The 52,645-nt window shown below is 62.8% G+C and carries 48 protein-coding genes, 1 tRNA gene and 2 pseudogenes; 34 read left to right on the top strand and 17 right to left on the bottom strand.

Translation table 11 applies throughout. The features are described from left to right. Positions 1-86: 86 nt before the first annotated feature. Positions 87-962: a tRNA glutamyl-Q(34) synthetase GluQRS gene (gene gluQRS / locus NKI70_RS29300; RefSeq protein WP_352570545.1), complete on the bottom strand. Its 876-nt coding sequence runs from the start codon at positions 960-962 to the stop codon at positions 87-89. Positions 963-1,084: 122 nt separating this feature from the next. On the opposite strand from gluQRS, the gene NKI70_RS29305 reads away from it, so the two are divergent. Together NKI70_RS29305 and NKI70_RS29310 are read left to right on the top strand one after the other, a co-directional pair. Further along, entirely contained in the window at positions 1,085-1,726 is a 642-nt protein-coding gene (locus NKI70_RS29305) for a DNA-3-methyladenine glycosylase family protein (protein ID WP_352725772.1), read from the top strand. Between the two features lie 129 nt (positions 1,727-1,855). Beyond that, positions 1,856-2,413, top strand: a complete 558-nt coding sequence (locus NKI70_RS29310) for an HNH endonuclease (protein ID WP_023677956.1) — start codon at positions 1,856-1,858, stop codon at positions 2,411-2,413. A 151-nt stretch (positions 2,414-2,564) separates the two neighbouring features. On the opposite strand, the gene NKI70_RS29315 is transcribed toward NKI70_RS29310, so the two are convergent. Together NKI70_RS29315 and NKI70_RS29320 are read right to left on the bottom strand one after the other, a co-directional pair. Continuing rightward, on the bottom strand, positions 2,565-3,083 hold the full coding sequence (locus NKI70_RS29315; RefSeq protein ID WP_352570543.1) for a disulfide bond formation protein B: 519 nt from the start codon (positions 3,081-3,083) through the stop codon (positions 2,565-2,567). A 29-nt stretch (positions 3,084-3,112) separates the two neighbouring features. Further along, positions 3,113-3,700, bottom strand: a complete 588-nt coding sequence (locus NKI70_RS29320) for a YqaA family protein (protein ID WP_352570542.1) — start codon at positions 3,698-3,700, stop codon at positions 3,113-3,115. A gap of 378 nt (positions 3,701-4,078) precedes the next feature. Between NKI70_RS29320 and NKI70_RS29325 the strand changes: the two genes are divergently transcribed. The 3 genes from NKI70_RS29325 to NKI70_RS29335 all read left to right on the top strand — a co-directional run bounded on the left by NKI70_RS29325 (position 4,079) and on the right by NKI70_RS29335 (position 7,081). Then, positions 4,079-5,938, top strand: a complete 1,860-nt coding sequence (locus NKI70_RS29325; RefSeq protein ID WP_352696759.1) for an ABC transporter ATP-binding protein — start codon at positions 4,079-4,081, stop codon at positions 5,936-5,938. A gap of 126 nt (positions 5,939-6,064) precedes the next feature. Next, on the top strand, positions 6,065-6,838 hold the full coding sequence (locus NKI70_RS29330) for a CPBP family glutamic-type intramembrane protease (RefSeq protein ID WP_352570539.1): 774 nt from the start codon (positions 6,065-6,067) through the stop codon (positions 6,836-6,838). A 158-nt stretch (positions 6,839-6,996) separates the two neighbouring features. Further along, positions 6,997-7,081, top strand: a tRNA-Leu gene (locus tag NKI70_RS29335). A 376-nt stretch (positions 7,082-7,457) separates the two neighbouring features. On the opposite strand, the gene NKI70_RS29340 is transcribed toward NKI70_RS29335, so the two are convergent. Beyond that, complete coding sequence (locus NKI70_RS29340) at positions 7,458-7,889, bottom strand: winged helix-turn-helix transcriptional regulator (RefSeq protein ID WP_352456668.1); 432 nt, start codon at positions 7,887-7,889, stop codon at positions 7,458-7,460. A 151-nt stretch (positions 7,890-8,040) separates the two neighbouring features. Between NKI70_RS29340 and NKI70_RS29345 the strand changes: the two genes are divergently transcribed. Together NKI70_RS29345 and NKI70_RS29350 are read left to right on the top strand one after the other, a co-directional pair. Further along, positions 8,041-8,859: an antibiotic biosynthesis monooxygenase gene (locus NKI70_RS29345; protein WP_352696757.1), complete on the top strand. Its 819-nt coding sequence runs from the start codon at positions 8,041-8,043 to the stop codon at positions 8,857-8,859. A gap of 149 nt (positions 8,860-9,008) precedes the next feature. Further along, positions 9,009-9,746 carry an SDR family NAD(P)-dependent oxidoreductase gene (locus tag NKI70_RS29350; protein ID WP_352570536.1) on the top strand — a complete coding sequence of 246 codons (738 nt, stop codon included), beginning with the start codon at positions 9,009-9,011 and terminating at the stop codon, positions 9,744-9,746. A 94-nt stretch (positions 9,747-9,840) separates the two neighbouring features. Here NKI70_RS29350 and NKI70_RS29355 read toward each other — a convergent pair whose 3' ends face one another. The 5 genes from NKI70_RS29355 to NKI70_RS29375 form a co-directional block, all read right to left on the bottom strand. Next, positions 9,841-10,047 carry a hypothetical protein gene (locus tag NKI70_RS29355; protein ID WP_023677964.1) on the bottom strand — a complete coding sequence of 69 codons (207 nt, stop codon included), beginning with the start codon at positions 10,045-10,047 and terminating at the stop codon, positions 9,841-9,843. Between the two features lie 298 nt (positions 10,048-10,345). After that, positions 10,346-10,717: a hypothetical protein gene (locus NKI70_RS29360; protein WP_352696753.1), complete on the bottom strand. Its 372-nt coding sequence runs from the start codon at positions 10,715-10,717 to the stop codon at positions 10,346-10,348. Between the two features lie 204 nt (positions 10,718-10,921). Further along, the gene (locus NKI70_RS29365; protein ID WP_502897732.1) at positions 10,922-11,527 is read right to left on the bottom strand and encodes a hypothetical protein; all 606 of its coding nucleotides are present in this window, start codon (positions 11,525-11,527) and stop codon (positions 10,922-10,924) included. Between the two features lie 213 nt (positions 11,528-11,740). Beyond that, complete coding sequence (locus NKI70_RS29370) at positions 11,741-13,021, bottom strand: GNAT family N-acetyltransferase (RefSeq protein WP_352696749.1); 1,281 nt, start codon at positions 13,019-13,021, stop codon at positions 11,741-11,743. Then, positions 13,021-14,421, bottom strand: a complete 1,401-nt coding sequence (locus NKI70_RS29375; RefSeq protein ID WP_352696747.1) for a lipopolysaccharide biosynthesis protein — start codon at positions 14,419-14,421, stop codon at positions 13,021-13,023. The genes NKI70_RS29370 and NKI70_RS29375 overlap by 1 nt, the downstream gene beginning before the upstream one ends. A gap of 407 nt (positions 14,422-14,828) precedes the next feature. Between NKI70_RS29375 and NKI70_RS29380 the strand changes: the two genes are divergently transcribed. Further along, positions 14,829-17,891 carry an NB-ARC domain-containing protein gene (locus NKI70_RS29380; protein WP_352725774.1) on the top strand — a complete coding sequence of 1,021 codons (3,063 nt, stop codon included), beginning with the start codon at positions 14,829-14,831 and terminating at the stop codon, positions 17,889-17,891. A gap of 248 nt (positions 17,892-18,139) precedes the next feature. Here the strand turns inward: NKI70_RS29380 and secA are convergent, their stop codons facing one another. After that, the gene (gene secA / locus NKI70_RS29385; RefSeq protein ID WP_352696743.1) at positions 18,140-20,872 is read right to left on the bottom strand and encodes a preprotein translocase subunit SecA; all 2,733 of its coding nucleotides are present in this window, start codon (positions 20,870-20,872) and stop codon (positions 18,140-18,142) included. Between the two features lie 252 nt (positions 20,873-21,124). Between secA and NKI70_RS29390 the strand changes: the two genes are divergently transcribed. Beyond that, positions 21,125-22,042: a peptidylprolyl isomerase gene (locus tag NKI70_RS29390; protein WP_352456658.1), complete on the top strand. Its 918-nt coding sequence runs from the start codon at positions 21,125-21,127 to the stop codon at positions 22,040-22,042. A gap of 43 nt (positions 22,043-22,085) precedes the next feature. Here the strand turns inward: NKI70_RS29390 and NKI70_RS29395 are convergent, their stop codons facing one another. After that, positions 22,086-22,742 (bottom strand): TetR/AcrR family transcriptional regulator, encoded by a 657-nt coding sequence (locus tag NKI70_RS29395; protein ID WP_352677711.1) that lies wholly within the window; start codon positions 22,740-22,742, stop codon positions 22,086-22,088. Between the two features lie 109 nt (positions 22,743-22,851). Between NKI70_RS29395 and NKI70_RS29400 the strand changes: the two genes are divergently transcribed. After that, a complete protein-coding gene (locus NKI70_RS29400; RefSeq protein WP_352471336.1) occupies positions 22,852-23,088 on the top strand; it encodes a putative antibiotic biosynthesis monooxygenase in 237 nt (78 codons plus the stop codon). Positions 23,089-23,091: 3 nt separating this feature from the next. Here the strand turns inward: NKI70_RS29400 and NKI70_RS29405 are convergent, their stop codons facing one another. After that, on the bottom strand, positions 23,092-24,318 hold the full coding sequence (locus tag NKI70_RS29405; protein WP_352725776.1) for a caspase family protein: 1,227 nt from the start codon (positions 24,316-24,318) through the stop codon (positions 23,092-23,094). Between the two features lie 180 nt (positions 24,319-24,498). On the opposite strand from NKI70_RS29405, the gene argJ reads away from it, so the two are divergent. The 7 genes and pseudogenes from argJ (at position 24,499) to NKI70_RS29440 (ending at position 28,885) form a co-directional block, all read left to right on the top strand. Continuing rightward, entirely contained in the window at positions 24,499-25,740 is a 1,242-nt protein-coding gene (gene argJ, locus NKI70_RS29410; protein ID WP_352696739.1) for a bifunctional glutamate N-acetyltransferase/amino-acid acetyltransferase ArgJ, read from the top strand. Next, a complete protein-coding gene (locus NKI70_RS29415) occupies positions 25,740-26,519 on the top strand; it encodes a GNAT family N-acetyltransferase (protein WP_352570524.1) in 780 nt (259 codons plus the stop codon). The genes argJ and NKI70_RS29415 overlap by 1 nt, the downstream gene beginning before the upstream one ends. Continuing rightward, positions 26,516-26,938, top strand: coding sequence for a (deoxy)nucleoside triphosphate pyrophosphohydrolase (locus tag NKI70_RS29420; protein ID WP_023677979.1), 423 nt, complete (start codon positions 26,516-26,518; stop codon positions 26,936-26,938). The genes NKI70_RS29415 and NKI70_RS29420 overlap by 4 nt, the downstream gene beginning before the upstream one ends. A gap of 127 nt (positions 26,939-27,065) precedes the next feature. Continuing rightward, on the top strand, positions 27,066-27,371 hold the full coding sequence (locus NKI70_RS29425; protein ID WP_023677980.1) for a hypothetical protein: 306 nt from the start codon (positions 27,066-27,068) through the stop codon (positions 27,369-27,371). Positions 27,372-27,484: 113 nt separating this feature from the next. Next, a pseudogene (locus NKI70_RS29430) lies at positions 27,485-28,236 on the top strand (IS5 family transposase). Positions 28,237-28,247: 11 nt separating this feature from the next. Then, a complete protein-coding gene (locus tag NKI70_RS29435; protein WP_352646616.1) occupies positions 28,248-28,562 on the top strand; it encodes a DUF6678 family protein in 315 nt (104 codons plus the stop codon). A gap of 143 nt (positions 28,563-28,705) precedes the next feature. Next, a complete protein-coding gene (locus NKI70_RS29440; RefSeq protein ID WP_352453066.1) occupies positions 28,706-28,885 on the top strand; it encodes a Flp family type IVb pilin in 180 nt (59 codons plus the stop codon). A 50-nt stretch (positions 28,886-28,935) separates the two neighbouring features. Here NKI70_RS29440 and NKI70_RS29445 read toward each other — a convergent pair whose 3' ends face one another. Then, entirely contained in the window at positions 28,936-29,808 is an 873-nt protein-coding gene (locus NKI70_RS29445; RefSeq protein ID WP_352577157.1) for a methyltransferase domain-containing protein, read from the bottom strand. A gap of 54 nt (positions 29,809-29,862) precedes the next feature. Here NKI70_RS29445 and NKI70_RS29450 point away from each other — a divergent pair, with 54 nt between their 5' ends. From NKI70_RS29450 to NKI70_RS29465, 4 genes are read left to right on the top strand one after another with little or no spacing between them, the layout of a single operon-like run. Then, on the top strand, positions 29,863-30,663 hold the full coding sequence (locus tag NKI70_RS29450) for a ComF family protein (protein ID WP_352570523.1): 801 nt from the start codon (positions 29,863-29,865) through the stop codon (positions 30,661-30,663). A 28-nt stretch (positions 30,664-30,691) separates the two neighbouring features. Then, positions 30,692-30,961: a glutaredoxin 3 gene (gene grxC / locus NKI70_RS29455; protein WP_352491813.1), complete on the top strand. Its 270-nt coding sequence runs from the start codon at positions 30,692-30,694 to the stop codon at positions 30,959-30,961. Between the two features lie 10 nt (positions 30,962-30,971). Beyond that, entirely contained in the window at positions 30,972-31,838 is an 867-nt protein-coding gene (locus NKI70_RS29460) for a carbon-nitrogen hydrolase family protein (protein ID WP_352696737.1), read from the top strand. Beyond that, entirely contained in the window at positions 31,835-32,260 is a 426-nt protein-coding gene (locus NKI70_RS29465) for a DUF1178 family protein (protein WP_352696735.1), read from the top strand. The genes NKI70_RS29460 and NKI70_RS29465 overlap by 4 nt, the downstream gene beginning before the upstream one ends. Before the next feature lie 114 nt (positions 32,261-32,374). Here the strand turns inward: NKI70_RS29465 and NKI70_RS29470 are convergent, their stop codons facing one another. Next, positions 32,375-33,175 carry an SDR family NAD(P)-dependent oxidoreductase gene (locus NKI70_RS29470; protein ID WP_352696733.1) on the bottom strand — a complete coding sequence of 267 codons (801 nt, stop codon included), beginning with the start codon at positions 33,173-33,175 and terminating at the stop codon, positions 32,375-32,377. Between the two features lie 179 nt (positions 33,176-33,354). Here NKI70_RS29470 and NKI70_RS29475 point away from each other — a divergent pair, with 179 nt between their 5' ends. Together NKI70_RS29475 and NKI70_RS29480 are read left to right on the top strand one after the other, a co-directional pair. After that, complete coding sequence (locus NKI70_RS29475) at positions 33,355-34,575, top strand: winged helix-turn-helix domain-containing protein (protein WP_352621692.1); 1,221 nt, start codon at positions 33,355-33,357, stop codon at positions 34,573-34,575. A gap of 9 nt (positions 34,576-34,584) precedes the next feature. Next, complete coding sequence (locus NKI70_RS29480) at positions 34,585-35,238, top strand: Vgb family protein (protein ID WP_352621693.1); 654 nt, start codon at positions 34,585-34,587, stop codon at positions 35,236-35,238. 39 nt (positions 35,239-35,277) lie between these two features. Here NKI70_RS29480 and NKI70_RS29485 read toward each other — a convergent pair whose 3' ends face one another. Next, complete coding sequence (locus NKI70_RS29485) at positions 35,278-35,763, bottom strand: MarR family winged helix-turn-helix transcriptional regulator (RefSeq protein ID WP_352725778.1); 486 nt, start codon at positions 35,761-35,763, stop codon at positions 35,278-35,280. A 101-nt stretch (positions 35,764-35,864) separates the two neighbouring features. Here NKI70_RS29485 and NKI70_RS29490 point away from each other — a divergent pair, with 101 nt between their 5' ends. Beyond that, positions 35,865-36,755: a DMT family transporter gene (locus NKI70_RS29490; protein ID WP_352725780.1), complete on the top strand. Its 891-nt coding sequence runs from the start codon at positions 35,865-35,867 to the stop codon at positions 36,753-36,755. Positions 36,756-36,774: 19 nt separating this feature from the next. On the opposite strand, the gene ubiG is transcribed toward NKI70_RS29490, so the two are convergent. Next, complete coding sequence (gene ubiG, locus NKI70_RS29495) at positions 36,775-37,524, bottom strand: bifunctional 2-polyprenyl-6-hydroxyphenol methylase/3-demethylubiquinol 3-O-methyltransferase UbiG (RefSeq protein WP_023675148.1); 750 nt, start codon at positions 37,522-37,524, stop codon at positions 36,775-36,777. Between the two features lie 213 nt (positions 37,525-37,737). Between ubiG and NKI70_RS29500 the strand changes: the two genes are divergently transcribed. The 9 genes from NKI70_RS29500 (at position 37,738) to NKI70_RS29540 (ending at position 50,540) form a co-directional block, all read left to right on the top strand. Then, positions 37,738-38,307 carry a putative glycolipid-binding domain-containing protein gene (locus NKI70_RS29500; protein WP_352725782.1) on the top strand — a complete coding sequence of 190 codons (570 nt, stop codon included), beginning with the start codon at positions 37,738-37,740 and terminating at the stop codon, positions 38,305-38,307. A 199-nt stretch (positions 38,308-38,506) separates the two neighbouring features. After that, on the top strand, positions 38,507-39,760 hold the full coding sequence (locus NKI70_RS29505; RefSeq protein ID WP_352725790.1) for an aspartate kinase: 1,254 nt from the start codon (positions 38,507-38,509) through the stop codon (positions 39,758-39,760). A 181-nt stretch (positions 39,761-39,941) separates the two neighbouring features. Next, a complete protein-coding gene (gene ptsP / locus NKI70_RS29510) occupies positions 39,942-42,212 on the top strand; it encodes a phosphoenolpyruvate--protein phosphotransferase (protein WP_352471315.1) in 2,271 nt (756 codons plus the stop codon). Positions 42,213-42,220: 8 nt separating this feature from the next. Further along, positions 42,221-43,300: a peptide chain release factor 1 gene (gene prfA, locus NKI70_RS29515; RefSeq protein ID WP_352725784.1), complete on the top strand. Its 1,080-nt coding sequence runs from the start codon at positions 42,221-42,223 to the stop codon at positions 43,298-43,300. After that, positions 43,293-44,171 (top strand): peptide chain release factor N(5)-glutamine methyltransferase, encoded by an 879-nt coding sequence (gene prmC / locus NKI70_RS29520; RefSeq protein WP_352725786.1) that lies wholly within the window; start codon positions 43,293-43,295, stop codon positions 44,169-44,171. Before prfA ends, prmC begins: the two co-directional genes overlap by 8 nt. Positions 44,172-44,502: 331 nt before the next feature. After that, positions 44,503-45,462 carry a DUF4167 domain-containing protein gene (locus tag NKI70_RS29525; protein WP_352725788.1) on the top strand — a complete coding sequence of 320 codons (960 nt, stop codon included), beginning with the start codon at positions 44,503-44,505 and terminating at the stop codon, positions 45,460-45,462. A gap of 238 nt (positions 45,463-45,700) precedes the next feature. Next, the gene (clpB, locus tag NKI70_RS29530) at positions 45,701-48,307 is read left to right on the top strand and encodes an ATP-dependent chaperone ClpB (RefSeq protein WP_352570512.1); all 2,607 of its coding nucleotides are present in this window, start codon (positions 45,701-45,703) and stop codon (positions 48,305-48,307) included. Between the two features lie 147 nt (positions 48,308-48,454). Further along, on the top strand, positions 48,455-48,820 hold the full coding sequence (locus NKI70_RS29535; RefSeq protein WP_352456638.1) for an MmcQ/YjbR family DNA-binding protein: 366 nt from the start codon (positions 48,455-48,457) through the stop codon (positions 48,818-48,820). 238 nt (positions 48,821-49,058) lie between these two features. Then, a complete protein-coding gene (locus tag NKI70_RS29540) occupies positions 49,059-50,540 on the top strand; it encodes a L,D-transpeptidase family protein (RefSeq protein ID WP_352594839.1) in 1,482 nt (493 codons plus the stop codon). A gap of 21 nt (positions 50,541-50,561) precedes the next feature. On the opposite strand, the gene NKI70_RS29545 is transcribed toward NKI70_RS29540, so the two are convergent. Then, a complete protein-coding gene (locus NKI70_RS29545; protein WP_023675159.1) occupies positions 50,562-51,194 on the bottom strand; it encodes a TMEM175 family protein in 633 nt (210 codons plus the stop codon). 168 nt (positions 51,195-51,362) lie between these two features. Here NKI70_RS29545 and NKI70_RS29550 point away from each other — a divergent pair. After that, positions 51,363-52,571, top strand: a pseudogene (locus NKI70_RS29550) (MFS transporter); the annotation flags it as partial. Positions 52,572-52,645 lie beyond the last annotated feature (74 nt).

A 52,645-nucleotide genomic window follows, 5' to 3' on the forward strand; every position in this document is an offset into this window, starting at 1 on the left:
TATCTGAACCCGCCGGGCCTTGCCTACCCAAAATCAGGATTCATTCAATAATATCAGCAGCTTGCCGTTTATGGACGCGCACTAGTCTAGAGACCGACCAGCCGCTTGAGATCGGCGGGCGATGCGCCCGCCTTACGCTGGGCGGCAAGGCCGGTATTGCCAAGGCTCTTCGACAGTTTTCGTCCGTCCGGGCCGAGGATCAGGCGATGGTGAAAATAGGCCGGCTGCGGCAGGCCAAGCAGTTGCTGAAGCAGCCGCTGCACGCTGGCCGCGGAATAAAGGTCCTGGCCGCGCACGACATGGCTGACGCCCTGCAGCGCGTCGTCCATGGTGACGGCGAGGTGATAACTGGTCGGGATTTCGCGGCGCGCCACGACCACGTCGCCCCAATCCTGCGGATGGGCTTCGACACGACGCGTCGCGGAGAGCGTCTCGTCCGTGTATTCGGCCCATGACAGGTCCTTGCCGGCGCGCGCTATTGCAGCATCGACGTCCAGCCGCCAGGCAAATGGCACATTTTCGGCAACGCGCCGCTTGCGTTCGCTCGCCGTCAACGCCTTGTCGGCGGCGGGATAGAGCGGCACGCCGTCCGGGTCGCGCGGCCAGTCGCGGCCACGCTTCTCGCTGTCGGCGATGAAGGCGCGGATATCACTTCTGCTCATGAAGGCCGGGTAGACAAGTTCTTCCTTGATCAGCCGCTCGAGCATCGCCCGATATTCGGCAAAATGCTCGGACTGCCGGCGCACCGGTTCCTCCCAGCCAAGCCCCAGCCATTTCAGGTCGCGAAAAATGCCTGCCTCGAATTCCGGCGTGCAGCGCGTCGTGTCGATATCCTCGATGCGCAGCAGCAGGCGTCCGCCCGCCGCCTTTGCCAATTTCTGATTGAGCAGCGCCGAATAGGCATGGCCGAGATGCAGTTCGCCGTTCGGGCTCGGCGCGAAGCGGAATGTCAGCAGTGTCATTGTCCGGCGGCAATCGGGTTGTGTGGCGCTTTCGCCAATTGCTACTTTGCGCCGGTGGCGTCGTGCGTCCAGAGGGACACGTGACGAAGCGTGCGGCACTTTTGATTTTGGAACAAGCAGACATGCAACGCATCGCCAGTCTCGACGACATTGCGCAAGGGCTGGATAGGCTATGCTTACTCGACCCACGCCTGGAAAAAGTGCGCGGCATGGCCGGCGAGGTGCCGCTCAGGCTGTCGGAGCCGGGGTTCAGGAGCCTTGCCTCGATCGTCGTTTCACAACAAGTGTCCCGCGCGAGCGCCGATGCCATCTTCGGCCGGCTGACGAGACTGCTCGATCCGCTGACGCCGCAGGCGATACTTGCCGCCGACGAGGCGATCTTTCGCGAGGCCGGGCTGTCGCGGCCCAAGCAGCGCGGCCTGGTTGCCGTCGCCCGGGCGGTGGCCGAGGGACTCGACCTCGATCACCTGTGCCGGCTCGATGCAAGCGAGGCGATCGCGGCCATGACCAAGGTGCCGGGCGTCGGCTCGTGGACGGCTGAAGTCTACCTTTTGTTTGCCGCCGGACACCCAGATATCTTTCCGGCGCGCGACGTTGCATTGCAGAGCGCGGTCGGCCATGCACTCGGCATCGACCCGCGTCCGCCGGAGAAAATGCTGATCCGGCTTGCCGAATCATGGAGCCCGTGGCGCGGTGTCGCATCGCGGCTTTTCTGGGCTTATTATCGCGAATTGAAGGGCAGGGATGCCGCGCCTCCGGCCTGAATCCGCAAAAAAGCATTGAAATCATGCGTTTTTGAGACCCGGCATGATCGACAATCCGCTTCACATCCCTGTCATGTCGGGCTTACAGTATCCGCGTCGACCGGTTCTAGGGTGAAGGAGGTCAACGACGTGACGGTTGCCGTATCTCCGGATGGGCTTCCAGCGCTGGTGCTGAATGCGGATTACCGTCCGCTCAGCTATTACCCCCTGTCGCTCTGGTCCTGGCAGGATGCCATCAAGGCGGTGTTCCTCGAGAGGGTGAACATCGTCGCCGAATACGAACACGCCGTCTCTTCACCGACCTTTTCGATGAAGCTGCCGAGCGTCGTCAGCCTGAAGGCTTACGTGAAGCCGTCGAGGCATCCGGCGTTTACCCGTTTCAACGTCTTCCTGCGTGACCGTTTCCAATGCCAATATTGCGGCACGCCGGACGATCTGACGTTCGACCATGTCATTCCTCGCCATCGCGGCGGCGCCACGACCTGGGAGAATGTCGTCGCTGCCTGCTCGCCCTGCAATCTGAGGAAGGGCGGCATGATGCCGGCCCACGCCAAGATGTGGCCGCTGCAGAAGCCCTACCAGCCGACGGTGCATGATTTGCATAATAACGGCCGGCTGTTCCCGCCCAACCATCTACACGAAAGCTGGATGGATTATCTGTACTGGGATGTCGAACTCGAGCCATAGAGTTCGGCAGAAATCCGCCATACCGGTCGCCTGACGCAGCTTTCTGCGCTTCCGGTGCTCACGTACTTTAGTACGCTCCGCTCCGGTTCTCGAAAGCCACGTCATGCACTCCGGCCTGACGAATTTCTGGACGAACTCTGCGTTGTGCCGCTCAGTCGCGGGCGAAGGCGCTGCGGAAGGCTACGACTGCCAGGACAAAGCTGGCGATGGCGTTCCAGCCGGCCAGCGACAGGCCGAGGATGCGGAGCGCCGCCTTGTCGCAGGAGGGCGGGACGAATTTGTCGAGCGCATCGAGCACGCCCTTGCCGCCGGTGTCCACCGGCCCGGCGGCTGCAGTGCAATCGGTCGGGCCTGGCCACCACGCCCATTCGACGCCGGAGTGATAAACGCCGAGATAGACGCCGTAGAGCATCAGCAGGCCGCCAATAGCCAGCAGGCCACGGCTTACCCAGGCTGGCGCGTGAAGAGCCGACGCAAGCACCGCCAGCAGCATCAAGGGCACGCCGACGTAGTAAGGCGTGCGCTGCTCGAGGCAGAGCTTGCAGGGGATGTAGCCGCCGAGATACTGGAAGGCCAGCGCCGAGCCGACCGTGGCGGCCATGGCGACAGCGAGAAACAGGGCGGTGCGCAGCCGCTGGCGTCCGGTATCGGCATTCACGGTCGCTGTCATCGGACTCAGTCCATTCGGTTCGATGCCGTTCAGACGGCGTATTTGACGACGATATAGAGCAAAATCAGGGCAGCGGCGGCGGCGCCTGCAAGCTGGCCAAGGCGCTTTTCGATGAAGTGGCGGATCGGCTCGCCATAGCGGCGCAAGAGCCACGCGAGAAACAGGAAGCGAGCACCGCGCGCCACGATTGCCAGCACGATGAACAGCAGCAAGGGAACACCGATGACGCCCGACAGGATCGTCACAACCTTGATCGGCGGCAGATGGGCGAGGCCGGAGGTGACCAGCATCAGGATGATGAAGCCGACACCCGATGAGACGCGCATCGCTTCGAACTCGTCATATTTGCCATAAAATTCGAGGATCGGCCGCGCCACCGCATCATAGGCATAATGGCCGATGAACCAGCCGGCGATGCCGCCCAGCACCGAGGCGACGGTGGCGACCAGCGCGTAACGATAGGCGCGATCCGGCCGCGACAGCGCCATCGGCAGATAGAGGACGTCGGCCGGCACCAGGAACACCGAGCTCTCGACGAAGGCGATGAAGGCAAGCCACCATTCGGCCGATTTGCTCGCCGCCAGCGACAAGGTCCAGTCGTAAAGTCCGCGAAGCATCGGCACTCCTAATGCACGCCCAAACCAGAAGCGGTCTTGGGATCACGACATGTACAAACAAGACTTGGAAGCGCCCCGCATCAACCTCGTCGGACAAGGTGCGCTTCAATGACATGCGCCGCCTGTCTAGAAAGATTTTCCGCGCTGCACAATGGCAGCTGCTTCACGAAATCGAAAGGCTGAGGCTTGAGCGAGCCCAGATGTCGGGATTTGGCCAGTTGATTGACGAGCAAGCCATGGCGTCGAACACTTGCCTGCCTGAAGTGCGTCAAGGCAGTTTCCAATTACATCGTGGGTTTTCCGGCCGAACACGATCCGTGTTTAAATACCGGCGATTCCTGTCGCATCCTCTCTCCCTGCTTCGCCCTTTGCGCCGCCATGTCGTTGTCTGATTTCATTTATCGCGCCTTTGAGAAGCTCATCCGTCCGCTGGATATTCCACCCGCGCCGCTGCCTGCGAGCGGGCCGTTTGCGCTGCTCCTGCATTTTGCGCGGATGTTCCGCGGCACCCTTGCGGCCATTACCGTCCTGATGATGGCGGTCGAGGGGATCAACCTTGCGACGATTTGGGGGGCCTCGTTCGTCGTCGATGGGGTGAGCGCGAAGGGCGCGGCGGTTTTCCTGCAGGAGGACTGGCCGACGCTGGTCGTGCTCGGCGTGCTGGTTTTCCCCGTGCTGCCGTTGCTCATCTTCGTGGGCAATGCGCTGAACTCGCAGACGGTGGCCGTATGCATGCCGGCGGCGATGCAGTGGCAGGGCCACAAGGCGGTGGAACGTCAGGATCTTGCCTTCTTCCACGACCTCTTCGCAGGTCAGGTGGCGTCGCGCATTTCGCAAGTCGCATCCGCCGTGCAGCAGCAGATCGTCGTGGCCTTCTACAGAATACCGCTGTTTCTGGTGCAACTCGTCGGTTCGCTCGTTCTGCTTGGCGCGTTGTCCTGGCCGCTTGCGCTTCCGGTTTTCCTCTGGATCTCCGCCAACATCGCCATTGCGGTGGTGGCGGTACCCCAATATTCCGAGCGGTCGCGCCGCTCGGCGCGGGGGCGAAGCCTCGTGGTCGGCGCCATGACCGACCTCTACAGCAACATTCAGATGGTCAAGCTGTTTGCGGCGGAAGACAGCGAGGCGGGCGCGATGCGGACCGTGATGGAAAACGCCATCGAGACCCAGCAGCGCGAAAGGCGCATCTATCTGATGACCGATATGGGCGTCGTCCTGCTCAACGTTGCCCTCTTTCTCACCAACGTTGCCATAGGGCTCTGGGGATTTGTCGCCGGCTTCGTCACGGTTGGTCAGTTCGCCGCTTCGATCGCCATCGTGCAGCGGCTCAATGCCAACTCCCGTGCCTTCCTGCAGATGGGCCAGCAGATTTTCCAGGCGGTGGGCACGATCCGCGACGCAATGCTGGTCGTGACGACGCCGCCGACCATAAAAGACGCGCCGAACGCCAAGCCGCTCGACGTCACGGCCGGCGAAGTCGAGTTCAAGAACATCCAGTTCGAATACCGCGAGGGTCAACGGGTGATCGAAGACCTGTCGCTCACCGTGCGCGCCGGCGAGAAGGTCGGGCTCGTCGGCCTCTCCGGGGCCGGCAAGTCGACCCTTGTCAGCCTGCTCCTGAGGTTCTTCGAGCTGAAGGGCGGCGCGATCCTGATCGATGGGCAGGATCTCCGCAGCGTGACCCAGGCCAGCCTTCGGGAGAGCATCGGCGTCGTCACCCAGGACGTCTCACTGCTGAATCGCTCCGTCGGCGACAACATCCGTTATGGCCGGCCCGATGCCCCGCCGGAGGCGTTGGAGCGCGCCGCGATGCTGGCCGAGGCCGACGGCTTCATCGCCGATCTCAGAGATGGCGAAGGCCGCACCGGCTACGACGCTTTCGTCGGCGACCGCGGGGTAAAACTTTCCGGCGGCCAGCGTCAGCGCGTCGCGATCGCCCGGGTGTTGCTCAAGGACGCGCCAATCCTGGTTCTCGATGAGGCGACGTCCGCATTGGACAGCGAGGCCGAGGCGGCGGTCCAGGACAAGCTCGCTCTTCTGATGGAAGGCAAAACTGTGATCGCCATCGCCCATCGCCTGTCGACGATTGCCAGGATGGACCGGATCGTCGTCCTCGACAAAGGCCGCATCGTCGAGGAGGGAAAACCATCGGCGCTGCTGGAGCGCGACGGGCTCTATGCCCGACTGTGGAAGCTTCAGACCGGCGGCTATATTGCCGACGCCCTCGAGGAGATGTGAGCCGCCCTCGGTGATGATGTTTTGCTCATGGCCGGCTCGATACATTCTGCTTTCACTCCGGAAACCGGACTTGGCTGAACTCGTTTCCACCATAACGTTCGGAAGCCGATCCCAACTTCATCGATCATGAGCGAAGCCATAATCCCGAACTCCCGTGCCGCCATTCTCGAGCGGCGATCTGCCGGCGCGCTGACATGGTCCGGCCCCGCCCTGATGTTGTTCGCGCGGTCGGCTTTCGCTGTTGCCGCGCAGGGCCTGGTTGCGGCCGTGTACGCTGCGCACGGTTCGGCGACGCCCTGGCGCGACGCACGGGCTTGGCTGCCGGTATATGGCAGCTTGATCGACGCGGGCTGCCTTGGACTCCTTTGGTGCCTTGCGCGGCGCGAGGGCATCACGTTGCTCGATTTGGTCGGTTTCGATCGCAAACGCTTGGGGCGCGATCTGTTGTTGGGCGTTGCGCTCATCCTCCCGAGCCTCGTTTTCATCTACGCTGGGATCACCGCCAGCAGCCTGTTGGTCTATGGCAACCCTGACGCACCGCAAATATACGGACCTTTGCCGCTCTTGCCTGCGCTCTACGGGGTGCTGATCTTTCCGTTGGTCTGGGGCATTACGGAGCAGACCACCTATAACGGCTATCTTCTGCCGCGTTTCCAAGTCTTGTCGGGAAGCACGGGATTTGCCGTTGCCGTCGTAGCGTTTTCCTGGTCGTTTCAGCATGCGGTGATGCCGCTGACGTTCGACCCACACTTCATGCTCTACCGGCTCTTGGCACCCATCGCGCATTCGACATTCATCACCCTCGTGTACCTGCGCGTGCGCCGCATCCTGCCGCTGGCGACGGCGCATTGGCTCATGGATGGGGCGTCGGTATTCATCGGCATTCCGCTGTTGCGGTAGAAGGGTTCAAACGGGCTGAGATGCCCACTTTAGACCGAAGCCTCCGATCGACGAAATCGAAAGCCTGGGTTTGAGCTACATGGGGTCTCGGGAATTGGCCAGTTGACGAACAGGCCTCCAACCGTATAGTCCGCGCCCATCCAGGCCGCCCGGCCTGAGCCCCTATGGCGGAATTGGTAGACGCGCTCGACTCAAAATCGAGTTCCGCAAGGAGTGCTGGTTCGATCCCGGCTAGGGGCACCATTTCCTAAAATTCCCACGCCACTTCCTGTTAAATCCAATGGCGTGGGTGGGATCGTCCACGACGCCCTCGACGGCCACCGAATGGTTGCGTCTTGCCTGTTGCCGCAAGCTGCCCAAGCTTCCGCTGAACGGTGCGCGGACCAGCCCCAAGCGCAATCTGGCGTTCCTCACCGCACGCGATCAGGCGTGCCGCGGTCCCGCAAGAAGACGTTGCCGCAAAGTCGATCGCTGCCCGACGGACATGTTTCCTCCCGCGAACTACCCACCAGACCCGGCCCACGGATGCAACCTCGGGAGGTGAGATATGCGGGCATTATGGCACGATGCGAAACAGCTTCGTCTTGGATCGTGCTGCGGGCCGGAGCCGCCGCCGTGCCTAGCGCAGGGCCGCCACGACGTCGGCGAAGTCGGCCCGCTTGCCATTGCCGGCGCGACGCAATTGCACCTCGACCGGCTTGCCGTCGGATTGGTCGCAGTAGACGATGGGTCCGGGCCGCACCCATTTGTCGCCCCACTCGGTCAGCGCGATAATGACCGTTTTGAATTCCAGCCCCTTCCGGGTCAGGACGTAGTCGGCCTGCTCGCCGGCGGCACCCGGGCGACGGTCCATCAGGCCGGCCTCGACGAAATCCTCGAGGCGCTTGGCCAGGATGTTGGTGGCGATCCCCAGGCTCTTCTGGAATTGCGAAAAGCGCGTGCAGCCGCCGAATATCGCGTCGCGCAGGATCAACAGGCTCCAGCGCTCGCCGACCAGTTCCAGGGCGCGTGAGGCCGAGCAGTTTTGTTTTTCATAGAGACGACCAAGCATGGTGTGAACATACCCTATTGACTTGCATCATGCAAGTACGCAATTGTGCTTGCATGATGCAAGCGACAGAGGTCGAGAGAGTGTCGCTCCACTTCATCGCCCGAGATTTCGGGTGTCCATCAACCAATCAGATCCAGACAGGAGATATGTTATGAAAAAGGAAGAAGATTACACGACGTCATTCGTCGTTAAGCAAAGCCCCGAAGAGGTTTTTGCCGCGGTTGTCAATCCGCGAGCCTGGTGGTCGGAAGATATAGATGGCGATACCAACAAGCTCGGTGCGATATTCTACTATCATTTCAAGGATATCCACCGCGGCACATTCAAGGTCACGGAGCTTGTGCCTGGCAAGAAGGTCGTCTGGCACGTCGTCCAGAACTACTTCAACTTCGTCAAGGATGCGACCGAGTGGACCGGCACGGACGTGGTCTTCGAGATCGCGCCGACCGATAAGGGGACCGAGCTGCGTTTCACCCATGTCGGGCTGAAGCCGAGCGAAGAATGCTACGATGTCTGCCATGAATCGTGGCGCTTCTATGTCGCGAGTCTCCGCGACCTGATTTCGACGGGCAAGGGGCAACCCAACAAGGGCGAAGAGAACGCCAACCCAACGGTTGTGCCGCAAAACGAGGACCTCGGCGCCGTCGAGCGCAAGGCGGCAGGCGATGGCGCCGAGATGATCGTCATGACGACGGCAGCGGCGAAGCCCGGCATCGAAAGCAAGGTGCGGAATGCCCTGCGGGACGTGGCGGGGGCGGCCCGCAAGCAAAGCGGGTGCATCGACTATAGCGTCTTTCGCTCGGAGGCAGAGCCCCATGTTACCATCTGCGTCGAGCGCTGGGCATCGAAGCAGGAGCGCGACGCTTTTCTACGCTCGGCGGACGCGAAGAATTTCGTTTCGGCCATAACCGGCGCCTTCCTGGAGCGGCCTTCGCCGATCTCCTACACGACATTGGAAGTCGGGTCCTAGTTGCAAGGTTCGCCCGGTCACGGCGCCGGCTGCCCTGGAGCAATGCAACGGGGCAGACGGCGTCCAAGCGTGGGAACAGAAAACCATAGCCTACTTGCATGATGCAAGAACGAATGGCTTGCATTCATGCAAGAGGAAGAGAGATCGCCGTGCCGAAATCGATGGAAGTCACAAACAAAGCCGTTCTCGTGACCGGGGCCAATCGCGGCCTCGGCAAGGCGCTGGTCGAGGAAATATTGAGGCGGGGTGCCAAGCGCGTCTATGCCGGCGCGCGCAAACCGCTCGCCCACGCGGATCGGCGCGTCACGCCGCTGATCCTGGACGTGACCGATGCGGTGCAGATTGGGGCGGCTGTCGAGCGGATCGGGTCTCTCGATATCCTCATCAACAACGCCGGCATCGGGCTCTACGACGATCTTGGCGATCGTGCTGCGCTCGAGCGACACCTCGCCGTCAACCTGCTCGGCGTGCATGGCGTAACCCACGCATTCCTGCCGCTGCTCACGAATTCGCGCGGCGCCGTGGTCAACATCCTGTCGGAAGCGGCTCTCGTTCCCTTCCCGATTATTCCGTCTTACTCACTATCGAAGGCCGCCGCGTTTTCCATGACGCAATCGCTGCGTGCTCTCGCCGGCGCTCGTGGCGTGAGCGTTCATGCAGTCCTGTCCGGTCCCATAGACACCGACATGAGCAGAGACGCCGATATACCGAAGAGCTCCGCGGAGAGCGTCGCGAAAGGTATCCTGGACGGCATGGCGCGAGGGGAGGAGGAAATCTTCCCTGATCCGAAATCGGCCTCCATGGCCGAGAGCTGGCGCGGCAGCGCGTTCAAAGCGCTCGAACGCCAGATGGCGGCTTTCGTCCAAGCCATGCCCGCCAAGCCATAGGCGACCGCCGCCATCGATACGCTGCCAGCATTCGCAATTCAGCGCCCCACAGTGGAGCGGAACGTCATGCTGTTGAACGCAACTTCCCCGGTTTTCACCAGCGGATCACGATGACTTTGTCGGTCCCGTTGGCGAGTTCGACAGCTTCGGTGCCATCCGGTTTGCGGCTTTGGATTCTGGCGCTCTCGACAGCTTCAACGCCAACAACGTTGACTGCAAAGGCTTCATCGATTTCGGCGGCACAGACCAAGGTGTCCGGCGGCAGGTCCTTTACTTGATCCAACAACTCGCGAAGCTTCATGGTCGAATCTCCTTGGCGATAGCAGGAATGAGCAGCACGCTTTCGCCGCACATTCGGAACCATGTCCCTTGAGAAAGGTTCCCGATGAGGTGGAGATGCCGCAGAATGGGACGAGCGCGGCGATCCGCCCGTCGCGATGATGTGAACGCGCCGTGCGAAGCATCTGTCTCAAATCCCTGTCCCTAATGCTGCCGGCGCAATTCCTTGTTGATCATGCCGCCCATCGCTAGACCGACCGCCATCACCGCAAAAGTCGCCGCGATAGATCGCTTCGGCAGCACCGTCTCCCAACCTGGCGTCAACCGCTTCGGCACGAAGCCATAATCTGTTGCCAATCTGTTGCCGCGGCAATGGCCGCTGCCGCCAACGCATCGCGAAATATCAGAAGCGACGGACGCGGCGGCCTCGAGGCGAGCCATAGTTCGAAAAGGAATGCCCAGAACATGGAGGAAGCGTGATGCGTGCCATAGCCGACGAGCGTGTGCGCCACGTCGCCGCGCCGCACGGACGCGGCTTGCTCGCCATAGAGCCAGTGGCTGGTCGCATTCGTGGGCTGCAGGGCGCCTTTGCCTTCCCGCCTGGCAAGCAGGGCCAATGCAGCTGTCGTGGCGAAGCTGACGATCGTACCCGAAACGGCTGCGGATAATCCTGTCTGGATCAGACTTTTCACTTGGTCCTCCCGTCGTTTCGCGGTCGGCTCCTTGGAACGCCTTGTGAATTCGCGGCAGTGTCGTGATTGCCAAAACGGCAAAACGAGTCCGAAGTTCCGAGCACGGACTTTTGGTTGGACGTTATCCCAGGAGCGTCCTCCGGGATAACGCCTTTGAGGTCCGGCTGCCTTTCCTGGTAGGCTCGGATCGCAGCCCGGCCGCTATTACATTGGCCCCGGCACCATCTTGGTCGGCTGCTCAGGCATCGGAAACGGATAGTTGTCGCATTTCACGTCCGGGTTCGTCGGGCTGAACATTCCGAGCGGGTTGTCCTTGAACAGCCAGGCGTGAAGGTCGTAGTGGTGGAACTCCTTCGGGATGAGCGGATAATGCCCCTCCATCGGCCCCTGGAATGTCTGGCCGAAGAGCTTCGGCGGCTCCTTTGTGTCCGGCGTCAAGGGCACGAGCCATTCCGCGCCGACCAGGCGCAATTCGCCGCCGACCGGCTCATAGATCAGCACATTGGGGCGCGTCGGATCCGCGGTCGGGCCGACAGTCGTGACGTTGACGAAATGGATGCCCATCGCGCCCTTCGGGTAATCCATCGCCCCCTCTACCTTTTCGCCGCTGTAGAAGACGCATCCTACCGTCGATAGATAAAGCTCGCGAATGGCAACCTTGTAGTCTTCATACCTGGACAGCGATTTACGCAGGGCATCGATCTCGGCTTTGTCGGGTTCGGCCGCCCGAGGAGTGGCGGCGTTCAGACACGCGCCAATGAGACCTGCCAAGGCGAGGATACCGACACGCCTGAGGTGAGTTGTTTTCATCATGCATTCCTCCCAGATTTTTTTCTTCTGGCCGTGCAGGACCGAGGCGGCAGTGATGCTGGACGCGCGGCCGAAATTGATCGCCTCATCCCGGTTGGGACTGCGTCGATGCTAATCCTTTCCGCTGATCGGGAGAATTAACCCTGACGACCTAGGCCCGAGCGGGCCGACGGTGCAGAGACGGACGGTCGGGCCCACTTTGGACCCCATGCACTAGCGCCGGCGCAGCAGGCTCCTCATCCGGTTGCGCAGCAGGCGCGCCATGTTGCGGGTTTCGCGGTAGAGGTGAAGCTGCGACGCCGCCTGGCGGGCGGGGCGGTCGGCATCCGGCGTCAGCCCGATCACCAGCGTGCCCATCGGCTTGCGTTCGCTCCACAGCCGGCTCATCACCGGATGGTCGGGCACCGCGCAGGAATCGGTCATCATGATGTTGGGGTCGTCGAGATGCTGCCTGGTCACCTCGATCATCAGCAGCGTGCCCGGCGAATAGGCGGCGAGCGTCTCGTCATAGGCGGTCTTCCAGGTGTAGGCGACGCCGGCCTCGACGAAGACGACCAGGCAGGCGATGGTGCGGCCGTCGAGCGTCAGCGAATGGATGCGGCAGAGATCCTGCTCGGCCAGCCGGTGCACCGCTTCGCGGGCGAAGGCGGCGCGGTAGCGGTCGATCGCCATGGCGGTGCGCTCGCGGCCTTTCCAGCCGGCTGCCTCCAGCGTCAGGAAATTTTCGATGGCATGGCGGATCTCGTCCGGCCCGCGCGCCACCACATGCTGCAGCCGGCCGAGGTCGGCGAGGCGGCGTTTCAGGCGACGGAACTCGCGATAATGGTGGGCGCGCAGCGAGGCCTTCAGATATTCCTCGCCGTCGAGCGCGCTTTCGAGCACCGGGCGCTCGGCCTTGCCGGTGGTGACCAGCGTCAGGCCGCGCGTTTCGGCGACGCTGGCGAGCAGGCTCGCCACCGGGCCGTCCAGCCTTATGTCGGGCAGCACGAAGACTTTCGGCAGCTTGAGATGCGGCCTGGACAGCATCGAGAAGAAATCCTCGATCACGCCGATCGGATCGTCGCGGTCGACCAACGGCGTGCCGATCGGGCCGAACGGGCTCGACCAGGTGCGCATGACTGGAACCCCGAGCGGCACCATCGGCCGCTCGACCGAGAACGGCACCAGCAGGCGCAGCCGGTTGCGATACTGGTCGCCGTCGCGGATGACGGCCAGCCGCACCTCGCGGTCCTCCAGCCTGGGCATGGCCGGCGCCAGGAAGCGCGGATTGAAGAAGACGTTGGGCTCGATCGTGCGGGTACAGAGATAGTCGAGCTCCTCGACCAGGTCGAAGCCGGCGGAGGCCGGATAGATGGCAAGCTTGCGCTCGGGCCGGTTGTTGGCAAGGATCTCGACATGGGCGGGATCGGCTTCACGGGCAAGCCCGGCAAGGCCGGACACCATGGCGCCGGCCGGGCCGCCGCTGGTTTCCTCGAGCAAGGGGACGGCAGCCATCAGGCGGCTCCTTTGGCGGGCACGAAAATGACCATGGCGATGCCGAGCTTGCGCCAGACCGTAAAGGACAGCGCGCCGGCCTCGAAGATCATGGCGAAGACGGTGGCCATCGCCGCGCCCCACAGACCGAAGAGCGGGATCAGCACGACGCTAAGCGCGATGTTGAAGGCCAGCGTCATGGCATAGACGGCGGCACAGATGTTCTGGTTGCCGCTCATGGTGAGCAGGCTTTCGCAAGGGCCGACGGCGGCCCGCGCGACGACGCCGAACACCAGCAGGAACAGCAGCGGATAGCCGGCGGAAAATTCCGGGCCGAACAGGGTCAGCATCGGCTCGCCCAGCGCCAGCACGAGCAGCGCCATCGCCAGCGACGGCCAGAAGGTCCACGACACGGTTTCGCGGGCGAAGGCGGCGAGCTTGTGCGGCTCGCCATGGGTGAACTGCGCATAGCGCTGGGCGACGCCGGCCTTGACGGCGAAATAGACGAAATGCACCAGCGCCAGCGTCTTGACGGTGGCGAAATAGACGGCGACGTCGTTGGGATCGAGATAGGCGCCGACCATCAGCACGTCGGCATTGGTGAGCAGGAAGAAGAAGCTCTCGACCAGGAAGATCGGCAGCGAGACGATGAACCATTGGCCGAAATGCAGCTTCATCGGCCCGGCCGGAATTCTTTTGTCGATGCGCGAGGTGACGCCGACGAGCTGACCGAGCGTGGTGGCGTAGGTGGCGGCGATCGCGGCGAAGATCGCCGTTCTGGCATCGGGCGCGTAGCCCGCCAGCAGCATCAGCGCCATGAACGCCAGGATCAGCAGCGGCCGCACCAGGAATGTCGGCGACAGCGCAAACAGCGCCCAGGAATTGGCCCGCGCCAGCCCTTGCAGCAAGTCGGACATGGCGATCATCGGCAGGCAGATGATGCCGAGGATGAACGGCACGACATAATAGTTCTCGATAAAGGGCGACAGTAGCCAGACGCCGAGCGCGCCGAGGCCGGCGATCACCGTCGAGGCAACCAGCACGAACAGCCGGCTGGCCCGCACGATGCCGCGCAATTCGGCCATCATGCCGCGCTCGCGATATTCCGGGATGAAGCGGATGACGGAGGTGTGGAAGCCGAGGCAGGCGAGATTGCCGACGATGACCATGGTCACCCAGACGAGGACGAAAATGCCGTATTCGAACGAGCCCATCCAGCGCGCCATAAGGACCTGGCTGACGAAGGCGATGACGGCGCTGACGATGCGGACCGAAAAGGCGATCAGCGACATGCGGCCGGCCTCGCCGCGCGCGCCGGCGCTGAACAGGACGGCATCGATCAGGCCAAGCAGCGGCCTTATGCGCAGCGCAAGGCGCTGCGGCAAGAACCGCCCGGCTGTCGTCGCCGCGGAAAAGCGCACCCAATACTCTCCGTTTTCCGCCAATTTACAGGGGTTGGGTGTAGCGGAGACACATTAAGAAACGGTTGGGTGGGGGGCGTTGCTCGGGCATTGGCATGCCAGTGACATTGACGAATGGCAGGCGACGGAATTGCGGTGCTAACGGGGGCTCGGCCTGCAGGGCTTGTCTGTGCTCCCAGTAATCCCGATAGATGACCTGGCGCTGCCATGCTCTCGCACGGAACCACGTTCGCCACCTGAAGATGATCTGGGGATAAAAAAAGCACTGCCAGCTGCTCGCGCACCCCGTATGGGATACTGAAAAGTTTCGGATCGAACCGCGTCAAGCAGAATTCATTGCCAATAGCTTCAGAATCGTGATTGGCTTGAAATTCGATGTCATTTGTCGACGGGCATAGGGGGCAATTTTGCTGGAGTTGGGGGATCACTATTTCTTTGACGAAGACGCGCTTCTTGAGAGGCTCACAAACGGGGCGGTCGCGTCAAAAAGAGAGATCGTGTTTGTTCTTGGCGCTCCCTTGACCGCACCAAGCGGGGAGGAGGCGCGCGGAGTCGCCGGGGTATCAAAGGTTGTTGAGCTGATACGGGGACAGTTTACCTCCGATGTGAAACAACTATCAGAATTCGACCGCCAAGTTCGGGACAGCGAGAACCGTTATCAGGCGGCGTTTCAATTCTTGCAAGGCAGGCGCGGACAGGACATCGCAAACCGAGTTATTAGGCAAGCGGTGGTTGGCGCCTACAAAGGACCTGATGCTGCTGCAGTCGTGGAGAAGCTGGCTGATTTGAAGGACGACCAACTCGTCCACCTTGATGACAACGTTGACGGATGGGTGCTCAGTCCAGGCGTGCAAGCTTTGGGGGACCTACTGTCTAGCCAAGACGCACCATTTGGAAATTTGGTTGTGACGTCAAATTTCGACCCCCTGATCTCAGTGGCAATAAAGCGTTCTGGCGCCGCCGCATGGAGAACGGCGATTCATACGGACGGTGACTTCAGCCAGAGTAAAGCCAGCGGTTACCAAGTGCTGCATATACACGGCTACTGGTACGGTACAGATACTCTTCACACCGGTAATCAGTTAATTCAAAAAAGGCCGTTTCTACAGAATTCGTTACTTGGATATCTAGCCAATAAAACCGTAGTCGTTTTGGCATATGGCGGATGGAGGGATGTTTTTACGGCATCTATTGAAAACATCGTTGGAAATTCCGATTCCTTTCCCGAGATATTATGGGCGTTCCATGATTCTGCTCCGGCCATCAGCTCGCACCTAAAATCGGTTCTTGATCCTGGTTTGGCTAGAAATCGCGTGACACTGTACAGCAATATCGATTGCCACGCCTTTCTTCCGAAATTAGCCAAGTTTTGGCAGGGCCGAGTTACTGTCACGCAAGCTCGAAGTAGCCAACCTGCAGTTGCTGCTAGGCCGGATAAGCCAAAATTTAAGCTCAAGGATCTTGAATGTGACCGGCCACCGAATTTTGACGCATGGGTAGGAAGGGAGCCAGAGCTTCGGGCGCTTGAAACCACCAACGCAAAGGTCGTGGCAATATGTGGTATTGGCGGTCAGGGAAAATCGACACTCGCTGCCAAATTCCTGCATTCGGTATCGCGTGGCGATACAGCCTTTCGTCACTGGGATTGGCGAGACTGCAAGGAGGAGGGGGACCGAATTCGAACTCAGATAATCGCGGCGATTGAGCGAATTTTGAACGCAGAAGATTACGAAACTCCTCTCGACACTGCTACAGACGCTGAGTTAGTAGATCTTTTTATAAGAATTTCATTCGACCTCTCGCTGGTTTTTGTATTGGACAATGTAGATTACTATGTTGATTTGGAAAAATTGCAGTTTGTTGGTATATTAAATAATCTTGTTAGAGAATTTTCTAGCTCAAATACATCAAGTAGACTCATAATAACTTGTAGACCGAAAGTTAGTTACGATCTAGCGAGTGTAATCACGCTTGCGCTGGGAGGCATCTCTCTAGAGGAGACGCTTGAGCTTTTCCATCAGCGTTTAGGGTCAACCTCCGTGCCAAAGGAGGATATTGAAGCTGCCCACCAAATGACTGATGGTCATGTATTTTGGCTCGATCTCTTGGCAGTGCAGGTCGCGCGTGTTCCTGGGGCCACGTTGAGGAAATTGATCGAGGATATTAGAAGAGAACGTGGTGGAACCCCGGATGTACTGTCCTCTATTTGGGGAACTCTGGCGGACCGGGAACGCACCGTTCTGCGGGTAATGGCAGAGGCGATGCGTCCGGAGACTGAAGCAACGATAGAACAATTCATATCGGCCCAGATAAATTATAAGAATTTTCGGAGAGCGATGAAGTCGCTAATTTCTTTTAACCTAATAGTGGTAAAGCCAGAAATAAATTCGCCAGACTTATATGATCTCCATCCGCTTGTCAGGCATTTTGTTAGGAAGACGTTTGATCGACCGGAAAGGTTTGGAATTATTCAAACGGTGATCAATCAATATGTCGTAATAATCCGTGGGTTGGAGTCCCTTCTGGGTGTTTTTTTGCCATTGCCTCTTCTAGAGCGTTGGTCTCAGAAAGCCGAACTTGAGATTGAGGCGGGGCTGTATGACGATGCATTCAACACATTAGCCAGCGCTGAGGATGCTTTAATAGGTTCAGGCCATTCCGAGGAATTCATCAGAGTCGCCAAGAAGCTTTTTGAGGCGATTGACTGGATGGTTGCTGCGGCCACAATGAAGCACTTTGATGGTGTGCTGGCAGCGCTAATTAGCTGTTTGGACCAGAGCGAGGCTTTCTTAGATGCAGACGACATGCTGGAGAGGTACGGGCGAACGCTAACATCAAAAACAGCGAGATATATTAAGTACTGTGACGTGATAGCTTATTCTTTGTGGCAACGGCATAAACATGCAGAGGCAATTGAATGGGCAACAAAGGGGCAAGATCTTAAGGACTCTTCTACTGTTGACACTATTTATGATTGCTCTCATACCTTGGCTTTGGCGCAGAGAGATGGTGGGGAACCGGAAAAGGCGCTCGAATTCTTTGTGAAGTCCTATGACATTTCGGATCTTGTGAATCCTACAAACGATACAGCTTCCGATGAGCCTACAGTTTTAGGGAATGTTGGCCGCTGCCTTCAGATGATAGGAAGATATCAGGATGCATTGGTCTGCTACAGAAAATCGGCTAAGGCCCTAGAAAGCGACAATAGTAGGCATCACATCAGCAACCAAGCGTATGCCAGACAGTGGATTGGCGATACTCTTGCTTGCTTGGGCAAGAGAGACCTAGCCTACTGTTTTTATGCTGACGCAGAAGAGTTGACCGCCAAATTCGCACCGGGGAGGTGTCGGCGCATCGTTCACGAGAAGGAAGCTCTTTTTCCATCAGGCACCGAGCCTGATATTCCTCATTCGGAATCAAAGCGCCGCGTGGAGGCTTGGATCGCAGGTCGTTCACCCTTGATAGCGTAGTCCAAGTTCCGGGTTCTGTGCAGCAGATCACTGGTTCGCCTAATACACGGCCGATGTGCTCAACGATTAATACCACGCGCCCTGTAACCGCGAGCAAATAACGAACACCGGCGGGACAGCGCCCCCCTCTGGCCTGCCGGCCATCTCCCCCTCAGGTGGGGAGATCGGCTAGTCGCAAGCGCCGGCGTTGCCCCTTATCCGCCCTTCGGGCACCTTCTCCCCGTGAACGGGGAGAAGGAAGGTGGCGCTTACGCAAACGCCCCGTGGCAGTGCTTGTACTTCTTCCCGGAACCACAGGGGCAGGCCTCGTTGCGGCCGACCTTGCCCCAGGTGGCCGGGTTCTTCGGGTCGCGGTCTTCGGGGGCGACGATGGCATTGGTCTCCTGGCGGACCAGCACGGCCGTCTCGCCGCCTTCGAAATCGTCCTCGCCGGTGAAGCCGTCGATGTGGCTGCCGAACATGTCGGGCGCCTCGGGCGGCGGCGCATCGGCCGCCTGGCGGACCAGCTCGACGCGCATCAATTGCGCGGTGACGGCCTGGCGCAGATTGCCCAGCATCGCCTGGAACAGCTCGAACGCCTCGCCCTTGTACTCCTGCAGCGGATCGCGCTGGGCATAGCCGCGGAAGCCGACGACCGAGCGCAGATGGTCGAGATTGACGATGTGCTCGCGCCACAAATGGTCGAGCGTCTGCAGCACCACGGAACGTTCGACATAGGTCATCACGTCGGGGCCGAAACGCTCGGCGCGCTCCTTGGCGGCGGCGTCGGCGGCCTGGCTGACGCGCTCGCGGATGTCGTCCTCGGCGATGCCTTCTTCCTTGACCCAGTCCTCGACCGGCAGATCGAGATTGAGGAATTCGGCGATCTCGGCCTTGAGCCCGGCGACGTTCCACTGCTCGGCATAGGCGTTTTCGGGAATGTTCTTGGCGACGATCTCCTCGATGACGCCTTCGCGCATCTCTGTGATGGTCTCGGACAGGCCCTCGCCGTCCATCAGCTCGATGCGCTGTTCGAACACCACCTTGCGCTGGTCGTTCGAGACATCGTCATATTTCAGCAGGTTCTTGCGGATGTCGAAGTTGCGCGCCTCGACCTTCTTCTGCGCCTTTTCCAGCGCCTTGTTGATCCACGGATGGATGATCGCCTCGTCTTCCTTGAGGCCGAGCTTCTGCAGCATGCCGTCCATGCGCTCGGAACCGAAGATGCGCATCAGGTCGTCCTGCAGCGACAGGAAGAATTTCGACCGGCCGGGATCGCCCTGGCGGCCCGAGCGGCCGCGCAACTGGTTGTCGATGCGGCGCGATTCATGGCGTTCGGTGGCCAGCACGTAGAGGCCGCCGGCGGCGAGCGCCTTTTCCTTCAGCCGGGCGATGTCGTCGCGGATTTCCTTTTCCCTGGCCTCGCGCTCGGGGCCGGCCGGCATGTCGCCAAGCTCCTCGGCGATGCGCATGTCGGCATTGCCGCCGAGCTGGATGTCGGTGCCGCGGCCGGCCATGTTGGTGGCGATGGTGATGGCGCCGGGTTTGCCGGCCTGGGCGACGATCGCCGCCTCGCGCTCGTGGTGACGGGCGTTCAGCACCTCGAAATCCTTGAAACCTTCCTTGCGCAGGCGTTCGGCCAGCTGCTCGGACTTCTCGATGGAAGTCGTGCCGACCAGCGTCGGCTGGCTCTTGGCGCGGGCTTCCTTGATTTCCTTGACGATCGCCTTGTATTTCTCCTCGACCGTCCGGTAGACCTCGTCGTCTTCGTCAATTCGGATGACCGGCAGGTTGGTCGGGATCTCGGTGACGTCGAGATTGTAGATGTTGGCGAATTCCTCGGCCTCGGTCAGCGCCGTGCCAGTCATGCCGGCGAGCTTCTTGTAGAGGCGGAAATAGTTCTGGAAGGTGACCGAGGCGAGCGTCTGGTTCTCCGGCTGGATCGCCACATGCTCCTTGGCTTCGAGCGCCTGGTGCAAGCCCTCCGAATAACGGCGGCCGGGCATCATGCGGCCGGTGAACTCGTCGATGATGACGATCTCGCCGTTGCGCACGATGTAGTCCTTGTCCCGCTGGAACAGCCGGTGCGCCTTCAGCGCGTTGTTGACGTGGTGGACGATGGCGACGTTCTCGACGTCGTAGAGCGACTCGCCCTTGAGCAGGCCGGCATCGCGCAGCATGTTCTCCAGCTTCTCGGTGCCTTCCTCGGTGAAGATCGAGGTCTTCTGCTTTTCGTCGATCTCGTAGTCCTGCGGCTGCAGCTGGATGATGAAGGTGTCGATGGTGTTGTACATTTCCGAACGGTCCTCGAGCGGACCGGAAATGATCAGCGGCGTGCGCGCTTCGTCGACCAGGATGGAATCGACCTCGTCGACGATGGCGTAGCTATGGCCGCGCTGCACCATCTGGGCGCGCTCGTATTTCATGTTGTCGCGCAGATAGTCGAAGCCGAGCTCGTTGTTGGTGGCGTAGGTGACGTCGGCGGCGTAGGCGACGCGGCGCTCCTCGTCGGACAGGCCATGGACGATGACGCCGACCTTGAGGCCGAGGAATTTGTAGACGCGGCCCATCCATTCGGAGTCGCGCGTGGCCAGATAGTCGTTGACGGTGACGACATGGACGCCATTGCCGGCGAGCGCGTTGAGGTAGACCGGCAACGTCGCCACCAGCGTCTTGCCTTCGCCGGTGCGCATCTCGGCAATGCCGCCATTGTGCAGCACCATGCCGCCGATCAGCTGCACGTCGAACGGCCGCATGCCGAGCACGCGGCGGGCGGCCTCACGCACGGTGGCGAAGGCCGGCACCAGGAGGTCGTCGAGACTGGCGCCGTTGGCAATGTCCTGGCGGAATTTGTCCGTGCGGGCCTGAAGCTCGGCGTCGGAAAGCGCCCGCATCTCGTTTTCCATGGCATTGATCGCCTCGACGCGCGGCCGGGTCGATTTGACCCGACGATCGTTGGAGGAGCCGAAAACCTTACGGGCGAGACCGCCGAGACTGACCATCCAATGGCCCTTTCGATAGCATTCCAAGTCATTGCGACGGGCGCCGGCTGGCCCCATCAACTCCACGTGAACGCGGACAAACGCAAAAAGCGCCCGGAAAACGGTTCTGGACGCAAAGTCGTTGGACAGATAAGAGGGGGCTCATTCGATGTCAACGCCGCGCTCGCCCTGTCGACCGCGCCAAATTCCGCCACAATCTTGCTGGTCTGGAAGCCATTCCGCTCTAGCTACCCCGCTTTGGAGATAATCGTAATGTCAGTATTGTTCCGCCGCGCGTCGCTCGCCAGCCTTGGTCTGGCATTCGGGCTGTCGGCCCTCTCGCTATCGCCGCTGATGGCACAGGAAGCCGCCCCTGCCCAGCCGGCAGCACCCGCTCCGGCGGCCAAGCCGGTCGATCCGAACGCCGTGGTCGCCACCATCAACGGCCAGACGCTGACCGAGGCAGACCTTGGGCTTGCCGAGGGCGAGCTGTCGCAGCAGTTCGCGCAGCTTCCGCCCGAGCAGCGCCGCGCCGCGGCGCTGTCGGCGGCGATCGAAATCCGCGTAATGGCGGCTCAGGCGGTGACCACCGGCCTCGACAAGGATCCCGACTTCCAGCGCCGCATGGCCTTCCTGCAGCAGCGCGCGCTGCATGGCGAAATGGTCGAGAAGGGCGTCGTCGACAAGGTTACCGATGCCGAGGTCCGCGCCCGCTACGACCAGGAAATCGCCAACACGCCGCCCACCAATGAGGTGCACGCCCGTCACATCCTCGTGAAGACGAAGGAAGAGGCAGACGCCATCATCAAGCAGCTCGACGGCGGCGCCGACTTCCAGAAGCTTGCCAACGAGCACACCAGCGATCCGAGCGGCAAGACCAGCGGCGGCGATCTCGGCTGGTTCGGACCTGGCCAGATGGTGCCGGAATTCGACAAGGCGGTGTTTGCGCTGGCGGTCGGCAAATATACCGACCAGCCGGTGCAGTCACAGTTCGGCTGGCATGTCATCAAGGTTGAGGACAAGCGCACCAAGCAGCCGCCGGCGTTCGACCAGGTCAAGGACCAGGCGCGCCAGGCGGTCATCCGCGACAAGTATTTCGCGCTGGTCAAGTCGCTGCGCGCCAACGCCAAGGTCGACATCCCCGATGCGAACCTGAAGAAGACGGTCGACGCGCTGGAAAGCGCCAAATAGGCCAGATTGGGCTACAACAGGGCGCGCTGCCGCCCTGTCGCTTCTATTTGGTAGGGCGAGCGATGATGCGTCGACGCCGCCGCCGGACCGCCGTGGCGTCGCCGGCATCGTCAGCGACGATGCCTTTCAAGACATAGCCGACCGCCCTGCGCAGCGTCGCTTCGTCCTCGTCCAGGCGGTTCGTCAGAAGATGCGTCCAGGCGAATGAGGCGATCAGGTCGGCGACGACAGTGGCATCGACGTCGGCAGCTATCTCTCCCCTTGCCTTGGCGCGTTCGACCATCTGGCCGGTGTGGATGCGACGCCCTCTTGCGTATTCGGCGAGGGCGGCGGCGGCTTTTTCGTCCGACTGCGCCTCGGCAATCAGCGATCGGAACACGCTGCCCGACGATGTGTCGCGCCAATGCGCGAACAAGCTCTTCAGGAAGCCGACGAGATCCTCCGCAAGGTTCCCGGTATCGGGATTGTCGACGCGCTTTTGCCGCTGGTAAACGTCGAGCAGCAAGGCGGCCTTGCTTGGCCACCAGCGATAGATCGTCGGTTTTCCGGCGCGTGCGCGGCGCGCCACCGCCTCGATCGAGAAGCCGGAATAGCCGGCTTCGACCAGTACCGCCTCGGCGGCATCGAGAATGGCATCGGCGCTTTCCGGGCTACGCCGTGCGCCAGCCGACTTGCGCCCGGGATCGGTGATTTCGCCCATCTCTTCTTCCTTACCCGCGATTTCAGCAGCCATCATATACAACTCTTGACGAAACGGAACGATCCGTTTTATATGTAACGAAACGTTCCGTAACGATAAGGAGAGTTTGATGAACTCGACCGCCGTGACCCGCTTTTCGCGCCTGCGCTTCGCCCTGCTGGTGCTGCTCGGCGTGTATCCGCTGATCACTGCCATTCTGTATGTGGTTTTTCCGCTGACGCAGGAATGGCAAATCTGGCAGCGCACGCTGGTCATCGCGCCGCTGATGGTCTCGATCATGATCTGGGGGCTGATTCCGGGCGTGCAGCGGGCGTTTCGCGGGTTCATCAACCCAGCGGTCCGCTGATGTTCATTCCAGCGCTTGCGACGTTTCCGAGGCAATGCGCCACGCGCCATCGGCCAGCACGAGTTCCAGCGTCACCCGCGCCTTGCCGGTCAGCCGCTGCGCCGATTTGTCTTTCGGCACATAGTCGTAGCGCATGGCGAAAACCACGTCGGCACGGTCCTGGCCGTGCGGCGTCACCTCAAGGCTGCCGGGTTCGAGACCGAACGACCACGATGCCCATTGCGCGAACCAGTCGGTCTTGACCTTGACGATCGCCTCGCTGTCGTAGCGCGTGCCGTAGATGGTGGCCGACGAACCGTAAAGCCGCTTGACGGTTTCGCGCATTCTCCTGACATCAGGCGCCAGATAGTTTTCGCGCAAGAATTTTTCGATGGCACCCTCGTCGCCGACGGAGCGTTCGAGCGCAGCCACCTGCGACGCGGGAGCCGGGCTGACAGCCGGTTTCGGTTGCTGGGCAATGTCTGCGCCCGGAACGAATTCGAAACGCTCGAGCAGCGACCCCTGCTCCCAGGGACGCTGCGCCTCGCGCGTTGCGGAAACGACGTCGCGGCGCACTGCGATCATCATGTCGTTGATGCTTTGTCCGGGCTCGGCCATATGCCGCAAAAGTGCCGCCGCAAAGGGCGAGTTGCGTCCCGTCCCGTCCATTGCCACGGCGCCGGGTGCCGTCGAGAAGGCGATGAACGAGCCGCGCGTCGACTCGAACTGGGCAAGGCCGGCGAGAGCCGTCGCCGAGCGCGTCGTGGCGCTGCGGCTGAGACTTCGGGCAAACGGGTTGTTGCGGCAGGCATCGAGGAAGACCAGGCTGACCTTGGTCTGCTGCTCCATGATGTCGAGAACCTCGTCGATCGGCACCGCCTCGAGCCGCAGCTTGACCGGCATGTCCAGCCTGGCGTCGACCGGCACGATGAAGTTGCGCCCGTCGACCTGCAGGCCGTGGCCGGCATAGTAGAACAGCCCGGCACCGGCGCCTTGCAGCGCATCGGAGAATTCGCCGATCTTGCGTTCGAGCTCGCGCTTGCCGAGATCGTTGCCTTCGATCACCTCGAAACCGATGGCGCGCAGCTTGTCGGCGATGTCGAGCGCATCGTTGACGGGATTGGCCAGCGTGCCGGCTTCGGCGTAGCTGCCGTTGCCGACCACAAGCGCCACGCGCCGCGCCGTCTGCGCATCGGCCCGCAGCAGCAGAAAGCCCAGAAACGCCAGTGCCAAGACCACAAGCCTGCCCATGGGGCAGGATCATAGCGCTATGGGTCGCAGCGACGCCAACAAATTTGCAACAGCCTGCTTGCGGCCGCGGCAGGTGTCAGGCGTCCGGCACCCGTAACGGCTGTGAAAACGCCTTGCGCCGGCGCGTGCTATCGGGCAAACCGGCGTTCCTTTCGCGATTTTTCCCGCCCGGGGTCTTCCATGTCCACACAGGTTTCGCCGCTCGCGCCGAAGAAATATGCCAAGATGCCGGCCATCGAGGGCGTGCGCATCGCCACCGCCGAGGCCGGCATAAAATACAAGAACCGCACCGACCTGCTGGCCATGGTGTTCGACGCCGGCACCACGGTCGCCGGCGTGTTCACCAGGTCGAAATGCCCGTCGGCGCCGGTCGACTTCTGCCGGCAGAACCTCACGGCGGGCAAGGCGCGCGTGCTGGTCGTCAATTCCGGCAACGCCAATGCCTTTACCGGCCAGAAGGGCCGCGCCTCGACCGCACTCACGGGCGAGGTGGCGGCGAAAGCGGCCGACTGCACAGCGGGCGAGGTGTTCCTGGCCTCGACCGGCGTGATCGGCGAGCCGCTCGACGCCGGCAAGTTCAGCCATCTGCTGGCCGCGCTGGTCAAGGACGGCAAGCCGGAATTGTGGACCGACGCCGCCAAGGCGATCATGACTACCGACACCTATCCCAAACTGGCGACCGCGACGGTCAAGCTCGGCGATGCCGACGTCACCATCAACGGTATCGCCAAGGGCGCCGGGATGATCGCGCCCGACATGGCGACGATGCTTTCCTTCATCGCCACCGATGCGCCGATCGCAGCACCCGTGCTGCAGGACCTCCTGTCGCGCGGTACGGCCAAGACCTTCAACGCGGTTACCGTCGATAGTGACACCTCGACCAGCGACACGCTGCTGATGTTCGCCACGGGTGCTGCCGCCAGGCGCGGCGCGCCGGCAATTTCCGACCCCAAGGATGCGCGCCTCGGCGCCTTCCGCCGTGCCCTCGGCAAGGTGCTGAAATCGCTGGCACTGCAGGTGGTGCGCGACGGCGAGGGCGCCCGCAAGCAGGTCGAGGTCACCGTCACCGGGGCCAAATCGGCCCGCTCGGCCAAGCGCATCGCGCTGTCGATCGCCAATTCGCCGCTGGTCAAGACGGCAGTCGCCGGCGAGGACGCCAATTGGGGCCGCGTCGTCATGGCCGTCGGCAAGGCCGGCGAACCGGCCGACCGCGACCTTCTGTCGATCTGGTTCGGCGACAACCGCCTGGCCTATCAGGGCGAGCGCGACGCCGCCTATTCCGAGGAGGCGACTTCGGCGTATATGAAGCGCGACGAGATCCGCATCCGCGCCGATATCGGCATCGGCCGCGGCAAGGCGACGGTGTGGACCTGCGATCTCACCAAGGAATATGTCGCCATAAACGGCGATTATCGGAGCTGATGGCGTTGGCTTCCAGACATCCGGCAAGCGTGTTGGCGATCGTGCGCCGCTATGAGGCGGCCGGATTTCGCGCCTGGCCGGCGGCCGCCGTCCATTATGACGGCACCTGGGTGGTGCGGCTGACGGCCGGCCATCCGGCCAAGCGGCTGAATTCGGTCAATCCGCTCGATCCGGGCGACATCCAGCACATTGCCGAGCGCATCGGTCGCGCCAGCCGTCGGTTCGACGCCTATGGCAGGCCGCTGACCTTTCGCATCTCGCCGCTGTCGGGGCCGGATCTTTCGAAGTACCTCGACGGCGAGGGCTGGAGCATATTCGCGGAGTCGCTGGTCATGCGGCTGCCGCTGGCGGACGCCACGCTCGACGACGCCATGGACCAGATTCCGTTGAAGGACATCAGCCGTTTCATCGGCGCGGCGCTCAAGGTGAGCGGCTCGGATGTGTCGCTGCGGCCGGGCCTGTCGGAGATCATCGGCGCCATCCAGCCGGAGGCCGGGCTGTTTGCGCTGGAGGCCGGCAGCGAACCGCTGGCAACGTTGATCTGCGTGCATGACGGCGACCTTGCCGGCCTGTTCGAGATTGCCACCGACAGGTCGGTGCGCAACCAGGGCCATGGCCGCCATCTCATCCGGTCGGCGCTGAAATGGGCGCGGCTGCGCGGGGCGCGGGAAGCCTGGCTGCAGGTCGAGGCTGACAACGCGCCGGCGCTGGCGCTCTACCGTTCGCTCGGATTCGACGAAGTCTATCGCTATCGCTATCGCCGGCCACCCGGCGCATGAGCGGCTTGGATACGATCGGCAAACGCCTGCTCCTGGTCGCGGCCTGCGCGCTGGTCGATGCCGACGGGCGCGTGCTTTTGGCGCAGCGGCCCGAAGGCAAGCAACTCGCCGGCCTGTGGGAGTTTCCGGGCGGCAAGGTCGAGCCCGGTGAGACGCCGGAACAATGCCTGATCCGCGAATTGTACGAGGAGATCGGCATCGAAACCGACATCCCTTGCCTGGCGCCACTCACCTTCGCCAGCCATTCCTACGATGATTTTCACCTGCTGATGCCGCTGTTCGTCTGCCGTCGATTCCGCGGCATTGCCCAGCCGAAGGAAGGCCAGGTGCTGAAATGGGTGCGGCCGCGCCAGATGCGCGATTTTCCAATGCCGCCGGCCGATGCCCCGCTGATCCAGTTCCTCATCGATCTGCTGTAACGGCCGACCTGCCGTAAATCGGGCAGCGCCGCAACGCGCTGGCAGCAGCGTTAATGAAAGATTTATCTGACCGTGAAAAATTGACGCTAGGCGGTTACGCCGATTCCACCGCTGGGGAGCGATTTGCATGAGCCTTGAAAAGGACTGGGACTCGCCTTGGCCCGACCGCCTTCCTGGCGCCGCCAATGCCGGCATGGGAATATTGCGCATCGCCCTCTTGTTCGGCTCGGCCGCGGTGGCTCTGGCCTTGATCGCGACGCCCTACCTCGACAGCCGGACCCGCTCGCAGTTTGCCCGCGACGGGCTTGATACGATGAGCACCGGCTCGATCGGCCAGCGCGACAGCTATACGCTACGCAAGAGCGTGCTGCAGCCGCTGCCCAGTTCGGTCTGCGTTATACGGGCCGATGGCAGAAGCAGCGGCGACTGCTGACTCCTCAACAGATCTCCAGGATTCGGCTGTTTCCTAGGGCCAAAACCCAATCAGCCCCTTGAAGGGAGGGCGCTTTCCTGATTCACCAGCGGGTGTGGATCAGGAAGAGCAGTATGGCTTTGTTTTGGCTATCGGACGAAGCATGGGCAACGATCGAGCCGCACTTGCCCAAGAACCAGCGTGGTGCGCGTCGCGTGGACGATCGTCGGGTGATTTCGGGTATCCTGCACGTGCTGAAGGTGGGTTGCCGCTGGTGTGATTGTCCTGCCGATTATGGTCCCTCGACCACGGTTTACAATCGCTTCAACCGCTGGTCGCGACGAGGCTTCTGGCTGAAGATGCTTGATGCGCTGGTTCAGGCCGGCGCAGTGACGAAAAGCACCGCGATCGACAGCACCTACGTCAAAGCCCAGCGGGCGGCATTCGGCGCAAAAGGGGGCGCCAAGCGCAGGCCATCGGCCGTTCGCGCGGCGGTTGGACAACTAAGGTCCATGCACTCACAGACGTCGTCGGCCGCCCCTACGCGTTGATGTTGACGGCAGGAAACGTCAGCGACGTGAAGGCAGCGCCAGCCCTACTCGAACGCGCTGGCCCGATGCGCTACCTATTGGGCGACAAGGGCCACGATGCGGATCGACTGCGCCGTTCACTGCGCGAGGGAAAGACTACGCCGGCAATCCCGGGACGGCGCAATCGAAAGAGAGCAATCCGTTACGACCAAGAGCGATACCGTGGACGACACTTGATCGAGAACGCCTTCTGCCGCCTCAAGGATTTCCGCCGCATCGCCACCCGCTACGACAAACTCGCCACCAACTTCCTGTCTGGGGTGGCATTGGCTACCATGATCTCGTTCTGGCTTTGAGAGGCGACGAAATGCTCAATCCGGCGATGAACAACACAAAATGGGATGAGCTTCGGCTAGAAATGTACGCGCTCACGCCGCCACCATCTTGGAGCACGCTTTCCACAAACGGCTACCACTCACAGCCCGACCGCGAGTGGTTCTACCACTTCAGGGAGGGCGGATACGAATCCATCCTTCACTTAGACATTCAGGTCGAAACGCCCGCCCAGCGAGAACTTGTCCGCTCGGCTCTCAAGAAGGTGCATGTGCCCGGCGAGGAAATGCCTGACGGCTTTCGCGTGTTCGGTTATCTTCAGGATGGTCAGGCCGCCGAGTTTATATGAGGTCTTCGTTGCTGACCTGATCGAGTCTGGACCCTAGAATGCAGCTGGTTCCTAGAATGCAGCTGGTTCACCGCGCGTTAAGCCTGTCGCATTAACCTTTCTTAACGGGTCGGCGCTAGGTTCAGGCAAGAGGGATGGCGCCCATGAAAATCTTGCTGCAACGATTTTTAGAAGACGAGAGGGGTGCGACGGCTATCGAATATGGTTTGATCGTCGCCGTGCTGTCGCTTGCCATTGTCGCGGGTATTGGCCAGGCTGCCGGCGCCATTCAGTGGTTGTTCAGCGACAACAGCAGCAAGCTTGCCAACGCTTTTGCACAGTGACCGGCTTAGCTTTTGCGTGGGATACGCTTGGCTTTTGCGCAAGGATCCGCTCAGGGGCCGCCGGGGTTTTCCAGGATTGTCTTCAGCGATATTTTTGCGGAGCCCGGCTTCAGCGGCTTTTGCTGAGAGGCATCGGGCGCCCAGCCTGACATCCAGACCACCGAGAAACTCGCCCTGACGCGGCCATCGGCATCCGAAAACCGCTCCGCATAGATTTCGGCGGCGCGCGCGAACAGCGCTCGCGTGCCCGGCCGCCTGCTGCGGTCGACAAGCGCGCTGGTCTCGCCCATAGCGCGCAGGTCGGCGACCAGGCCAAATAGCGAATCGTAGCGCACCGTGATCGTCTCGACGTCGGCAACCGGCAGTGCCAGGCCGGCGCGCTGCAGCAGTGCGCCGGCGTCGCGGACGTCGGTGAACGGGATCACACGCGGGCTGGCGCCGCCATAGAGCTCGGTCTCGGCGGCAAGCAGGCTTTCGCGCAGTTCGGAGAGCGTGCCTGTGCCGGCGAAGGCGCCAAGGAAAAGCCCGTCCGGCTTCAGCGCCCGGCGGACCTGCACCAGCATGCCGGGAATGTCGTTCATCGCCTGCAGCGACAGCAGCGACACTGCGAGGTCGAGGCTTTCCGGCTCGAATGGCACGGTTTCCAACGGCGCCAACAGTCCTGGCTGGCCACCCAGGAAAGCGGCGTCGGCCTCGACGCGCACGTTTTCCGTCACCTTGCCGCTTTCGGCGAGCACCTCTGCTGCAGCCGGCGTCTGGCAAAACAACGAGGCCGCCTTGCCGAACCTGCGTTCGACGGCGCCGAGCCGGTCGGCAAGATCCTCGGCCGCCCGCCGCATGAGGAAATCCGCGCCGGCGATGGGGCGGGCCAGTGCCCGGCGCTTGCGCGCCAGCCAGAGCGAGGTGTCAATTACAGGCTGCAATGGGCAGGTCCTTGTGCTTCGCTCTCTGATATAGTGATGCGGAGGACCAACCACGTGGCCGATCCCATGCCAGAGATCAAGCGTAGTGCGATCAAGAGCATTGCCCGCAAGGCATTGGGCTGGCCAGCGCGCCTCTTGTTCCCGCCGGTCTGTGCCGGCTGCCGCCGCCATGTCTCGCAGCCCGGCGTGTTGTGCGGCGCCTGCTGGCCGAAACTCAGGCTGCTGGAACGGCCGTGGTGCCCGGTGATGGGCACGCCGTTCACCCACAATATGGGTGAGGGTTTCCTGTCGGCGGAGGCGATAGCCGACCCGCCGCCGTTCGAGCGCGCGCGGGCGGCGGTCGCCTATTCCGGCGTTGCCCGCCAGATGGTGCAAGGGCTGAAATACCAGGACCGCACCGATCTGGCGCCGTGGATGGCGCGCTGGATGCTTCGCGCCGGTGCCGAGCTCATCGCCGAGGCCGACGTGGTCGTGCCGGTGCCGCTGCACTGGCGGCGTTTCTTCCGACGGCAGTTCAACCAGTCGGCGGAACTGGCGCGGGCGGTGGCGCAGCTCGGGGAGCGGCCTTTCGCGCCATCAGCCATCAGGCGCGTCAAACTCACGCGCCAGCAGGTCGGGCTTGAGCGGCGGGAACGCGAGGAAAATGTTCGCGCCGCATTCAAAGTGCCTGATGAGGCGGAGATCGAAATCGCCGGCCGCCGGGTGCTGCTGATCGACGATGTCTACACCACCGGCGCCACCGTCCGCGCGGTCGCCAAGGCGTTGAAGAAGGGCGGTGCCGGCGCGGTCGACGTACTGACCTTTGCGCGTGTGCTGCCGGGGGACTTTCGGGCCGACGAATCGGCGCCTATATAGCCTAGGAACGAGGCAGGATTGCTGACCGATGGTCGATGTGACGATCTACACGCGGATGATGTGCGGCTATTGCACCGCGGCCAAGCGGCTGCTCGACAGGAAGGGTGTGACCTACACCGAGCACGACGCCTCGTTCTCGCCGGAGCTGCGCCAGGAGATGATCTCCCGCGCTCACGGCCGTTCCACCTTTCCGCAGATATTCATCGGCGACACGCATGTCGGCGGCTCTGACGATCTCCACGAATTGGAGGCGGAAGGACGGCTGGACAAATTGCTCGCCAACGGCTCGGCCAGATAAGGACATGACGATGGGTGGTTTCAAGGCGGCGGCGATCCAGATGCGTTCGGGAACCAGCCCGGAGCGCAATGCGGTCGATCTGGAACGGCTGGTGCGCGAGGCGGCAGGCCTTGGCGCGACCTATATCCAGACGCCGGAAATGACCGGCGCGCTGATCCGCGACAGCCAGGCACGGGCCGCTTCCTTCACCTCCGAGGACAAGGACATCGTCGTCTCGACGTCGCGGCGGCTGGCCAAGGAGCTCGGCATCTTCCTGCATATCGGCTCGACCGCCATTCTGCGCGTCGACGGCAAGCTCGCCAACCGCGCGCTTTTGTTCGGGCCGGACGGCGCAATCCTTGCCGTCTATGACAAGATCCACATGTTCGACGTCGATCTCGACAATGGCGAGAGCTGGCGCGAATCCGCCGCTTATAAGCCGGGCACCGAGGCTGTCGTCACCGAAATCGAGGGCGCGAAGCTAGGCTTTGCCGTCTGCTACGATCTACGCTTTCCGCAGCTGTTCCGTGCCGAGGCGCTGGCCGGCGCCGATCTGCTCTCGGTGCCCGCAGCCTTCACCCGCCAGACCGGCGAAGCGCACTGGCACGTGCTGCTCAGGGCGCGTGCCATCGAGAACGGCGCCTATGTGGTTGCCGCCGCGCAAGGCGGCGTGCACGAGGACGGCCGCGAAACCTATGGCCATTCGCTGATCGTCGATCCCTGGGGCCGCATCGTCGCCGAAGCCGCCCATGACGAGCCGGCGGTGATCGTCGCCGAGATCGACCCGGCGCAGTCAGTCGCTGCGCGCAAGAAGATACCGAATCTCAAAAACGCACGCGATTTTGCCGTAAACGCCGGTTCGGCGGAGGCGCCGCGTCTCAGGGGTGCCGCCTCTTGATCCGCTTTTCCCTGCTCTGCGAGCACGAGCACGAATTCGAAGCCTGGTTCCGCAGCAACGACGATTTCGACACCCAGAAGAGGCGCGGTTTCGTCGATTGCCCGGCCTGCGGCTCGCACAAGGTCGAGAAGGCGCTGATGGCGCCTGCCGTCTCCACCGGGCGCAAGCGCGAAAGCATCGCGCTGGCCATGGGCGAGGCGCAGAAGCAGGCGCTGGCGCAGCTCAAGGCCATGGCCGACAAGGTGCGCGAGAATGCCGACTATGTCGGCGACAAATTCGCCGAGGAAGCGCGCAAGATCCATTTCGGTGAAAGCGATCCGCGCGGCATCTATGGCGAGGCGACGCTGGACGAGGCCAAGAGCCTGGCCGAAGACGGCGTCGAGTTCTTGCCGATTCCAAGCTTCCCCGACGACCGCAACTGATCCGTCAACCTGCTCCAGACATAGCGAGGCATCTCTTCGCCAGGCAGCGCCGTGAAGGTCGGGGCGGCGCCGAAGGGCGGCGATGCCGCCACCCCCGCACAGGCGTCTACAGTTTCAGGCCGAGCAGCAAGGATGGGGCTCGCGGGCAATCGTTTCGCTGCTTCTTTCATGCCCACTGCCTGACGGGCTTGCTTCACTTGACGGGCTTGCTTCCGCATAGGCTGCAAACTGGCGTTCAAGCGCCTTGACTGCACTGCTGCGCCAGCCCTCCGCCAGGGATTCCGACATGGGATCGGGGAAGATTTCCTCTTCGCCGTTCTCCACGCCGTTCAGGATTGCCCGCGCGACAGACTCCGCAGAGGCCTTCGCAATGTCCAGGCCCCGTGTCATGTCCGTGTCGACCGGGCCGGGAAGGACCCTGTGGACGCTGACACCCCGTCCGGCCAAAAGGGTGCGCAACGACTGCGACAGCGAGAACGAGGCCGCCTTCGAGATCGAGTAAGCCGGACTGAACGGCACGGCGGCAATCGAGGCCAGCGACAGAATGTTGACGATGGCTCCCCGCGACCGGGCCAGCAACGGCAGCAGAGCCTGGGTAACGTCGTACGAGCCGAAGAGGTTTACGGCGAGCTGTTGTTCGAGCACACGACGGTCGCTGAGGTCATCGAAGGGCGATACGCCGGCGTTGTTGATGAGGATATCGAGGGCATCGATCTTCTCGACCGCCTCCCGGATCTGCGCAGCGTTGGTCACATCCATGGTCAGGGACGTCACACGCCGGTCCGGGTGGGCCATGGCTTGGCGGGTTGCGGCATAGACGCGCTTTACGCCTCTGCTCAGGGCTTCCTCGACCAGTGCCCGACCGATGCCCCGATTGGCTCCAGTCACCAGGATGGTTGAACCTTCGATCTTCATTGCGTCTCTCCTAGTGCTTATCGTTGCGTTCGAGCTAGTGCACAATCTAGCCGCGACTCAAGGTTGGCGCGCCGCAACTCAGGTTGGCTACAGTCACCGTTGTCGATACGACTGGTTAGTGAGATGGACTTAGCGCCGGATGTCGAAGCCGTGGGAGTGACAAGTGTGACGGGATTCCGATGGACTCGCTGATCACGGCGGCGGCGCATGCGCTCGCGGCGGGCGATCCGCTCGGCGCCTTGAAGCGGGTTGCGCTGCGCGACGATGCGCCGGCACTGGCGTTGCGCGGTATCGCGATGGCGCAGCTTGGCGACCTGGTTCGGGCGAAGGTTCTCCTCAAGAGGGCGGCGCGCGCATTCAGCCCGAGGGAGGCCGTGGCCCGCGCGCGGTGTATCGTCGCCGAGGCCGAGATCGCGCTCGTCTCGCGCGACCTTACCTGGCCGGCCAAGGCACTCGACGCCGCACGGGCGACGCTTGAAAAGCATGGCGACCGCGTCAACGCCGCGCATGCGCGCAACCTCGACGTTCGGCGCCTGCTGCTGATCGGCCATCTCGACGAAGCCGAGCGCAGGCTGGACGGCTTCGATCCCTCGCCGCTGCCGCCGGCATCGCGGGCCGCCCACGAGCTGGCTGTCGCCGGCATCGCCATCCGCCGCTTGCGGACCGGCCCTGCGCGCGCCGCGCTTGGCCTGGCGGCGCGGGCGGCGCGCGCGTCCGGCATCCCCGCGCTGATCGCGGAGGTGGAGAGCGCATCGCTGGTGCTGGACACGCCGGCCGCACGCCTTGTCGCGCGTGGCGGGGAACGGCCCCTCCTGCTCGACGAAGTCGAAGCGCTCCTGGCGTCGGGGGCGCTCGTGGTGGATGCATGCCGCAATGTCGTGCGGGTCGCAGACACGGTCGTCTCGCTGGCGACCCGCCCGGTGCTGTTCGCGCTGGCCCGCGCGCTGGCCGAAGCCTGGCCGGGGGACGTGGCAAGATCGACGCTCATTGCGCGCGCTTTCCGCGGAAAGGACGCGGACGAATCACATCGCGCACGGTTACGGGTCGAAGTCGGGCGGCTTCGCGCGGAGCTTCGGAGCTTGGCGGATGTGAGCGCGACGAAGCGGGGCTTTGCGCTGGCCCCGCGCCGCGCAGGTGAGGTCGTCGTGCTGGCGCCACCCGTCGAAGAAGAGCATGCCGCCGTGCTCGCCTTCCTCGCCGACGGCGAGTCTTGGTCGAGTTCGGCCCTGTCGATTGCGCTTGGAGCCAGTTCGCGTACCGTGCAGCGAGCGCTCGAGCAGCTCGCCCAGGCCGGCAAGGTGCAGTCGTTCGGCCGCGGACGGGCGCGTCGCTGGATGACCCCGCCGCTGACGGGTTTCCCGACAATCTTGTTACTCCCCGGCCCACTGCCGGGCTACTAGGATGGAATCATGGAACGATCCGCAGCCGAAATCCTTCGAGAATATGGACCCTTTCCGGGTGTCGACCACGTGGACGGCGTTACCTTCGACGGTGAGCATGTCTGGTTTGCCTCAGGCGACAGATTGAACGCCTTCGATCCGGCGAGCGGCAAAGTGGTGCGCTCGATCGACGTCGCGGCACACGCCGGAACGGCCTTCGACGGCCATCACCTCTATCAGATCGCCGAGGATCGCATCCAGAAGATCGATCCGAGGAATGGCCGGGTGCTGGCGTCGATCCCGGCGCCTGGCAATGGCGGTGATTCCGGGCTCGCCTGGGCCGAAGGAACGCTCTGGGTCGGGCAGCATCGGGGCCGAAAGATTCATCAGGTCGATCCCGAGACAGGGGCAATCCTTCGCACCATCGTTTCCAACCGCGTCGTAACCGGGGTCAGCTGGGTCGACGGCGAGCTGTGGCATGGCACCTGGGAGGGCGAGGAGAGCGATGTCAGACGGATCGATCCTGAAACGGGAAAGGTCCTTGAGAAGCTCGATATGCCGCCGGGAACAGGCGTGTCGGGGCTCGAATCCGATGGCGGTGACCAGTTTTTCTGTGGCGGCGGAAACAGCGGCAAGATCAGAGCTGTTCGCCGGCCCAAGCGAGGCTCGGCGACCAGGATTTGACCTTTTCCATCCCCTCGGCGCGGCCCTTGGCCGGTTCGGTTAACTCAGGCTCGCTATCAGTTTTTCGAGCAGGCGTGCGAGCATGATCTGCTCCGGGCGTATCAGGCCGGAAAGTATCTGGTGCTCGTTGGCGACGTGAGCGGTAACCGCCTCGTCGATCAACGCCAGACCCTTTTTAGTCAGCTGCACGACAATGCCGCGGCGATCGTCGGGGTGCGGCCCGCGCTTGATCAGGCCGGATTTCTCGAGCCGATCGAGGCGGTTGGTCATCGCGCCCGACGTCACCATCGTCGCCTCGTAGAGAGCCGTCGGCGTCAGCGCGTATGGCGGCCCGGAACGACGCAGCGTTGCCAGCACATCGAATTCTCCGGATTGCAGCCCGTAACTTGCAAACAGCGGCGCCAGCCGCTCTCGTGCGATCAGCGAGGCGGCCTCGTTCAACCGTCCGAGCACGGCCATCGGCGAGACATCGAGATCCGGCCGTTCCTTTTTCCATTGCCCGATCGCTTTTGCTGCGCGATCCATGTCTCTCACCGTTATGTATCTTGACGTGAAGAATCTTTAGCTTATCTTACCTCAGCTTGCGATATTGGCCAAGTGCCGCGAACGGGCGACGGGACGGTGCGATGAAATTTCTCTGGGACTCGGCGCTTGGCCTTCTGGTTGTCACCGGTGGACTGCTCGGCCTGACGCTGCCGTTCGGCAAGATCGCGACGGCGGCCGGCGTGGCCGCCATGGTCTGGGCCTTCGTCATCTCGCTTGGTGCCGGCGGCGTGCTTTTGTGCGCATTGCTGCTCAACGGGAAGCGCATGCGGCTTACGCCGCACAGGCTGCGCTATTTCTTCGTCACCGCGGCCGTCTCATATGCAATCCCCAATCTGCTGATGTTTTCAGCCATTCCGCATCTGGGCGCCGGCTACAGCGGCATCATGTTCACGCTGTCGCCGGTCGTCACGCTGGTGTTCTCGATGCTGCTCGGCGTCAGGCCCCCGACCATGCTGGGCATCGTCGGCATAGTCGTCGGTTTCGTCGGCGCAGTCATGGTGGCGGTGACGCGCGGCGAAGCGGGCCAGCCGGCCGAATTTTTCTGGGTTGCGATGGGCCTGCTCATCCCGGTCAGCCTCGCCGCCGGCAACATTTACCGCACCGTCGACTGGCCCGAAGGCACCGGCCCGATCGAGCTCGCCGTCGGCAGCCATCTGGCAGCAGCCTTGATGCTGTTTGCCGGCATTCCGGTCCTGCTTGGCGGCAATGCATTCGGCTCGCTCGGCGGCGTGCCGCTGGTCGCTGCGGCACAGGTGGCATCAGCCTCGGCGATGTTCGCCTTCTTCTTCCGCCTGCAAGCGGTCGGCGGCCCGGTCTATCTCAGCCAGATCGGCTACGTCGCGGCGGCGGTCGGGCTGTTTGCCGGGACCCTCTTCCTCGGCGAGCGCTATCAACTGCTGACCTGGGCCGGTGCCGTCATCATCACCGCCGGCGTGTTCATCACCACCAAGGCGCAAAGCCAGAGGCCATAGGGGCCAGAAGGCGCAAGCTTCAGACGGATGCCTTCTCCGCCAGCACCATGTAGTTGACGTCCATGTCCTTCGAGCGCTGCCAGCGGTCGGCGAGCGGGTTGTAGGTGACGCCGGTGCGGTCGATGACGGTCAGGCCGGCGCCGGCAAGCGCCTTTTCCAGTTCCTCGGGGCGCACCAGCTTGCCGAACTGGTGGGTGCCGCGTGGCAGCCAACGCAGCACATATTCGGCGCCGATGATGGCCAGGCCCAGGGCCTTCAGCGTGCGGTTGATGGTGGCGACGAACATGATGCCGCCAGGCTTGACCATCTCGCCGCATTTGGCCAGGAACAGATCGACATTGGCGACATGCTCGACCACTTCCATGTTGAGGATGACGTCGAATTTTTCGCCGGCATCGGCAAGGTCTTCCGCGGTCGTGGCGCGATAATCCACGCTCACGCCGACTTCCGCCGCATGCAGCTTGGCCACTTCGATGTTGGTGGCGGAGGCATCGGCGCCGACCACTTCGGCGCCAAGCCGCGCCATCGGCTCGCACAAAAGCCCGCCGCCGCAGCCGATGTCAAGGAAGCGCAGGCCTTCGAACGGCCGTGCCGCACGCGGGTCGCGGCCGAAGCGGGCCGCCACCTGGTCGCGGATATAGGCAAGCCGGATCGGGTTGAACTTGTGCAACGGGCGGAACTTGCCGTTCGGGTTCCACCATTCGGCGGCAAGGGCGGAAAAGCGTTCCACCTCTCCGGCATCGATCGTCGATCGTCGGGGCTCTGGCATGGCGTGGTCTCCTCGGACGCTAGGAAGTCGGGCGCGAGGCTGCGAATGTCAAGGCGTGAAATTCACCGCCGCGGTGCAATGGGCGCGATGCCTTCCGGCGCCGCCTTTTGCCGGCTGCATTTGTGTCAGCACGTGTCAGTTGATGGTGTGCCGGAAGGAAACGCCTAGGCTTTGGCGGACGAAGCAGAGACATCGGGTTCGGAGGAGTGCGCAATGATGCGAGCGGTTGCTTCCATTCTTTGGCGCCGGCTTGACCAGGAAGGCCACGACGCTTGCCTTCTGTCGGAAGCGAGTTCCGGGTGGAACCTCACGGGACACGCGCTTTTCGTCCAGGACGGCGAGCCGTGCAGCATCGCCTACGAGGCGGACTGCGACGCCGATTGGCATACACGATCGGCGCGCGCCGACGGCTTTCTCGGCACGCAAGAGCTGCATTACAGGATCGACCGGCTGACCGAGCGCCAATGGACGCTGAACGGCGAGCATCAAGCGGAAGTCGACGGTCTCATCGATGTCGATCTCGGCTTCACGCCCGCCACAAACCTTTTGGCGCTTCGCCGTTTTGCCCTCGATGTCGGTATGGCGACGCCCGCGCCGGCAGCCTATCTAGCATTTCCCGAACTCAGGCTCGTTCGCCTCGAGCAAACCTATCAGCGCGTCGATGCTGCACATTACGCCTATGCCGCCCCGATGTTCGGCTACCACGAGACACTGGAGGTCTCGCCGCTCGGTTTCGTCCTCGACTATCCGCGCCTGTGGAGAGCCACGGCACAGCTGGGCTGAAGCGAGCACCATTTTGGCAAGAAGCAGTGCAGGCGCGATGCTGCGCTGGTGTGTCGCCCGGCCGGCAGCGGCGGCACGCCTTGCGAAACGACTGTCATTTGGCTAAGGAGGCCGCGCATTGAGCGCCCGGCCACAGCTTGGCGCAGTTTTCCACTTTTCGGCCTTCGGTCCGGCATCCAGTCAAAGGCATTTCGCTTCTATGGCGCGCATCGTGATGAAATTCGGCGGAACCTCCGTCGCCGACATCGCCCGCATCCGCAATGTGGCGCGTCATGTCAAACGCGAGGTCGACGCCGGCCATGAGGTCGCCGTCGTGGTCTCGGCGATGGCCGGCAAGACCAACGAGCTCGTGCAATGGACACGCGAGGCCTCGCCGATGCACGATGCGCGCGAATATGATGCCGTGGTCGCGTCCGGCGAGCAGGTCACTGCCGGCTTGCTGGCGATCGCGCTGCAGAATATCGGCGTGCATGCCCGCTCCTGGCAAGGCTGGCAGATCCCGATCAAGACCGACAACGCGCATGGCGCGGCGCGCATTCTCGATATCGACGGCGGATTCCTGATCAAGCGCTTCGGCGAAGGCCAGGTGGCGGTGGTCGCCGGTTTCCAAGGCATCGGGCCGGACAACCGGATCGCAACGCTCGGCCGCGGCGGTTCCGATACCAGCGCTGTCGCCGTCGCGGCAGCGGTCAAGGCCGACCGCTGCGATATCTACACCGATGTCGACGGGGTCTATACGACCGATCCGCGCATCGAGCCGAAGGCGCGGCGGCTGGCCAAGATTTCGTTCGAGGAAATGCTCGAAATGGCCTCGCTAGGCGCCAAGGTCCTGCAGGTGCGCTCGGTCGAGCTTGCCATGGTGCACAGGGTGCGTACTTTCGTGCGGTCGTCCTTCGACGATCCCGACGCACCAGGAATGGGGGATTTGCTTAATCCGCCGGGAACGCTTATTTGCGATGAGGAAGAGATCGTGGAACAGCAGGTCGTCACCGGAATTGCCTACGCCAAGGACGAGGCGCAGATTTCGTTGCGCCGCGTCGGCGATCGGCCGGGCGTCGCCGCCGGCATTTTCGGGCCGCTGGCCGAGGCCAACATCAATGTCGACATGATCGTCCAGAATATCTCCGAGGACGGCAAGTTCACTGACATGACCTTCACCGTGCCATCCGGCGACGTCGACAAGGCGCTCGCCGTGCTCGAGCGGCTGAAGGCGACGATCGGCTACGACGTGGTGCAGTCGGAAGCCGGCATGTCGAAGGTCTCGGTCATCGGCATCGGCATGCGCAGCCATGCCGGCGTCGCCGCTACCGCCTTCAAGGCGCTTGCCGACCGCGCGATCAACATCCGCGCCATCACGACGTCCGAAATCAAGATTTCGATCCTGATCGACGGTCCCTATACGGAACTAGCAGTTCGCACTTTGCATTCCGTGTACGGTCTGGATAAGCAGTAGCGGACTGCATCGGCCCGAAAATCGGAATCGATTTTCGGAAGGCAGGATGCAGCGGATCGAAAATCTTGGAGCGGTCTTTATGCGTCCAATTGGACGATGGCGCTCTAATTGAGTTGTTGCGTTTGTGCCGCTGTGCAGGGCAACCTGCACCGGTTGAAACGCTATTGGAGAAGAAGCCGCGATGCGTGATTCGGCCAGTGGCCCGCGCGTTTTGCTGAAACGGCTCCGCGAGCTCATGCAAGAGCCGCTGGAGCCGCAGGAGCGGCTTGACCGAATCGTGCGCGACATCGCCTCCAACATGGTTGCCGAGGTCTGCTCGCTCTATGTGCTGCGCGCCGATTCGGTGCTCGAACTCTACGCCACCGAAGGCCTGAACCCGAACGCCGTCCACCTGGCGCAGCTCAGGCTGGGCCAAGGCTTGGTCGGCACGATCGCGGCCTCGGCGCGGCCGCTCAACCTCTCCAATGCACAGGAGCATCCTGCCTTCGCCTACCTGCCGGAGACAGGGGAAGAAATCTATAATTCCTTCCTCGGCGTGCCGGTGCTGCGGGCAGGGCGGACACTCGGCGTCCTGGTCGTGCAGAACAAGACCATGCGCCATTATCGCGACGACGAGGTCGAGGCGCTGGAAACAACGGCGATGGTGATCGCCGAGATGATCGCCACCGGCGATCTGGAGCGGCTGACAAGGCCCGGCCTCGAGCTCGATCTGCGCCGCCCGGTAAGCTTTACCGGCCTGTCCTTCAACGAAGGCGTCGGTCTCGGCCATGTGGTGCTGCACGAGCCGCGCATCGTCGTCACCAATCTTTTCAACGAGGACAGCGAGGAAGAGGTCAGGCGGCTCGACGCGTCGCTCGGCTCGCTCAGGCTCTCCATCGACGACATGCTGGAGCGCCGCGACGTCGCCTTCGAGGGCGAGCATCGCCAGGTGCTCGAAGCCTATCGCATGTTCGCCAACGACCGCGGCTGGGTGCGCCGGCTCGAGGAGGCGATCCGCAACGGCCTGACGGCCGAAGCGGCGGTCGAAAAGGTGCAGAGCGACATGCGTGCCCGCATGCTGCACATGACCGATCCGTATCTGCGCGAACGGATGAGCGATTTCGACGATCTCGCCAATCGGCTGCTGCGGCAGCTGATGGGGCGCGGACCGGAGGACGTCGCGGCCTCGCTGCCCAAGGACGCCATCATCGTCGCCCGCTCGATGGGGGCTGCCGAGCTGCTCGACTATCCCAGAGACAAGCTGCGCGGGCTGGTGCTGGAGGACGGCGCGGCGACCAGCCATGTCGTCATCGTGGCGCGGGCGATGGGCATACCTGTCGCCGGCCAAATGAAAGGCGCCGTTTCCATGGCGGAAAACGGCGATGCCATCATCGTCGACGGCGAGGAGGGTGCAATCCATCTGCGCCCGCAGCCCGACCTCGAGGCGGCCTATGCCGAGAAAGTGCGTTTCCGGGCGCGGCGGCAGGAGGTCTACCGCGAGCTGCGCAAGAAGCCGTCGGTGACCAAGGACGGTGTCCAGGTCGACCTTCTGATGAATGCCGGGCTGGCGGTCGACCTGCCGCAACTGGCCGAAGCGGGCGCGGCCGGCATCGGCCTGTTCCGCACCGAGCTGCAATTCATGGTCGCCTCGACCTTTCCGCGCGCGGAAGCCCAGGAACGGCTCTATCGTGACGTGCTGGAAGCGGCGCGCGACAAGCCGGTGACGTTCCGCACCATCGATATTGGCGGCGACAAGGTGCTGCCCTATTTCAAGGGCTCGATCCAGGAGGAAAATCCGGCGCTCGGCTGGCGGGCCATCCGCCTGACGCTCGACCGGCCTGGATTGCTGCGCACCCAGATCCGCGCGCTGCTCAAGGCGTGCGGCGGACGCGAACTGAAGCTGATGCTGCCAATGGTGACGGAACTCGGCGAGATCGCGCAGGCGCGCGAGATCATCGATCGCGAGGTGCGGCATCTGTCGCGCTTTGCCCATCATTTGCCGACCAGCCTGAAGCTCGGGGCGATGCTGGAGGTGCCGTCGCTGCTGTTCCAGCTCGACGAACTGATGAAGGCGGTCGATTTCGTCTCGGTCGGCTCGAACGACCTGTTCCAGTTCGTCATGGCGGTGGATCGCGGCAACACCCAATTGTCCGACCGCTTCGACCCGCTGTCGACGCCGTTCCTGCGTGTTTTGAAGCAAATTGCCGATGCCGGGGCGCGCAACCAGACGCCGGTGACCTTGTGCGGCGAACTGGCCGGCAAGCCGATTTCGGCGATGGCGCTGATCGGCCTTGGCTATCGCTCGATCTCGATGTCGCCGGCATCGATCGGCCCGGTCAAGGCGATGCTGACGGAACTGCCGCTCAGCGAGTTGGAAGCGTTCTTCGACGACAATCTGATGGCGCCGGCGCATGGCCTGCCGATGCGGGCGCTGCTGCAAGCCTTTGCCGACGACCGCTCTATACCGCTATAGACTTCGCCATGATCAACCTGCCCCGCGACCGTATGGATCAAGTCGTCAAGCGTTTCGACATGCTCGAAGCGCAGATGTCGGCCGGGCCGGCGGCGGACGCCTATGTCAGGATGGCCTCCGAATATGCCGACATCCAGGAGATGGTGGCAAAGATCAGGGCGCTGCGCGCCGCCGAGCGCGAACAGGCCGATCTGGAGGCGATGCTCGCCGACAAGGGCACCGACGCCGAGATGCGGGCCTTGGCCGAGGCCGACCTGCCGGAGGTCAAGCATCACATCGAGGCGCTGCAGAAGGACATCCAGATCCTGCTGTTGCCCAAGGATGCCGCCGACGACAAGAACGCCATCCTCGAGATCCGCGCCGGCACCGGCGGCGACGAGGCGGCGCTTTTCGCCGGCGACCTGTTTCGCATGTACGAGCGCTATGCCGCGGCGCATGGCTGGCGTTTCGAGACGGTGTCGGCCAGCGAGGGTGAGGTCGGCGGCTACAAGGAAATCATCGCCACCGTTTCGGGCAAGGGCGTCTTTGCCCATCTGAAGTTCGAATCCGGCGTGCACCGGGTGCAGCGCGTGCCGACGACCGAGGCGGGCGGACGCATTCATACCTCGGCGGCGACGGTCGCGGTGCTGCCGGAAGCCGAAGAGGTCGACATCGAGATCAGGGCCGATGACATCCGCATCGACACGATGCGCGCCTCGGGTTCCGGCGGCCAGCACGTCAACACCACCGATTCGGCCGTGCGCATCACCCATCTTCCGACCGGCATCATGGTGGTGCAGGCGGAAAAGTCGCAGCACCAGAACCGGGCGAAGGCCATGCAGATCCTGCGCGCCAGGCTCTACGACCTCGAGCGCAGCAAGGCGGACGAGGAACGTTCCGAATCGCGCAAGTCGCAGGTCGGCTCGGGCGACCGCTCGGAACGCATCCGCACCTATAATTTTCCGCAGGGTCGCGTCACCGATCATCGTATCAACCTGACGCTCTATAAGCTCGACCGGGTGATGATGGGCGAACTCGACGAGATCATCGACGCGCTGATCGCCGATCACCAGTCGAAGCTGCTCGCCGATATCGGCATCGATGGCTGACAGCCTGCCCGCCACGCTGGCGCCGCTGCTGCGGGAGGCGCGAAACCGGCTCGCCGCAGCCGGGATCGCGGATCCGGCGCTCGATGCCAGGCTGATCGTCGAGCATTTTTCCGGCACCAGTCGCACGCAGGCCATCGCCGATCCCGGGCGCGCTGTCGATGCGGACGTAACGGCGGTAATCGAAGCCGCCTTGCGGCGGCGCATCGCCGGCGAGCCGGTACACCGGATCCTTGGCTACCGCGAATTCTACGGCTTGCGCCTTTCGCTTTCGCCGCAAACGCTGGAGCCGCGGCCGGATACCGAAACGCTGGTCGAGGCTATACTGCCCTTCGTCAAGGCAATGGCGGCACGCGAGGGCGGCTGCCGCATCCTCGATCTAGGGACCGGTACCGGTGCCATCGCGCTGGCGCTGCTCAGCGCCGTTCCGGCCGCGACCGCCACCGGCGTTGACATTTCGCAGGAGGCGCTGGCCACAGCCATGCGTAATGCCGGGGAATTGGGGCTCGCCGGCCGGTTCACGCCTCTCAAATCCGACTGGTTTGAAAAAGTTTCTGGCCGGTACCATGTAATTGTCGCAAACCCTCCCTATATACCCTCAGACGACATTGGAAATCTGCAGGACGAGGTCCGCGGTTTCGATCCACGCCAGGCCCTCGATGGCGGTGTGGACGGTCTGAGCCCCTACAGGAAGATCGCCGCGGGAGCGGCAGCGTATTTGGAACTCCAAGGCAGGATTGCGGTCGAGATCGGCCATACGCAGCACCAACAGGTTACGGAGATATTCTCCGCGGCCGGGTACCGTTCGGTCGGGGTGTTTCGTGATCTCGGCGGAAACGACAGAGTTCTTGTGTTCGAACGGTGGAAGCCGTGATGCAGTGCGAAAAAAGCGCTTGGCAATACCGGGGAATGCGGCTAGGGTCGCGTTAACCGGATGAGACGAAGCAGGCAGTGCTCTTAGCGATTCGGTTTTCCTTGGAAATAGCTGCCTTCTTGCGCAAACGACGCCCAAGCTTCGTGCGGGAATCGTCCGGCAAGTGAAGTAACCGGAACAGGATGGCACGTGGCGCCAACGCAATTGATGCGGGCGAACGCCGGTGAAGGAACGAAACGGCTGGCCGCATGAGCGCCTCCGTTCGTGAAGAGTTTTTCGAAAATTTCAAAGTGAAGAGAGTCTAATGAGGCCACAACAGCAAAACAGGCGCATGCGCGGTCGCAACAACAGTGGCGGCGGCGGCAACAACAATAACAACAACAATCGTAAGGGGCCGAATCCCCTGACGCGTAACTATGAGAGCAACGGCCCGGACGTGAAGATCCGCGGATCGGCTCAGCAGATTGCCGAGAAGTACGCAACCCTTGCCCGTGACGCGCAAAGCTCCGGCGACCGGGTGATGGCGGAAAACTATCTCCAGCATGCAGAGCACTATAACCGCATCATCGCAGCCGCTCAGGCGCAGATGCCGATCCAGAACGCCCAGCAGAATCGCGACGATTTCGACGATGACGGCGACGAGGATCGCGACGAGTTCGACAACGCCGGCAACAACAATGCCAACGAGGCATCGGCTTCGGCCAATCACGGGGCCGGCCCGCAGCCGGTCATCGATGGCACGCCGGCCGAGCTGGCGCTGAACCAGGAAAACAGCCGCGACAATCGGGGCGGCCGCGACAACCGTGACGGCCGCGACAACAATGGCGGACGCCACCGCGACCGTCGCCCCAATGGCGGTTACGGCCAGAACGGCCAGCGCGGCGAGTATGGCGCGCGCGGCGAGCAGCAGGGTGGCCAACGCGTCGAACAGCCACGGCGCGACGAGACGCCGGCGCAGGCGGAGCCCGTGCCGGCCGCTGAGCCGGTCTTTGTGAGCGAGCCCGCACCGCAATTCGAAAACCTTTCGCCAGCGGGTCTCGCCGCCCAGGCCGAGCTCAACGAAGCCGCGGCCGAAAACAGCCCGGCACGCCGCCCCAGGCGTCCGCGCCGTCCGCGGCTCGATGTCGAACAGGCAAATGGCGGCAACGACAACGCCGGCCCTGACAGTGCCGAGACAAGCAGTGCCGAGACAAGCAATGCCGAGACTGGCAATACCGACGCTGGCAATGTCGATGCAGCGCCGGCTGAAGGCCCCGGCGGTCAAGCTGTGATCGCAGACGTCGAGAATTGATCGGAAAAACGTTCAGCCGATCTTAGCGCATCCTTTACCCTGGACGGCGGAGAGAAATCTCCGCCGTTTTTGTTTTGCGCGCTCGGAATATTATGCGTTCGCCAGTGTCGAGGCGTCTTGAGGGTCCGTGGTTTGCGTCCCATATCTTGCGTGAACAGGATCCGGCTCGAACGGGCGGGTCCGTCACCGCAATCTGATCCGGTGCCGCGAAGCGGGCCGGTGACGGAAGGAGACAGGCATGAATCTTGAAAAATATTCCGAGCGCGTGCGCGGCTTTATCCAGTCCGCGCAAACCATGGCGCTTTCCCGCAATCACCAGCAATTCACCCCCGAGCATATCCTCAAGGTCCTTGTCGATGACGACGAGGGCCTGGCTGCGTCGCTGATCGAGCGCGCCGGCGGCAATGTCCGTGACGTCAAGCTCGGCGTCGAAACGGCACTGGAGGCAATGCCCAAGGTCGAGGGCGGCAATGGCCAGCTCTATCTGGCGCAGCCGCTGGCAAAGGTGTTTTCGACCGCCGAGGAACTGGCCAAGAAGGCCAGTGACAGCTTCGTTACCGTCGAACGGCTATTGCAGGCGCTGGCCATGGAAAAATCGGCCAAGACCGCCGACATCCTGTCCAAGGCGGGTGTCACGCCGCAGGCGCTGAACCAGGTCATCAACGACGTACGCAAAGGTCGCACTGCCGATTCGGCGAGCGCCGAGCAGGGCTACGACGCGCTGAAGAAATACGCGCGCGACCTGACGGCGGACGCCCGCGCGGGCAAGCTCGATCCGGTCATCGGCCGCGACGACGAAATCCGCCGCACCATCCAGGTGCTGTCGCGCCGCACCAAGAACAACCCAGTGCTGATCGGCGAACCCGGCGTCGGCAAGACGGCGATCGCCGAAGGGCTGGCGCTGCGCATCGTCAATGGCGATGTCCCTGAATCGCTCAAGGACAAGCAGCTGATGGCGCTCGACATGGGGTCGCTGATCGCCGGCGCCAAATACCGCGGCGAGTTCGAGGAGCGGCTGAAGGCGGTGCTTTCCGAAGTCACGTCTGCCGCCGGCGGCATCATTCTGTTCATCGACGAGATGCACACGCTTGTCGGTGCCGGCAAGGCGGATGGCGCCATGGACGCGTCGAACCTGCTGAAGCCGGCGCTCGCCCGCGGCGAGCTGCATTGTGTCGGCGCAACCACGCTCGACGAATACCGCAAGCATGTCGAGAAGGATGCGGCCCTTGCCCGCCGCTTCCAGCCGGTCTTCGTCAATGAGCCGACGGTCGAAGACACTGTCTCGATCCTGCGCGGCCTGAAAGAGAAATACGAGCAGCACCACAAGGTGCGCATCTCGGATTCGGCACTGGTCGCGGCCGCAACCCTGTCCAACCGCTACATCGCTGACCGCTTCCTGCCGGACAAGGCGATCGACCTGGTCGACGAGGCCGCGTCGCGGCTCCGCATGCAGGTCGATTCGAAGCCCGAGGCGCTGGACGAGATCGACCGCCGCATCATGCAGCTCAAGATCGAGCGCGAGGCGCTGAAGGTCGAGAAGGACGATGCCTCGAAGGACCGGCTCGCGCGGCTCGAGAAGGAACTCTCGAACCTCGAGGAGGAATCGACCGAGCTGACTTCGAAATGGCAGGCCGAGAAGCAGAAGCTCGGGCTTGCCGCCGACCTCAAGAAGCAGCTCGACGAGGCGCGCAACGAACTTGCCATTGCCCAGCGCAAGGGCGAATTCCAGCGCGCCGGCGAACTTGCCTATGGCAAGATCCCGGAACTCGAAAAGCAGCTGAAGCAGGCTGAAGCCAGGGATGGCAAGGCCGGCATGGTCGAGGAAGTGGTCGGTCCCGATCACGTCGCCCATATCGTCTCGCGCTGGACGGGGATCCCGGTCGACAAGATGCTGGAAGGCGAGCGCGACAAGCTGTTGCGCATGGAAGACGAGGTCGGCAAGCGCGTCGTCGGCCAGGGCGAGGCGGTGCAGGCAGTGTCGAAAGCCGTGCGCCGTGCGCGCGCCGGCCTTCAGGACCCGAACCGGCCGCTCGGCTCGTTCATGTTCCTCGGACCGACGGGCGTCGGCAAGACCGAATTGACCAAGGCGCTGGCCAGCTTCCTGTTCGACGACGAGAGCGCCATGGTGCGCATCGACATGTCGGAGTTCATGGAGAAGCACTCGGTCGCCCGGCTGATCGGCGCGCCTCCCGGCTATGTCGGCTATGAGGAAGGCGGCGCGCTGACCGAAGCGGTGCGGCGCCGGCCCTATCAGGTCGTGCTGTTCGACGAGATCGAGAAGGCGCATCCTGATGTCTTCAACGTGCTGCTGCAGGTGCTCGACGACGGCCGGCTGACCGATGGGCAGGGCCGCACGGTCGATTTCCGCAACACGCTGATCATCATGACATCGAACCTCGGCGGCGAATATCTGGTCAATCTCGGCGAGGACCAGGATGTCGACGTCGTGCGCGACGAGGTGATGAATGTCGTCAGGGCTTCGTTCCGGCCGGAATTCCTCAACCGCATCGACGAGGTAATCCTGTTCCACCGGCTGCGCCGCCAGGATATGGGTCGTATCGTCGAGATCCAGCTCAAGCGCCTGGAAAACCTGCTTGTCGACCGCAAGATCGCGCTTTCGCTCGATCAGGAGGCGATCGACTGGCTGGCGGCCAAGGGTTACGACCCGGCCTATGGCGCGCGGCCGCTGAAGCGGGTGATGCAGAAGGAATTGCAGGACCCCCTGGCGGAAAAGATCCTGCTCGGCGAGATCCTCGACGGCTCAACCGTCAAGGTCACCGCCGGCTCCGACCGCTTGAACTTCCGCTCGAAGCCCGCGGTCGTGGCAACCGAGGCAGCCGCCTGAGCTCAAGCCAAGAGCCTGTTCCATCCCGATCGAATCGGGATGGAATTCCTGTCTTCAATCTCGACCATGATCCTTTCCGAAAAACCGGCATACCCTTTTGTTACGCCGGCCTTCGGTTCATGGTCCAACATCACTGGCGGGGCGCAGATGACGCTGGACGACTATAACAGCTTCTGCGCCTCGCTGCCTTCGGCGACCCATGTCGTGCAGTGGGGCGGCGCCCATGTCTGGAAGGTCGGCGGCAAGGTCTTCGCGATCGGCGGCTGGAGTGAGGGCAAGGAGCCGTTCGTTACCTTCAAATGCTCCGACATCGCCTATGACGTGCTGAGGGAGCAGCCGGGCCTTCGGCCCGCGCCCTATCTTGCCTCACGCGGCATGAAATGGATCCAGCGCCAGACCGGCGAAAGCATGGATGATGGCGCGCTGAAGGATTACCTGCGCGAAAGCCACCGTCTTGTCGTGCTGAAGCTGACGAAGCAGGCGCGCAAGGAATTGGGACTCGCTGCCGGTTAATCGGTCAGAAATCCGCCATCTTCATGCCCGGTTCATATTGGAACCTTATCGTTGGCAACTGATTTGCTGGCGAAGGGGTTCGCCTACCACATCGGCCCGAAATCGAGTTTTGATTTTCGCAAAGCACGATGCGGAGATTTAAAGCGTTAGAGCGTCCTTTGCGCGTCGAAAAAGACGCGCGGCGCTTTGAAGAGACAATGCCGGCGGCGGCAATTACGGACCGGAGAATTTGGCCATCATGTTGCGCACCATCTTCACCCTTTCAGCGCTTGCTGCCGGGCTGCTGGCGTCGAATGCGATGGCCTCGCCAATAGTGGATACCGCGCCACGGGTGGTTCGTGCCGCCAATGGCGGCGGCATTCTTGTCGCCCAGAACGGCAATCTCGATATCTACTACGATGCCAGGGGAAACCGCGTCATCGTCGATGCGGAGACCGGCAAGGTCATCGCCATCCAGCCGCCGCAGACCAGGCTCGACCGCCGCGCCTTGCGCCGCGAGCGCTTGCGCAATCTCGGACCGGTCGAGGACGACCGCTATTATCTCGACGACCCGCAGGACATGGCGCGCTACCGCCGCAGGCAGTTGGAAGACGAGGGCAGGATCATCGTGCCGCCGGCCGACGACTACGATCTTAATGGCGACAATTCGGTGGAAGCCTTCCCCGAAGCGCCACGGGATGACGGCTACGGCAACGGTTATCCGGAGGCAGCGCAGCCGGTGAGGCCGCGCACCATCGAGCGCCAGCCGCTCAACGAGGCCTCGATCGAGCCGGTCGAGCCGACGGTGCCGAACGAGCAGGCGGCCTTACCGCCAGACACAGCCCCGCCGCCAAGCACTGGCGGCAAGACGGCGGTCGACCCGTCGCTTGCGCTCGGCGCCCGCGAGGACGTGGCGGTACTGCAGGTGCTGCTTGACCGTGCCGGTGCATCGCCCGGCGTCATCGACGGACGCTTCGGCTCGAATGTCGACAAGGCGCTCGCCGCCTATAATGAGATCACCGGCAGCAATCTGAAATCGACCGACGCAATCGGCATCCAGGCGGCCCTGGCGCAATCCGGCGGCGATGCCTTCGCCTCCTATACGATCACGCCCGAGGATGCGGCCGGTCCCTATGTCGCCTCGATACCGGAGGACTACAGCCAAAAGGCCCAGCTCGATCGGATGGGCTACACGTCGGTACCCGAAGCGCTGGCCGAGCGCTTCCATATGGATGAAACCTATCTGAACAAGCTCAATCCGGACGCCAATTTCAATCGTCCGGGCACCATCATCAAGGTCGCCAATTTCGGCAGGCTGGTGGCGACGCCGGTGGCGCGCATCATCGCCGACAAGTCCAATAAGCAGGTCCGCGCCTATGATGCGGCGGGCAAGCTGGTCGCAGCCTATCCGGCGACTATCGGCTCGTCCGACACGCCGTCGCCGTCCGGCACGCATGCGGTGTCGCGTGTCGCATTGGACCCGAACTACACCTACAACCCGAACATCAATTTCAAGCAGGGCGAAAACGACAGGATCCTGACCATCCCGCCGGGGCCGAACGGCCCGGTCGGCTCGGTCTGGATTGCGCTGGACAAGCCGACCTACGGCATTCACGGCACGCCGGATCCGTCCAAGATCGGCAAGACCGAAAGCCATGGCTGCGTGCGGCTGACCAATTGGGACGCGCGCGAGCTTGCCAAGATCGTGACGCCCGGCGTTATCGTGGAGTTCGTCGACTAAAGCGCAACGCCTTCGCCCGAATCACCCGATGACCTTGCGCAGCAGTGGCGCGCGCAGCGCTGCGGCATAGATCAGCTGCACCACCAGGATGAAGCCGACGCTGAGCAACGGGCTGATCAGGCAGAGTGCAGCGCCGACGGCCCACAGGATCTGTGCCTTGACGATGCGCAGATAGACCGTTCGGGTGGTCTCCGCGTCGACACCTTCGGCCAGAAATCCGTTTTTGTCCGCGTAGCGCCAACTGGCGAGCAGCGTCAGTCCGAGCATCAAAAGATTGAACCAGTAGACGAGCACCGCAGTCCTGAATTCGAGGAAGTCGGCGAGAAGGTCGGTCGAGAACGGCAGCAAGGCGATGAAGCCGAGGAAACAGAGGTTCAGCGTGGCAAGCCGCCGGTCGGATTTTGCAATCAGCCCGTGTTGCGCCTGCTGGCCGAACCAGAAGATGGTCAGCGTCAGGAAGCTGAGCGCATAGGTCAGGAAGCGCGGCGCCAGTGCTGTGATCGCTGTGATCAACTCGCGTTCGGAATGCACCGTTTCATGCGCCGGCACCCTGATCTCGAGAACGATCAGGGTGAGCGCGATGGCGAACACGCCGTCGGTGATGCCGACGACGCGCCCGCGTCCTTCCGCCGAGGGTTCGAGCGGTCGTTTCATGCGGCATTTCCCCCTTGTCTGTAGCGCTGCGAGAAGCTTAGCACGGCACTTGCCGTTTGCACCCTGAGCGGCGTGATCCTGCCTGTGTGGCCAGGTTGGGCCTGGTTTCAACGAGAACAGCGTGCTGGCCGGTTGTCGCCGGCGCGCCGGCGATCTAGGTAAGGCGGCATGCACACGCCAACCAAAGTCGGTACCGGCGCCGTTCCCCTGACCGGCTCACTTCCCGCCGATACGTTCTGTCCGCAGGCGCAGCGGCGGTTCGTGCTGATCGCCGCGATCCTGGCTTCTGCCCTCGGCTTTATCGACGGGTCGGTCCTGGCCATTGCGACGCCGGCGATCCGCGTCGACCTCGGCGCCAGCCTCGCCGAGGCACAATGGATTTCCAATGCCTACGCATTGACACTCTCGGCCCTCATTCTCGTCGGCGGCGCCGCCGGCGATCGCTTCGGCCTGCGCCACTCCTTCGTCGCCGGCATCGTCCTGTTCATTGCCGCCTCGCTTGCCTGCGCGCTGGCGCCTAACCCGGCGGTGCTTATTGCGTTTCGGGCTATCCAGGGTGTCGGAGCGGCCATCATGGTGCCGGGCAGCCTGGCCATTATCGCCAAAGCCTATCCGAAAAAGGAACGCGGCCGGGCGATCGGCATCTGGGCCGCAGCATCGGCCCTGACGACCGCGCTCGGCCCGGTGCTGGGCGGCTTCGTGCTGTCGGCGTTCGGCGACGGCATCTGGCGGGCGATCTTCGCCATCAATCTGCCGCTCGGCCTTATCTCGGTCTATCTTCTGCTGGCCAAGGTCCCTGCCGACGCGCCGGCGGAAAAGCGCAGCCTCGATCTCGGCGGCGCTGCACTCGCCATATTGGCGTTCGGAGCTCTCGCTTACGGTCTGACCTCGATGAGCGGCGACGGGGAGGGGCTGATGTCCGGCCCGAGTATTGCCGCCGGTGCGGTTTTGCTCGTCGTGTTCATCGTCTTCGAGCGCCGGCGGCGCGAGCCGATGATCGATCTGTCGTTGTTTCGGATCGGCGCGTTCGCGGGCGCCAATGTGGCGACCTTCTTCCTTTATTTCGCGCTGTCGGCCAATCTGTTCTATCTGCCGATGCTCATGATCGCCGGATGGGGGCTGAGCGCGGCCGAGGTCGGTTTCATCTTCCTGCCGCTGTCGGCATTGATCGCAGTGTTGTCCGGACCGGTCGGCCAGTGGTCCGACCGCATCGGGCCTCGCTTTCCGATCGCCAGCGGCAGTCTGGTTGTGGCTCTTGCCTTTGCCGGACTTGCCTTGCTGGCCTATTGGGGCATCCACAATTTCTGGATCGGGGTATTCCCGCTGATGGCTCTGATGGGGTTCGGCATGGCGCTGGTGGTATCGCCGCTGTCGACCGGCCGCCGGGCGGGCGGGGGGGGGACAGCATAGGGGGGGGGGGCGGGGGCGCACAACACCCCCACCGCCCCCCC

It is taken from the genome of Mesorhizobium sp. M0500, assembly GCF_040321165.1.
GTDB lineage: Bacteria > Pseudomonadota > Alphaproteobacteria > Rhizobiales > Rhizobiaceae > Mesorhizobium.

Coding starts and splice junctions, on each gene's coding strand:
- NKI70_RS29475 (WP_352621692.1), top strand. CDS start 33,355: ATGGACTCGCTGATCACGGCGGCGGCGCATGCGCTCGCGGCGGGCGAT.
- NKI70_RS29390 (WP_352456658.1), top strand. CDS start 21,125: ATGTCAGTATTGTTCCGCCGCGCGTCGCTCGCCAGCCTTGGTCTGGCA.
- NKI70_RS29540 (WP_352594839.1), top strand. CDS start 49,059: ATGTTGCGCACCATCTTCACCCTTTCAGCGCTTGCTGCCGGGCTGCTG.
- NKI70_RS29480 (WP_352621693.1), top strand. CDS start 34,585: ATGGAACGATCCGCAGCCGAAATCCTTCGAGAATATGGACCCTTTCCG.
- clpB (WP_352570512.1), top strand. CDS start 45,701: ATGAATCTTGAAAAATATTCCGAGCGCGTGCGCGGCTTTATCCAGTCC.
- NKI70_RS29355 (WP_023677964.1), bottom strand. CDS start 10,047: ATGAAGCTTCGCGAGTTGTTGGATCAAGTAAAGGACCTGCCGCCGGAC.
- prmC (WP_352725786.1), top strand. CDS start 43,293: ATGGCTGACAGCCTGCCCGCCACGCTGGCGCCGCTGCTGCGGGAGGCG.
- NKI70_RS29405 (WP_352725776.1), bottom strand. CDS start 24,318: ATGGGCAGGCTTGTGGTCTTGGCACTGGCGTTTCTGGGCTTTCTGCTG.
- NKI70_RS29420 (WP_023677979.1), top strand. CDS start 26,516: ATGAGCGGCTTGGATACGATCGGCAAACGCCTGCTCCTGGTCGCGGCC.
- NKI70_RS29400 (WP_352471336.1), top strand. CDS start 22,852: ATGAACTCGACCGCCGTGACCCGCTTTTCGCGCCTGCGCTTCGCCCTG.
- NKI70_RS29440 (WP_352453066.1), top strand. CDS start 28,706: ATGAAAATCTTGCTGCAACGATTTTTAGAAGACGAGAGGGGTGCGACG.
- prfA (WP_352725784.1), top strand. CDS start 42,221: ATGATCAACCTGCCCCGCGACCGTATGGATCAAGTCGTCAAGCGTTTC.
- NKI70_RS29435 (WP_352646616.1), top strand. CDS start 28,248: ATGCTCAATCCGGCGATGAACAACACAAAATGGGATGAGCTTCGGCTA.
- NKI70_RS29425 (WP_023677980.1), top strand. CDS start 27,066: ATGAGCCTTGAAAAGGACTGGGACTCGCCTTGGCCCGACCGCCTTCCT.
- grxC (WP_352491813.1), top strand. CDS start 30,692: ATGGTCGATGTGACGATCTACACGCGGATGATGTGCGGCTATTGCACC.
- NKI70_RS29345 (WP_352696757.1), top strand. CDS start 8,041: ATGAAAAAGGAAGAAGATTACACGACGTCATTCGTCGTTAAGCAAAGC.
- NKI70_RS29415 (WP_352570524.1), top strand. CDS start 25,740: ATGGCGTTGGCTTCCAGACATCCGGCAAGCGTGTTGGCGATCGTGCGC.
- NKI70_RS29525 (WP_352725788.1), top strand. CDS start 44,503: ATGCGCGGTCGCAACAACAGTGGCGGCGGCGGCAACAACAATAACAAC.
- NKI70_RS29365 (WP_502897732.1), bottom strand. CDS start 11,527: ATGAAAACAACTCACCTCAGGCGTGTCGGTATCCTCGCCTTGGCAGGT.
- NKI70_RS29395 (WP_352677711.1), bottom strand. CDS start 22,742: ATGGGCGAAATCACCGATCCCGGGCGCAAGTCGGCTGGCGCACGGCGT.
- NKI70_RS29505 (WP_352725790.1), top strand. CDS start 38,507: ATGGCGCGCATCGTGATGAAATTCGGCGGAACCTCCGTCGCCGACATC.
- NKI70_RS29535 (WP_352456638.1), top strand. CDS start 48,455: ATGACGCTGGACGACTATAACAGCTTCTGCGCCTCGCTGCCTTCGGCG.
- NKI70_RS29305 (WP_352725772.1), top strand. CDS start 1,085: ATGCAACGCATCGCCAGTCTCGACGACATTGCGCAAGGGCTGGATAGG.
- NKI70_RS29490 (WP_352725780.1), top strand. CDS start 35,865: ATGAAATTTCTCTGGGACTCGGCGCTTGGCCTTCTGGTTGTCACCGGT.
- NKI70_RS29320 (WP_352570542.1), bottom strand. CDS start 3,700: ATGCTTCGCGGACTTTACGACTGGACCTTGTCGCTGGCGGCGAGCAAA.
- NKI70_RS29545 (WP_023675159.1), bottom strand. CDS start 51,194: ATGAAACGACCGCTCGAACCCTCGGCGGAAGGACGCGGGCGCGTCGTC.
- NKI70_RS29330 (WP_352570539.1), top strand. CDS start 6,065: ATGAGCGAAGCCATAATCCCGAACTCCCGTGCCGCCATTCTCGAGCGG.
- NKI70_RS29470 (WP_352696733.1), bottom strand. CDS start 33,175: ATGAAGATCGAAGGTTCAACCATCCTGGTGACTGGAGCCAATCGGGGC.
- NKI70_RS29315 (WP_352570543.1), bottom strand. CDS start 3,083: ATGACAGCGACCGTGAATGCCGATACCGGACGCCAGCGGCTGCGCACC.
- argJ (WP_352696739.1), top strand. CDS start 24,499: ATGTCCACACAGGTTTCGCCGCTCGCGCCGAAGAAATATGCCAAGATG.
- NKI70_RS29325 (WP_352696759.1), top strand. CDS start 4,079: ATGTCGTTGTCTGATTTCATTTATCGCGCCTTTGAGAAGCTCATCCGT.
- ptsP (WP_352471315.1), top strand. CDS start 39,942: ATGCGTGATTCGGCCAGTGGCCCGCGCGTTTTGCTGAAACGGCTCCGC.
- ubiG (WP_023675148.1), bottom strand. CDS start 37,524: ATGCCAGAGCCCCGACGATCGACGATCGATGCCGGAGAGGTGGAACGC.
- secA (WP_352696743.1), bottom strand. CDS start 20,872: ATGGTCAGTCTCGGCGGTCTCGCCCGTAAGGTTTTCGGCTCCTCCAAC.
- NKI70_RS29340 (WP_352456668.1), bottom strand. CDS start 7,889: ATGCTTGGTCGTCTCTATGAAAAACAAAACTGCTCGGCCTCACGCGCC.
- NKI70_RS29500 (WP_352725782.1), top strand. CDS start 37,738: ATGATGCGAGCGGTTGCTTCCATTCTTTGGCGCCGGCTTGACCAGGAA.
- gluQRS (WP_352570545.1), bottom strand. CDS start 962: ATGACACTGCTGACATTCCGCTTCGCGCCGAGCCCGAACGGCGAACTG.
- NKI70_RS29460 (WP_352696737.1), top strand. CDS start 30,972: ATGGGTGGTTTCAAGGCGGCGGCGATCCAGATGCGTTCGGGAACCAGC.
- NKI70_RS29485 (WP_352725778.1), bottom strand. CDS start 35,763: ATGGATCGCGCAGCAAAAGCGATCGGGCAATGGAAAAAGGAACGGCCG.
- NKI70_RS29370 (WP_352696749.1), bottom strand. CDS start 13,021: ATGGCTGCCGTCCCCTTGCTCGAGGAAACCAGCGGCGGCCCGGCCGGC.